Raw genomic sequence first — 57,671 nt, forward strand, 5'->3', positions numbered from 1 at the left:
TGACGACAGCGCGCTGGCCGTTCGTTTTTACGGTGGTACTGAACTGAATAGCTTTGCCAATCTCGAGTTCGGTTATCGTTACATTGATGATGTTGAAGCTTCCGGAGTAATCAACGGTGTCGGGGTGGCTGCTGCGGTAAATGGTCATTTCGTTGATACAACGCTTCAGCTGGGCATGCCCGAAACAGGTCCATTCAAGGTATTCACCAAAGCGGGTCTCATGCTGTGGCGCTTGAATTACGAGGCGGCAGCGAGCAACGGCTTTCAGACTATCTCTGTAAGTGACGACGATACCGGTGTTGCATTCAGGACGGGCCTTGGCATGAGCTATGAAGTTGCCGAGGGAATCCGGCTGCGAGCAGACTGGGATCTGCTGTTGAACGTCGGCGATGAGGATGAGTTGGGCGAAACCGATATCAACGTGTTTTCCGTTGGTCCAGAATTCAGATTCTGAACAAAAAACCTTTGCTCCCAGTGTGCTGAGAAGTGCACTGGGGTAGAACATTGCTTCCACCGGTTTCTGCGGTAATGACTTAGGTTGGAGATGAATTACTTTAAACGACGAAGTGCTTCAGCGCTGGCTACATCCCAACTACTGTTATCAATCGGCATTCCATTTGTGCCAAGCGTTGATATCGCTAGTTCCTCTCGGCGGGCGTTTACCTTCGCTGTGTAATCGGCGCTCATCGGATTGATCCCGCGGCGTCGGTCCTTAGCGTCGGAGATTGAGTCCATCATGTGGTCGTATTCCTCCAGGAAGAGTTCAAAGTGAATCTCCTTTGCCAGCGCCTCAATTCGTCGTTGCTGCTCAAACTCCTGTAGCTCTTCCTGCGATAAGTTCTCGTAGGCCTCACGCAGTTTCCTGGCTTCTTCCGCTCTTGCTTTGTTCATTAACTTTTCTCCTGCTTCTTGGGCTTACCCAGAAGCGTACAAAATTCAGGCGACGTAATCTGTCGCACCCACCGGCGATGATGATCTAAAAAGAACGGGAGGGTGCACATGATATCCGCATACACCAAAGATCAAATTTCCCAGGCCCTGTTTAAAGCAGACCCGATGAACACCTGCTGCAAAGAAAATGGCTGTTTCGATGAGTATGACGGAATTGCTGAGGCCATCAGAGCAAGGCTTTTGACAGGCGATAACCTGGAGCAAGCCATGATTGCAGAGATCTCAGAGTGGTTTTTTGATGGTGACCGGTTCGACTCGGACCGCCTAGAACCAGTGCTGGAGCTCGTTAGGGTGGGGGATAAATGATCGACAACTTCAAAACAGATCTGGTGTTGCGTGTCGCGGCCATGCCTAGGGAGGAAATTCTTAAGGCAATGGGCTACCAGAGACCAACCTCCGCTAACCTAGAGCGCTTGCAGTCCGTTCTGGATGATCCGGATTTCGGTCTGAACAATAGCGGTTTCGATTTCAAATACTCCAGTGAAGGCTTCCTTCGTGCGCTGTGTGTTGTCGTCTGCATGGATATGGCCTCTTCCGAGCAGCGCATTTTCCGGCTCAAGAAATGCCTGGAGGAAGAGCAAGAGGCCTTCAAGCCTTATATCTGGGTGGACACCGGATTCAGGCGTCAAAGTCAGCCAATCTTCGCGCTAGCTGTCTGTGAACATCAGCGGTACCTGGACTTTCCGAAAGGCTTCTGGCGACTCTCTATCGACCGTCAACTGGGCCGCGCCCAGTGTCGTGCCCGCGAACATGTCTATGAAACCGGTGGGGAGCTTGGAATCTGGGGGCATATCAAGCAGTATTGGTTTTATTACAAAAAGAACGCAGCCTATCTATTGGCCTTGAATGGCGAGGTGATTGGCAAGCACGAAGGACCTGTGCCCAACCAGGCAATTGGAACTAGAGAGTTGAATGTTATCTCTCTGAAAACCCGAGAAGCCCAGCAGTAATGCCTAAGGAAGCGGTAACCATGTACGACCTGATTGGCGATATCCACGGCCACGCCTCTGAACTTGAAGCCCTGCTTGCCAAAATGGACTATGTGGAAAAGGGCGGCGTTTGGCAGCATCCAGAACGCAAAGTGATCTTTCTGGGAGATTTTGTTGACCGTGGTCCTGAGCAGGTCGAAACCGTCACCATTGCGCGGAAGATGGTCGAGAATGGCCAGGCCCTGACCGTTATGGGTAACCACGAATTCAATGCCGTAGCCTGGGCTACGGAAGACCCGCAGAATCCCGGTGATTTCCTGCGTCCACACACGGACAAAAATCGAGGCCAGCATCAGGCTTTCTTGGAACAGGTGGGCGAGGGTAGTGAACAACATCGAAGTATGATCGAGTGGTTCAAAACCCTCCCGGTGTATCTGGATCTGCCTAACTTCCGTGTAGTGCATGCCTGCTGGCATTCGGAACAGCTCACTGCAATAAACAAGTACACCGACTCAGAACACCGCCTGCTACCCGAGGCTTGGGAACAAACCAGCCGAAAAGGCTCTGAAGCCTACGAAGCTATTGAAACTGTTCTTAAGGGTTTGGAAATTCGGTTACCTCACGGACACCATTTCCACGACAAAGATGGCAATCCCAGATACGAGATCCGGACTCGATGGTGGGAAACCGAGCGACTAACTTACCGGGATCTCGCTATGGTACCTGCATCAGAGATCGGCAAGATCCCCCATACTCCAATCGAAGCCGATGTTTTGCCTGGCTATGACGGGGCAAAGCCGGTTTTCGTAGGGCACTACTGGTTGTCTGGAGCACCTGCGCCATTGAGTGAACATGTGGCTTGCCTTGACTATAGCGTTGCGGGAGAGAACGGAGGAAAGCTATGCGCCTATCGCCATCAAGGCGAATCTACTCTCAATCGCAATAACTTTGTTTGGGTGGAACGATAGTGTTCAGCCCCTTGCGCATTGTTCACCAGCGCCTAATTCGCTGACTTAATAGCCTTTTCCAGTTAGTATTCAGCGGGCTTCCTTGATGATACGGAAGTGTTGAATTTCAAAAGAAAAACGGAGTGAAAACGGATGGCCCCATCCATACCCAGAGTCGGAATGCTCGCAACGGTCCGCAATAGGCGTGGTGTGATCTCGCAAGTTGAGCCTTTTGAAGAGCCAAGAACGTCCAGCCTGCTGCACTTGGTAACCGTTGAATTTGGGGATGGAGAGGGCGACGCCGAGGAAACCATCCTGTGGGAGAGAGAGCAGGGGCCCGCGGTTCTGCAGCCCAACGCACTGCCACGGGTAGATGTTGACGCCCCGATGAAGTATGAAGAGTTCTTGGCCCTGCAACGGGCGACTCGCTGGAGTTCGTTGACTCCGTTCCTGTCAGCTAAAGATCCCCAGAAACGCTCCGACCCTGTTCCCACGGCACCGGTTTACGGTGCGGTCAGTGCCGATGATTTCCAATTGGTTCCCTTGGCCCGGGCGATGCGCATGCCCCGTGTTTCCTTGCTTCTCGCCGATGATGTGGGCCTTGGTAAAACCATTGAGGCGGGTCTTATTCTGGCGGAGCTGATCAGGAAGCGCCGGATCCGGCGTGTATTGATCATTACTCCAGCATCGCTGAGAACCCAGTGGCAGCAGGAGATGGAGGACAAGTTCTCACTGGATTTCGATATCGTCGATAAAGCCTCTACCCACAAGCTCCAGAAAGAGCGGGGGGTGGACACCAACCCTTGGCGAGTCCTGCCTCGCATTATCACCTCTTATCACTACCTCAAGCAGCCAGATGTGCTGGAGCAGTTTATTGCGAACTGCCGCTCATCTCAGGAGCGTGGCGGAGCCCAGCTACCCTGGGACTTGCTGATCGTGGATGAGGCCCACAACCTTATGCCGTCAAACTTTGGCGAGAACAGCGATCTGGCAAATATGCTCACGCTGATTTCGCCCTGGTTCGAACACCGTCTGTTCCTGACGGCAACGCCCCACAACGGCCACACACGATGTTTCTCAGGGCTGCTGGAGCAGTTGGATCCTGTGCGCTTTACCCAAACACCCAATTTCACGGAGAAAGAGCGACAGCTGATCAATCAGGTTCTGATCCGTCGTCTGAAGAGTGAAATCAACAGTCAAGACGAAGAAACTGGACGGGTTCCGCGCTTTGCCCAGCGCCACCTCGAACCTTTACCGCTTTATATGCTCAGGTCAGAAAAGGACCTGGCAAAGGCTGTCCGTGATTTCTGTAACGCCTTGAAGGGGATGATTCGAACCGCGCCGGAAGCACGCACAGTATTGAACTTTGCCATCGAGATTCTTCGAAAACGTCTGCTCTCCAGCCCGGTTACATTTGCAGACAGCTGGCTGCGCTTCAAGGAAGGCCTGGAAGAAAAAGAAAAGATGGAAGCTGCAGAGGTTTTGGCAGCCCGGCGTGCCTCCGAGGAAGACATCGACGACGACCAGGAACGGGAGAGCCGCGGAAGACACGCAGCTCATGTTGTGGGTGGCTGGATGCACCCCTTCGTTGACAGTCTTGCCACTGAAATAGAAAAGGTCGATAGCGCTCTCACTGCGCTTGGCCTGGACGAGCAGCCTGTTGTTCATGCCGTCCCAAAATCAGACGCAAGGTTCGAGCGGCTGGCCGAGCTCATCAACAAAGAACTTCGCAACGCCGGCCAGTGGAAAGAGGACGAGCGGCTAATCATCTTCACAGAGTACAAAACGACACTGGACTATCTCGTAAACCGACTGAGGACTGAGTACGGTGGCGAAGATGGTGCCGTAATAGAACTTTTCGGCGGCATGAATGACGAGGAGCGCGAAACGGTAAAAATTGCGTTCAATGATCCCTCGTCGCCCGTGAAGATCCTGGTCGCTACCGACGCGGCCTCTGAAGGCCTCAACCTTCAGCACACTGCACGGTTGCTGATGCACTATGAAATCCCCTGGAACCCGTCAAGGCTCGAACAGCGTAACGGGCGAATTGACCGGCACGGTCAGGCTCGGGATGTCACTATTTTCCACTTTGCGAGTGACGATGACGCCGACTTGAACTTTGTTGCCCGAGTGATTGCCAAGGTAAACGACATTCGTGAAGACCTGGGGTCAGTCGGTGAACTGTTCGATGCCGCTTTCCAGCGCAGAATGATGGAGCTCAACGAAGACAACGAGGTATTGGATGACCTCGACCGGGAAATCGCGGGGCGCCGTGGCGCAACCGACGATGCCCGGGTTGTTACTGAAGAGCGGGGCGAGGAAGAGAAACGACAGCTTCAGGAACTCATGGCAGACCTGGATCTGACTCCGGACACCCTTAAATCCACCCTGGAAATAGCCATGGGGCTCGGTAGTAGCCGTGATGTCATGGAGGGTCCGGATACCAAGGGACGCATCCGCCTGAAGCCACCCCTGCCTGTGCGCTGGCAGTCCATTGTCGACGACAATCTGCGTCTCCCGGGTCGAAAGGATGTTGCTGGGGCCATGCCCTGGGTTGTGTTTGATAATGACTTCTTCATTAACTCGGTAAACGGGCGCCCGGTGTTCAGGCCCTCTCCCGACACTGTATTGCTGCACCTCGGTCATCCTTTGTTCCGTCATACCCTGAACGCGTTTGCCAGGATGCGTTTTCCGGGTAGCCAGACAGAAACCCGCCCCCCTAGCCGCTGGATTGTAACCAGAGGGCAAGTGCCAGAAGGTGCTCAGGCCCTGGTGCTGCTGACTGTTGAGGAAATGGCGATCAACAACCTGCGTGAAACCTTCCACCATTGGACACGAACCCTGGCCCTGCCAGTGGCCAATAATGAATTGGGTGCACCGCTGGCTTACGAAGGGCCCCACCATGGGCCAGAACTAGCCAGCCAGGATACCGGGCTGATGAGCGAAGCAAGAGACCTATGGGACGAAGTGGAAGATGAGGTGAGAGCGTTTGTTAACACGTACAACTCTGCTCTGACTGAAGCCCTCAAAACAGAGCTTGCCACAGCGCTTGAAGAATCGTCCCAGCATGAGAAAGAAGCCTTTGAGCGCCGAATCAATGAAGTGGCCGCCCTCCAGCGAAACCAGAGTATTGAAAAGCTGAAACGGGAGATTGAGGAAAAACGGGCAGAAGCTCGCCAGTTCCACCTCCTGGAGGATGCCGACGAAATGGCCGAGCGGGAGCTCCGGGATCTTGAAGACGAGTTGAAGCGTCGTCAGGGCCACTTTGGTGATTTGCTGGAGCGGCTGAAGTCTGAGAAGCAGCGCATTCTGGAGCAGGTTGTGCCCAAGCGTTTCGCCTTGCATGGAGAGGCTCAGGTATTCCCGGTAACCATTGAAATCCGTTTGCCGGAGGTGGTCGCATGAATTTCTACAACGAAGGCTGGTCATCACTGAAGCATGGCGGCCTGCTGATCTCAGCCAATAAGCTCACAGAATATTTCCCGGAAACCTTACCTTCGCTTAACCATTGGCAGGTAGAACAATTGCGCCGCGCTGTGACGGCTTTTGATGGCACCAATGCCAGCCTTGCTGCGCTTTTGGATTACATGCTTCAGGATCTATCTGGCTTCCCAGCTGATCAGTGGCAGAAAGCCCAGGCTGTTGAAAGTCAGTGGAGTATCCGCAGCTTTACCGGTGCCCTTGTCAAACCTCGACGCATCTGGTGTGGGCCGAACGGCGAAGTTCTGCCTGTATTTGTTCCGGAAGAGGGCGCTAGCCGTCAATTTGGTGGCCGGCTCGGCGTAGGCCGGTCCAGAAAGCTCCTGAGTCGCGTAACAGAATGGCTGCGTCGTCAGCACCTTCCTTTTGCCCTGGTCACCAATGGACGCCAATGGCGATTGGTTCATGCTGGCTCGGACTTTGAATCGTGGTGTGAGTGGGACATCGAGTTCTGGTTCGAGGAAGGGGAGCCGTCGGCGCAGACGCTAGCCTGGCGAACGCTCATCAACCCGCAGAACTTTCTGCGGGAAGATGGCCAGAGTGCTCGTCTTCATAAGGCCGTTAATGAATCCCGCAAGGGGCAGGCCGAGCTGTCCGCCGTTCTTGGAGAACGGGTTCGCCAGTCAGTGGAGAACCTCATTTCCGCATCCCAGGCTACAATCGAAACAGCAAAGCTTGATGAGAAGGGGGTTGATTTCAACGATCTATACGTGGCGGGCTCGCGGATTATCATGCGATGCATTGTGACGTTATTTGCAGAGGCCCGGCAGCTTCTGCCCGTGGACAACACCATCTATCAGCAAGCATACAGCCTGGAAGGTCTGCGCCAGCAGCTGGATCGTCGGTCAGGTGGCCGTGGTAGTGACCGACTTACCCACGGCCGCAGTGCCTGGCCAAGGCTGATTGCATTGTTCAACCTTATTTACCACGGCTCTGCCCATCAGGCGATTCCTGTACCCCACTACGGTGGGGCCCTATTTGAGCAAGGCGATCCGGAAAGTGCCGATCCGATCTCGAAAGCCCTGGCCGTACTGGAAAGCCAGGACAACCTGATCAGTGACCAACAAGTGCTAACCATCCTGCGCCTGCTCACCCGCACCCGTGTAAAAATCCGTCAGGGAAATCGCAATACCTGGGTGGATGGCCCGGTTAACTTCTCTGCATTGTCTTCTGAGTACATCGGCATCCTATACGAAGGCCTGCTCGATTTTGAACTCAAGCGGGCTAAAACGGATGACCCGGTAATTTTCCTCGGTATTGGCAACCAGCCGGCGCTGGCACTTTCCCAGCTGGAACAGATGGATGATAAAACCATCAAAAAGCTGTTCGAAGAGCTGAAAAAGAAAAACTCCTCAGCCGGTGACGATGAAGGTGAAGAGGAGCCGGAAGCCGAATTGGAGGAGGATGAGGAAGCTGAAGTTGAGGAAAATGAAGGCGATGATGAAACTGCGCCGGATTCCGAAGAAGGTGAAGAGCCCGCTCTAACTGAAGACCATCTCGAAAGGGCGCAGGAATGGCTGGAAAAAGCTGCTGTGTTGGCTGGTGTGGTGAAAAAGTCTCGTGGAAAGGGGGCCCAACAAAGCGATGGTTCCGAGGAGCTAAAAAAGGCCGCGAAGCAGCTCTGTGCCAAGATGATTGCTCCTGGGCAGTTCTACCTCGTGCGCTGGGGTGGTACCCGGAAAGGTGCTGGTACCTTCTACACCCGACCGCAACTTGCGGCCCCCACCGTTCGCAGAACCCTGCAACCACTTGCCTATGAGGGGTTGAATAAAGCAACGGACCCAAGAACTGGCTTGGAGGAATTCACACAGTGGGTGCCAAAAACGCCAGAAGAGATTCTTGCCCTCAAGGTCTGCGATCCGGCCATGGGTTCAGGCTCTTTTTTGGTGGGCGCCCTGCGTTACCTCACAGATGCGCTGGTGGAATCGTTGTTCCATCACGAGTATGTAAAGCCCGCCCAGGAGGACAAGGAAGCTACCCTGGATGAGGAACGGATTTCCGCCCTGCTGAGCGACGAGCTGCTGAAGCTGAAACCCGGCCATGAAGGATTTGAAGAAACGCTTCGGGCCCAGCTTAAGCGCCATGTGGTGGAGCGGTGTCTCTATGGCGTGGATATTGACCCGCTGGCCGTGGAATTGGGCCGAATGGCACTGTGGGTAGAAACCATGGATAGGGACCTGCCGTTTGGCTTCCTGGACCACAAACTCAAGGCCGGCAACGCCCTGGTCGGAGCCTGGTTCGACACCTATCGGGAATATCCCGCTATGGCCTGGCAGCGGGAAGGCGGTGATAAAGATTACCAGAAGGGCAAGCCGGATAATCTGATCAACCACTTGTATGTGAAGACCCACACCAGCGGTAAAAAGAAAGGCCAGCAGGAAACTAAGGGTGATGTTTTCACCGATGCCATCAAGGATCGCAGCAAGGCTGTGCCCGAACAGCTAATAGCGATTATCAGTGGCCAGGTCGATATGGATGAACGGCTACCTGCTGCGGACGTGCATGATGAGCTGCTCAAAGTGTTCCGCAAACTGCACCGTCTGCCAGTGCATGAAAGTGATAAGCGGGCAGAACTGTATCGAGAACAGATTCTGAAAAATCCTCACTACCATGAACTCAAGGCGCGCATGGATCTGTGGTGCGCGCTTTGGTTCTGGCCGGGTGATTCCATTGACTCGGCACCGTTGCCTCAGGATTTTCTTGCTCCATCGGAAGAGGCCTTAGCCATCGCTCATCAGGTAGCCCAGAGAAACAGGTTTTTTCATTGGGAGCTTGAATACCCGGATGTGTTTACTTCGCAAAAGACGGGATTTGATGCGGTGCTTGGTAACCCTCCTTGGGAAACGATGCAACCCACTTCCAAAGAATTTTTCTCTAACTACGATCCGCTTTATAGGGCATATGGCAAGCAAGAGGCTTTGGCAAAACAGCTGGAGTATTTCCGAGCAGCCCCAGAGCTAGAGTATGCATGGATTGATTATGTTGCGGGCTTTAAGGCATTTGCCAACTGGATGAACAACGCAGGCGCTGCCTTTGGAGATAAGGTTACAGAAGACAATAAAGGTAAAAAGAGGCATGCCCTGAACTTGGGTGGGGGCGGCCGGAACAACTTTGACAACTCAGAGCAACTGCACAAACGGTGGCGCCAGCGCAGGAAAAAACACAAAGGATTTGCTGATACATTCCACCCTTTTGCCCATCAAGGTTCTGGCAAGCCCTATTTGCAGAAAATGTTTTTGGAGCAGAGCTACGCAATCATGGGTGGGGCCGGACGGCTCGGAATGATTGTGCCCAGCGGGCTCTATACTGATAAGGGCACGACAGACCTCAGAACCTTGTTTTTGGAGCAGTGTGATTGGCAATGGCTCTTTGGTTTCGAAAACCGAGAAAAGGTTTTTGATATCGATCCCAGATTCAAATTCTGTCCAATTATTGTTCAGAAAGGGATGGAAACCAAGGCGATCCGAGCTGCCTTTATGCATCGGAATGTCGATGACTGGGAGCAGGCCGAAAACTATGTGTTGGCCTATCCCTCTGATCGAGTTCAGGAATTCTCTCCTTATTCAAAATCGATTTTGGAGATTCGAAGCGATAAGGATCTGGAGGTCCTCAAGAAGATTTATGCCAATGGGGTATTGCTGGGTGATCAGAGTGAAAGTGGTTGGGGAATAAAATATCAGCAGGGCGATTTTAATATGACCTCCGACTCCAAACTCTTTCCCGAGCGGCCGAAGTGGGAGGCAAAAGGGTACCAGCCGGATGAGTACGGGTACTGGTTGGCAGGCAGTTGGCGGGGCTACTCGGGCCCTACGAATATTTTGGAACGTGATCCCAACCTCGTTCTATCGCGTGATGGTACTAAGGCAATGTCTGTTGAGGGCATCGAAGATGTTGCGTTGCCTTTGTATGAAGGAAGGATGATTAATCAGTTCGACTTTAGCGACAAAGGCTGGGTGAGCGGTAAGGGCCGTGGAGCTGTTTGGTCAAACATTGAATGGTCGAAAAAAATTGTTGATCCACAATATTTGATAAGTCAAAGACACGCCAAAGCTGAGGGCTTTACTTTTGCTGAAAGATTGGCGTTCATGGACATTTGTAGTGCCACAAACTCCAGAACATTTTACGGTTGTGTGATCCCACCATTTCCCACCGGGCATTCGGTTCCAATCTTGAACTCGACCAAAAGCCCACACTTGCTCAGTGGGGCGATGAACAGTTTTGCCGTTGATCATGCTCTTAGGCTAAGGGTTGGAGGCTTACATCTGACCTGGAACTATCTTGAAGAGTCACCTTGCCTGCCTGTGCAAGATGACAATATAGCGCTAGCAATTGTTCAGTATGTTAAGCAGCTCAACAACGCTAATGAGATATTTGCTCGTAATTGGGAGCCTTCTAGTGAGCGCTCATGGCGAATGTATTGGGCTTTGACGGAACACGAAAGGCTGCGATCCCGCGTTATTCTCGATGCCCTAGTATTTAAGGCTTTTGGCTTCACTGTTTCTGATGTAAACCACCTGCTAGATGCATGCGATCACCCTGTGGGCACTATGACGGCAACTCCTTCTCTGAATCCGAAAGGTTTTTGGCGTGTTGACAAGAGTCTACCTCCAGAGATGCGGCATACTGTTCTATGCCAAGTTGCATTCCGGGATCTGGTTGAGCTTGGAGTGGATACTTTCCTCTCGCAAAACGATGGAGAAGGCTGGCTAGTCCCTGAAGCACTCCGCCTAGCCGACTACGGCCTTGGTCACGACGACCGCGCCCAAGAACACCAGCCTGTTGCATCCCGCCTCGGACCCCGATTCTATGATTGGCAGCTTAACGAAGATGTAGAGCGTTCCTGGGAGGAGTGTGCTGCCCATGCTGAGCTGATCCGCCAGATTGTGCCCGAGCCGGAATCCACCAATGAGGTTGTGGAAGAGCCCGTTAAAAAAGCTGAGAGCACACAAGGAGCTTTATTCTGATGTTGAATCCCATCACCTATACGGAACAGGTCGTCAGTGACTTCCTGCGCTATCAGCTAAGCACCTATGCCTTTGCCGATGACAAGCTTTACCAACAGATGCGGGAGCTGCTCAACCTGGAGCAAACCCGCAGCACGCCGCTGCTCAGAGGCCCTTATATTTCACTGTCCCGCACCTTTCAGCAGGGCGCAACGCTGGAGCAATTGGTAAAGGAGGGAGTGTTACACCCCCATATTCGCCAGCTGTCTCCCTACCCATCGGCATACCTCCACCAGGAGAAGGCGTTCCGGGCGATTCATGCCGGTAAACCTACGTTGGTCTCCACGGGTACCGGTTCCGGTAAAACGGAAGCTTTCCTGATGCCCATAGTCTCCCGCTGCCTCCAGTTGCGGGATGAAGGTGCCGAGGCCGGTGTAACGGCTGTGATCGTGTATCCCATGAACGCACTAGCTGAAGATCAGCTGCAGCGAATGCGCGAGTTACTGGCTGGTACCGGTGTCACCTTTGGTATGTATGTGGGCAAAACTCCGCAGCAGGATTCGGATGTGAGTGGTGTTCGCCTGCCGCCCGGTAGTTCTGCGAAGGACTACCAGAACAAGCTGGAAGAAGTTCGAGCGAAGAAGCAGGACATTGCAGTACACCCGCCGGAAGAGCGAGTGAGTCGTGAGGCGATGCGCACCCAGGGCGAGCAGCCGCGGATTCTGCTGACCAACGTGAAGCAGTTGGAGCTGCTGCTTACCCGACAGCGCGATCTTGAGTTATTTGATAATGCCCGTCTGGAGTTCATGGTCTTCGACGAGGCACATACCTTTACCGGCGCCAACGGTGCGGAGACAGCATGCTTGATTCGCCGCCTGCGTTCTTACTGCGGCAAGGACGAAAACAGCACCACTTGCGTGGCCACCTCCGCGACAATTGCTGATCCGGTTCATGGCCAGGAAGCCGGGCGGGTGTTTGCCAGCCGATTCTTCGGTGTGGATGGAAACTCGGTTGAATTGGTGGGTGAGACTTATGAGGCCGACATCTGGGGCGAGCCCCGGACGGCCAGTGGTCCCTTGGCGGGCGACCAAGCTGTACAGTTGGCGACCTTATTGGAGGTGCTCGGCAGGGCTGATAGCGCGGATGCAACGGACGCTGACACCCAGGCACTGAGAGTGTGGTTTCAATCCGTCACTGGTAGCAGGCTTGCGGAAGGCAACTGGCGTGAAGCCTTGTACCAGTGGTTGAGCCATAACGAGGTGGTGTTCCAGGTCGCAGAGGCCCTGCGTAAGCCACAGCGCCTGGTGGATTTGCTGCAAACACTCAGTGACACGCTGGACCGTCCGATCTCGGAGGAAGAGATTTTGATCTGGCTGGCACTGGGTGCAGCGTCCCGCAACGGCAGTCGTCCGTTGTTGCGGCCAGTGGTTCATGGATTTGTGCGCGGCGTAGGCGGGGCCGTGGTCTCTTTCCCGGAAGGCAGTTCGGATGCAAAGCTCTGGCTGTCGGCAGAGGATGCTCTGGACGATAACCCGGACATGGAGCGGTTCCCCATCTCCAGTTGCACTACCTGTGGCCAGCATTACTACGAGCATTCCCTGGAAGATTTTAATTTCACGGCTACGGCACCTGGTGGAGGCACTGCCGAAGGTAAGGCAAAGGTGTGGCGCGCTGTCGATCAGACGTTGGGCGGCGTTCGAGCTTTGTCTTTGGATCATCAAGTGGGGTCGGAAGCTGACGAGGAGCCGGCGAAAACCGAAACCCTGTTCGTGTGCCGTTACTGTGGTACCACCCATGACCAGCAGTTGTCTGAATGCATTAGCTGTGGCCGGGACAAGGTATTCAAACCCTTGTTCTTTGTTCAGCAGAAAGAAGATAACCCGGGCAAATTGACCCGTTGCGTATCTTGCGGCGCCCACGGCCGCCGGTTTATCGGTACCTACCGGGAGCCGGCCCGCCCGGTTCGCGCGACGACGGTTTCTGACGTCCATGTTTTGGCCCAGAGCATGATTCACCGTGCCGAGCGCCGGCGCCTGCTCGTGTTTGCCGATAACCGGCAGGATGCCGCATTCCAGGCAGGCTGGATGCAGGATCGTTCACGCCGCTACCGTTTGCGGGAGCTGATCTACAAGCGCTTGAGGGAAGGTGAGACTTCGGTCAGCGATCTAACGCTTTGGTTAGATCAGTTTCTGGATCAGGATGACGAGCTGTCCCGTGCATTGATTCCAGAGGTCTGGCGGGTAGAGCCTAAATCCCAGACCGGTGTCGCCCACAGCGAAGAGCGTAAATGGTTCCTGCGTGCGCAGATACTCCGTGAGCTGACTATGGGTGCGCGCCAGAGTACGGGGCTGGAACCATTGGGCCGGCTGAAGGTGAAATACCATGGGCTGGATGAGGATTTGCCCTTCGTGCTCAAGTGGTCAAACCGGCTTGGCTGCAAGGCTGATGACTTGGTGAGCGGCATCGCCTCGCTGATTGATAATGCTCGTTCTCGCCGGATGATTTATGACTCGATCACCAAGATTTATTCCAAGTTCTGGTTGGACGGCGAGAAAGAAGTCTTGCGGGGCTATCTCCCGTCCATGAAAGGTGTGCCGGCAGCGCTGGTTTTCCAGCGTGACGGGCAGCATGAGAAGAACCGAATCAACCAGTGGTACAGCAACTATGGAAGTGTACCGCAGCAAGCAGCCCAGGCGTGGGGTGTGCCAGCGGATGAGGTTGAGGACTTTCTCGCTGGTGTTTGGGGCCTCCTGCTCGATGATTTGGAGATTTTCCGAAGTGTTCAGTTGAAGGGCGCGCGTGGGAAGAATCTCCCTGGTTGCCACGGCAGTGTGCAGGTCAACGTTGATCATTTGACCTTGTATCCCGCGAAAGGCATGTACCGTTGCCAGACCTGTCGGCGCCTTCACGCTCGTCCCAATCCGTCTAATACCTGTATGGGCTGGCGGTGTAACGGTCGGTTGGACTTCGAACCAGAAAACAAAGATAACTACGATCTTCTGTTACTGGATCAGGAATTTGCAATGTTGCGGGCCAAAGAGCACTCCGCACAGATTCCAGGGCCAGAACGGGAGCGGATTGAAAATGCTTTCAAAGGCGATAACGAGCGAATCAATACACTGGTGTGTACTCCAACATTGGAAATGGGGGTAAACATTGGTGCCCTTGATGCGGTGCTTATGCGCAACGTGCCCCCGTTACCGGCGAACTACTGGCAGCGAGCTGGTCGGGCTGGGCGTCAATTCAGAATGGCCCTGGATCTTACGTACGCTCGCGCGACAAGCCATGACAGGGCTTACTTCAATGACCCTCTGAAGTTACTTGAGGGCCAGGTAGAGCCTCCGAGCTTCAACCTGCGTAATCCGGTGATGGTTGCCAAGCATGTGCACGCGACGGTTCTGACCACTCTGTTCAAGCTCGTCCGTGAAGGTGGCCTTTCTGCTGATGACCACGAAGAACTGGGCACCACGTTAAGCAATTGCTTGCCGACCCAGATCAAATCATACCTGTTTAATGCGGATAACTCGGTTCGCTCACAGCCAATGTCGGTTGAAGACCTTGGCAAACAGATCCGGAAGCATCGCGATGCCATCATGAAGGCGGTGACGGAATCATTCCGTCAGGGGTGGCCTTATGCTGACATGGAAGTGGTGGAGGCCGATAAGCTGGCAGATATGGTTGATGGCCTGGAGAGCCAGCTGCAGCAAGTCGTTTTTCGATTGTATAAGCGCTTGAAGTGGGCCCTTGCTCAGCTTGACCGTCTGAGAAAGGTAGCTGCCGAGAAAGGTTCGCTAGATGCTGACGATGAGGCCCTTCGCGGTCGCTGCGAACGCATGGTCAAACGCCTGAAGGGCGATCTCCGCCGGTTCGGCAGCAAAGCCGAGGGCTTTGATGAAACCAACACCTATGGTGTGCTGGCAGCAGAAGGCTTTCTGCCCGGATATGGCCTTGACTCAGGGGCTGTCACGCTCACCCACGTTGCGCCCCGGTATGGATCTGATATCAGTGATTGGGACATTCGTCGCAACAGTGCGCTGGCGGTTCGCGAGTATGTGCCCGGTAACCTGATTTATGCCAACGGTCATAAGTTCGTGCCACGCACATTTCAACTGCTCCCTGAGGAGCCATTAACCTTTTCCGTCGATTTGGAAACAGAGTCTGTGGTGGAGACTGGAGGCTCTCGGAGGCAGGAGGAAGCCCAGCCTGAATCTATGGGAGCTACCCATATTCAGGGTGTATCCGTTTGCGATGTTGATGCACCCCATAACTCGTACATTTCAGATGATGAGGAATACCGGTTCCAGATGCCGGTAGCTGTCTTCGCCCAGGATCAGCGACGGCATTCCGGAGGTTCAGCTTACGAGTGGGGCAGCACCGTACTCCATCACAAGCATGGGATGTATATGCGCTTGGTTAACGTGGGTGCCTCTGGCCAGGTCAAATCCGGCGGGATGATCGGATACCCGATATGTCGGGTATGTGGTGCGAGCCGCTCTCCCATGAGCACCGAGACAGAGCTTCAGAAATTCAATGAAATACACCTAGAGCGCTGTGGGCACCCCGTAGAACCTCTGTCATTTTACGCAGAGGTCATCGCAGACGCTTTGGTTTTGCCGGATTGTGCTTCCAAAGAAGTGGCGTACAGCCTGCTGGAGTCTCTGAGGCAGGGGGCTGCTGAAGTGCTGGATATGGAAATCTCGGACCTGCAGGTGCAAGTGATCGCAAAACCGGATTCGGACCTTGTGGATGGCATTTTGTATGACCCGATGCCTGGTGGTTCCGGTTTGTTGGAGCAACTGCTTGAGCATTGGTCGAGAATTGTAGCTGCCGCGCGAGCTCTGGTTGAAGATTGCCCCAGCGCTTGTGAAGCCTCTTGTGTGGACTGCTTACAGCATTTCCGGAATTCGTTCTATCATGACAGCCTCAATCGTCATACCGCGCTCGATTACTACCGGGCACAGGGCGAGGACCTGAGGTTTACTCATGAGATACCGCCGGTTCTGCCGGATGACACTAAAGCCCAGGATCCGGGTAATGCGCCGGAACAGCAATTGGTTGCCATGCTCAAGGCAGCGGGGCTTTCCGATTTCGAGACTGAAACACCCATCAAATTGTCCGGTGGCTTCGATACGCGTCCGGATGTTTACTTCCACGAGCCTAACGATCAGTTCGAGGGTGTGTGCGTGTACCTGGATGGCATGAGCCAACATATTCACGGCAATACTCAGACCGCTGCCAAGGATCATCAAATTCGGGAAGAGCTACGCAATACCGACTACGAAGTGATCGAGATTCAGTATCAGGAATTGTTCGATAAAACCGCCATGAGGGACCACATCCGGCGAATCGCCAGAGCTGTGGTTGGCAAGAAAAAAGCAAAGGAGATTATCGCCACGGATGAGTGGTTTGATAACGCGGCTTCTGAGATGGCGGGTTCTGCTTCAAGTACAGAATCAACCCCCCCCGGGCTGACTATCATCAGTGCGAATGATCCGGATTTTGCGCCTTACGAAAGCTGTGTCCCTCTCAGCTCGCTCAAGTCCGCTGCCGGTGCGTTCAGCGACGATCAAGCAGGTTTTGCAACAGTCGGTGCAGCATCTGACGAATGGGTTTCGATTTCCGACAGGCACCTGGAAGAGGGAATGTTCGTTGCCCAGGTGGTTGGCGATTCTATGGAGCCTGAAATTCCGAATGGTAGCTATTGTCTGTTCCGACCGGTGCCAGCTGGCACGCGCCAGAATCGGAAGCTTTTGGTTTGGCACTCTGGAGTAACCGATCAGGAAACTGGTGGCCAGTACACACTAAAAGTGTATTCAAGTGAAAAGGTGCCAGCGGAAGACGGTGACTGGGTACATCACCGCATTACTTTAAAACCGCTAAATCCGGCATATGAACCGATTGTTCTTGAGCCCGATGAGGAGGGCCAGATCTTGGCAATTGCTGAGTTTATGGAAGTGCTTGGCTGACGAGTTTTTCTTGATATTTGAATGGCAAGGATGCTGTTTTGACTATTCCTTGCCCGATCTTTTTTATGAGGTGCGGCAATGCCGTGGGAGCAGGAGTAGTAAATGGAAGTCAAGCTTTGGGATGGTGGTCTCCTCATTCACGAATTGAATGCCATCAGCAAAATGGAGGTGGCATTTGATGAGAAGAGTGCACCTCCGTCGATGGCGGAGCGTAAATCAAAACAAAACCAAACAGCCATGGGACAACAGCTCAGCAGTTTGGTGGGAAACAAACGCCAGTCCGGAATGTGGCCCTGGAAGGGCTATGCGGGATTTAGGTTTTCCGACTCCAAAGGTAAGGACGGCGAATTTGATCTGGTTATCATCACTCACAAGAACATCCTCATTGTCGAGCTGAAACATTGGCACGGAACCATAACAAGCTCAGGCGATCGCTGGCTTCAGAATGGAAGTGATAGGGGCCGCTCTCCCGTCAGCACAACAAGAAACAAGTTCTTTCTCCTGAAAAACAAAATTGATCGGATTCGTCATCAACTGCCCGGGAAAAAGGTGCCCCGAATCGAATACCGGGTTGTTATGTCTGGTAACTGCGATTTCTCTGGCATTTCAGATAACGAAAAAGACTTCGTTCTATCACTGGATGATTTCCTGAAGCTCGCGGATGAGAAACGATTTAACAAAACGTTTCGTCCTCATCCTGATCAACAGGGCCTTAATGATTACTTTGAGGTATTTGATCAGCTCCTTGATGAATCCAACGTTCAAGAGCGTGACCTTGTGGTGGATGGCTATCGGGCTAAGGAGAAAATCTTCTCGCATCCGATGGGCGCATATACCGAATACGAGGCAGTGAATGATCAGAACAAGTCTGATCGGGGACTGCTTCGCCTTTGGGATTTTAACAAGCTCTCCGGCAACCAACCTAAAACACCTGAAGGTCGATACAGAATCATTTCCAGAGAACAGGAGGTTCTGACGCAGATTCGTCTAATCGAACCCGAGCTGTATAAGAACTGTCTCCGGCCGATGTCCAATCCTTCGCAGGATGATATGACCCGCCAATTCTGCGAGAGGTTCGAGCTCCCAACCGGCCACTTGCGTTTCAATGCTTTTATCAATAGCCATGTAGTTGGCTACTCGATCCAGGAGCGGCTGAACGTAGGCAAGGTTCTCGTCTCTCAGTTTGCGAGGATGCATGGGGCGAAGGTCGCCCACAGGGACGTAGGCGATCACAGTGTTTGGTTGTCCCCGTCGAATGCAATAACACTTTCGAACTTTATCGCAGCCTATTACCAGCCGGCCGGCACAGTGGGGGAGCAGCGGAAGGAGTTGAGCATTGGGGCTATAGAGTTACCTGAGGATAGTGGCTCCGACATTGAATTAGCTACTCCTTATACCCGTGACGTGTTTGCTCTCGGGATGCTGCTCTGGCATTTGGTTAAAGCCCAAAACATTCCTCACAAGGCTGACAGTAGCCTATTAGAGAGGGTTGTTGGCGACGTGCAACACTGTGAAGAATGGTATGCCCCTGTAATTTTGCGAGCGATCCAGAAGATACCGAGTGAGCGCTACGCGGATGCGGGAAGCTTACTCGGCGCTTTGAACGAAGGTCAGCCGTCGAATGCCGAAGTCTTCGAGTTTGACGACAGTACTTTGGACAGGTTTCGACAGCCTGCGCTCCGTGTTGAGCGAGTGTATCCAATGGAGGAGGAATATGTTGATAATCCCCTCAAGGAGGTTTATCGCTCAGGCTCCAACGTCGTAAAGACATGGCCAGGTTTTGATCTTGGTGGTGATGACCTGGGAGCCGGACCAAGGCTCCTTACATTTCTCACAACTGTAGAGCGGCTTCAAAAGTTAAAGCTGGGCTTTATTCCCAAGATCGATGAGTTCGGGCTCGCAAAGCGCGATGAACCTTTTGTGGTCTCGCAATTGATTGAGGGAGTTCACTGGTCAGAACTGACAGACTTGGACCAAGACATGCGCTTCCAAGTAATTGAGAGGCTCTGTGATCACATCTCGTTCCTCCATGAGCAGGACATTGCTCATGGAGATTTGCATCCAGATAACGTGAAAGTCGTCCTGCCTGCAGAGCCTGAAGAATCGCCGATTATCTATCTCCTCGACTTTCCCGACCTGGCCATCGATTCGGATGAGACAAAAAACTCTCGGTATAGTCCGGCCTGGGAACATGCTTCTCCCTATGAGCGTGACAACTTCGCTGTTATGCGTATGTCCGCAGAATTGCTTGGCATGGAGTGGGATGTCGCCCGTGAAGACGATCTTCAAAGCCTTCGGGATCTGATCAATCTGGAGCAAGAGAGCCAGGCAGGATTCATTTCTCTTGATCGATTTATCGACGCGATCCAAAGGGAAAGAGAGCCCAAGGTTCAGCGGACAACAGTTTCTATTAAAACATCGAGGGTAAGCGATCCACTGACGATATTGCCGGATAATGGTGAGTTGTTGGTGACTGTGGAGCCTGACCGCAAGCGGCCACGGATGCTGACGGTTAAATTTAGCGGCATTGGAGGAAACTTTCTTTGCACCTACGATCCTGCGGAGCGGAAGTTTGGGCGTGTGTTGTTCTTGAACAAGCAGGACGAGATTTGGGGGCGGGATAGGAATAGTGCCCAGTACAGAATTGATTGTGCGTTAGAACTCATTCAGAACGGTCACGATGACTGCTCGGGGCTCAACCAATTTTTTTCAGATAATGAAGATTTTCTTGCTTTGGTGGATGACGTGCAGCAGTTGTCCATTGAAAAACAAGCTCGTGAGGAGCATGCCGCTTCCGCGGAGCTTGAGGTTAAAACAGCGGAAGCTGAAAAGCAGAAGCTTTCCCGGGAGAATGAGCAGGAGCCGGACGAAGCGTCGCATAAGGTTCGAAAACGTGACATCCCGGTTAATCGTTTATGGAAAACCATCATCGATACCGAGACGGAGGGACTGCCGTCCATAGAGGTGTCTGAAGAACCCTCCCCAACCAGAGATCACTCATCCATAAGGATTCCTTACTCATCAGAGGGAGCTGTTCTCGAAAGCTTTGATAAGGATGATGAGGTCCGGCTGGTTCGAAAAAAAGACGACAAGACGTCTTATCTTGGTTACGTCGATGTTCGCAAGAGCTCGGGTAAAGAAATCGTTGTTGAGAACACGGCCAGGACCCGTTCTGTAAAGCCTGACGAAACGCTTTATCTGATGAGCACTCAGAATAAAACTTCGCTCGATCGAAGGAAAAGAGCTGTTACACGCGTGCTTGATCAGCTATCGGTCATTCCGGATCTCACAGCTTACTTTGAGGAGAACTCCGACAGGGAGCCCGTAAAACTCTCGGAGGAACCGTCAGAAAACGATTTTGAGCTATACCAGCGAGAGGATCGAGAAACGGGCAAAGTGATCGGTCTTAACACGGCTCAGAAGGAAGCTTTCAAGAAACTGATCGCCTATGGCCCTTTGGGTCTTCTGCAAGGTCCCCCAGGGACCGGGAAAACAGAGTTCATTGCAGCGTTTTGTCACTACCTAGTCAGTCGGGAAAATGTGAGCAATATTTTGTTGGTTTCTCAATCTCACGAGGCGGTAAACACCGCGGTAGAGCGAATAAGGTCTCATTGCCGGAAGCTTGATACTGACCTGGACGTTGTCCGCTTCAGCAACAGTGATCAAGCGGTTTCCGATGGTCTGAAAGATGTTTATTCCAGCGCGTTGGTGAATCAGAGGAAAGCCCTGTTTGAGGCAGAACAGACTCATCGTTTGACCTCATTAGCCAGATCCCTTCAGGTAAATCCGGATTTTATTGAGAAGTTGCTGACCGTCGAGAAGCGCATCCGGCATCCTATAAACGAAATTGAGAGGCTGGATAAAGACCTGGGATCGACGGAATTAGATTCTAAGATGCAGAGGGATATGAAGAGCGAGCGGGAAGCCTACCGTTCGATACTCTCCAGCGCCTTGGACGAGCTGTTCTCCAGACCCCTTCCTGAGGAGGGGGCATATCAGAAACTTCTGCTGGAGTTACACGAGTCCGTCTGTAATGAATTCGGAGCAAGGCCTCATGAGCTCAGGCGATGTCTCTCTTTGATACGGGTTTCGGAAGAGATGCTGGAGCGCCTGGAGAGCAAAAGCTCCAACTATGATGAGTTTCTGGTTCGTTCGCGTACCTTGGTGTGCGGCACATGCGTAGGGATGGGGCAGAGCCACTTGGCTTTGAACAAGACACCTTTTGATTGGGTCATCATTGATGAAGCAGCCCGCTCCTCTTCCAGTGAATTGGCGGTTGCCATGCAAGTTGGGAAGCGCATTCTTTTAGTCGGCGACCATCGACAGCTTCCACCCACTTATCAAGATGACCACAAGCTTGGTATCGCTCGGGAATTCGGTGTCGCACCCAAATCTGACGAGCTGGACTTCATCATGCGAAGCGACTTCGAGCGTTCCTTTGAGTCGTCTTATGGGAAACGCATTGGCGCTACCCTCACTATGCAGTATCGGATGAATAAAGCGATTGGCGGCTTGGTTTCCACTGTCTTCTATGGAGGAAGGCTAGAAACAGGTGACCGTCGCATACCCGAATGCTTTTCCCGCGCGCCTTTACCGATAAAAAGTGAGGTGACCTGGCTGGACACCGGTGTGCTCGGCGAGAGAGCGTACTCTAAGGGGGACAAGAGTAAGTTTAATGAAGCGGAAGCTGACGAAATCATCAGTCTTTTGAAGACGATTGAGAGCGACGATGTTTTCTGTAAAGGGTTGCTCGATACGGTCTCAGATGACAAAGAACCGACGATTGGTGTGATCTGCATGTATTCAGAGCAGAAGCGCTTCCTGAAAAGAAAGTTTGCGGCCCAGAACTGGCGTGATGATTTCAGGGAGACAGTAAAAATAGACACCGTTGATAGTTACCAGGGGAAGGAAAATAGAATCATCATTCTGTCGTTGACCAGGTCGGATGCCGAGAGAAGTCCGGGTTTCCTGAGGTCAGATAACCGCGTCAACGTTGCTATGTCTCGGGCAATGGAAAGGCTGGTTATTGTCGGGGACATGAGAGTCTGGAGTGGCAAGAACAGTCACTATGGCCTTGGAAAGGTAGCAGCTTACACTCGCGATCGTCAGGGTGATGGAAGTTTCAATATTCTTCCCGCGTCCAAACAGAAAGGAGGCAAATAAATGTCCACCGGTAATATTCCTCTTTTCGAGTTTGATGTCGCCGTGCCATCTCAGCTTTATATGATCGAGTATTCTCTCGTAGAGCGGGGCAGTCTGCCTTTCGTTCCCGATTTTTTACTCAAACTGCTCCACGTGGCGGACTTCCTTCCACAGGAGGTTGCGCACTTTTTTGGGTTCTCACGCAAAGAGCTTGATCATGCGCTTACGGGCTTCTTTAGTTCCGGAGAAGTGGAGTATCGGAAAGATGGAAAACTCGGCCTTACAGCTAAAGGGCATGCTCTGTTCGCTGATACCGATACCTCACCAATGCGCGAATCGATCGCGAATTATCGGAAACCTTTTTGCTTTGACCTTTTGACCTTCAGTTACCTCGGAAACAATTCCAAGTCTGGCCGAGATAGTCGAACCTTGAGGCTGAAAGTTGACCAGGAACAAGTCGCTGAATCTCAGAGGCTTGCAAAAGAATCCTTCCAGAGGAATATTCACGACATTTACAAGAAAGGTCATCTGGTTAAAGGAGCGCCTCAAGGAGGTACGCCTGAAATTTACAAATTCAGTGACTGCAGCAAAAGAAAGGACTTTGTGGAGAAGGTTCCGGAAGTCCTGTCGCTAAATGCTGCAACTTATCAGTTCGAGTTTGAGGACCGAGATGGCCTGCCCGAATCTGAGACTTATATTCGAGCCAGGACCGAGGCGCTTAGTTCTGCCTGCGGCTCCAACAATATCAATCAAATTTCGAAAGTCGCCGATCTGCTTGAAGATGAGTTTACCCATAGGCTGATTCAGGATGAGGGGTTGAACGCGGACAGGTTGGCATCGCTGGCCATTGATGACCTGCAGGGTCATGGCACGGAATCTGAAAGGCGGCGCCTGTATGGCTCTTTACAGCTGAAGCGCAATTGGCAGGATATTTTTGAGAAGCTGAAATCAACCCTCAAGTCAGATAAGACTGAGAAGGCCGAACTTATCTGGTTGGCGCCATCTTGCCACGAACTCTGGGGTAAATGTGAACGGCATGGCCAGGCGCTTTCTGAGGTTTATGAACTGTTCTCAAACCACCAATCTGGAATAAATGGTTTCAAGGTTTATGTCCCATTACCAGATGATCGGGACAAGCGTGCAAAGGGCATTGCTCGGCGCGAGAATACGGAAGCCGGTAAAAGGCTCTATGGCTTTGTTGAGTCGGAGCTTCTATCTCCTGTCGAAATTCTTCTTTTGAAAGATAAGTTCGTTGCAGTTCTTTATCACTTCACAGACTCAAGAAGATACCCGGCGCCCGTTCCGATTGGATTTTTCTCTCAGAATGCCCAAGACTTGGCGCGAGTCCATTCTTTGATGGCGGGGGCACTAGGGGAATACACCGAGGCTGGGGCTCCTCGGGATTTGGGACCGCTATGAGCAGTATTGGCTGGGTAGACTTTTCATCCACGGACAGGGAAAAAGTGTCGCAAGTCCTGGCGATGTTGCAAGAGCCTGGGACTCTGGATGAGTTGGGAATAGGCCAGATCCGCGATGCTTTTGCCGATCTCTTGTTTCCCGGGTTTTCAACCATCCAGACGCGGGCCAAATATTTCATCACAGTGCCCCGAATTATCCGCGACTACATGGAGCTGGATGCAAGGACACAGCGCCGGACATCACTCAGGGATTACCTGGAGTCGCAGGAGAACGAGGTCGCCAAGGTTTTGGTGGAGCGTCATGGATCGGCTGAGAGTGGCATCATCGGCGCGGAAATGGTTGATAGTGAACAGGGCGTAGCCCGAAAGCCCTCGTCTGTTTATTGGAATGGTCTCCGCCAGATCGGGATTGTGAATACCTCAAAATCTCTAGCTGAGTTTTCCAGAGAAATAAATCAAACTCGATCGGCTTCCCGTGCCTCAGAGCATGAGGATGATGACTCTGATGCGATATCGCATCGCTCCATGGTACATCTGGATGTCTTTGAGTCGGGCTGGATGGAGGATCTTGCGATCCATTTATCTGAGTCTGAGGCCCGATTTCTCATTGATAAGCTGACTCATACCCCCGCCATTCGAAACAGCGTTGTCGCCCAGTTACTGATTCATGGTTTGGCACCGGAACTGGCTGAAGATACAGCTACTTCTCTGACGTTCCCCGAGGTTGTTGCGTGGACGAAGGGTAGAGCCGAAGTCTCTCCTCAATGTAGGCACACTCTTGAGCTGGCGAATGAGTTCAGTGATGCGATATACGGAGCGCATATCCGGTTCAATGCATTGATTGCGAGGAAATCCGGTAACGTTGAGTTGGTGGCTGAGCGTGAGGAGCTTTTTTCCGAATGGCTTGAGGAAATCAGGGATCGAAATCTGTTCTCGGCTTCCAGTGTGGATGACTGGTTGGAGGCTGCCACCGCTGGCGGAGCCCGAATCAAATTGAATTCACGTGAGTTTCTGCGTCAGTGGCATGAAGCTATTTTTCAGAATCAGCCTGTCAGTAGTCTGGATAAACTGGTTGAAAGCCGAGCCCGGAAAAACAAAGGCCGTCGCTCAGTGCTCCTGAAGAATTTGGGTGAAGCGCCGCATTGGCAGGGGATGGATTCGTTGAGCTACCGTTGGCCGACAGCTAGGACTATTCTGAGGGATATTGTGCAGGGTGCTGAATGCTGAACCCCAAAGCCGAAAGAGTGGATTATGGCTGGGAGCTGCGGCCTCCGGAGGGGTATGAGCTCGATTCTGCCATCGCCGCAACCTACACGCTCGACCTGGATGCTCTCCTGTCCGTCCCGGTCGCGCTATGTTTCCATGATACCTTGGAAGGCGAAATTCAGGGCGAGCGCCTGGCACTCTTAGAGGCCGTTGGCCAGCTGAATGGCCGTTTGAAGGTGTTCTATCAGGCCGGAAAAATAAAGCTACCAGGCACCTATAATCGCTTGTTTGCCTTGCTAGAGCCCTGGCTTCAGCCGGTAATGCCGGGGAATGTGGCTTATTCCTCTTTCCATCCGAAGTTTTGGCTCCTGCGATACACCGCCCCCAAACGTCCGGTTCGCTATCGCTTGATAGTGCTTTCCCGAAACCTCACATTTGATCGAAGTTGGGACCTTGCCTTGTCTTTGGACGGTGAGGTTTCTCGCGAATCAATTTACAGCGCCCACCAGGGGTGGGATGACCTGGTGAGAGATCTGCTGCTGCAGGATCCTTCCTTTGAGCCTGGCAAGTTTATCAGAAAGGAGCTTGGCCGGATCAACTGGCACCCACCTGAGAATTTTAGAGATCCTAGAATTCTTGCGGGTGGGCCCAGGTATGGCCAGCCACTGGATATGCTGAGCCCGAATGACTCAATATTGGTCGTTTCGCCATTTCTGAAAGATTCTGTCGGTGGCGTGGGAGCTTTGGATGAGTTGGCTCAAAGAGCTCCAGAGGGTAATCGCTGGTTATTCAGCCGGGGTGAAGAGCTTGATGAGATAGGGCCGGAGAAGCTTGAGGGGTGGTCCTGTTTTTCCATCAACACGGATGTCGTTGATGGTGAAGAACGTCTGGAGATGGGCACTGGCAGGCAGAATCTTCACGCAAAACTGATCGTCGTGGAGCGAGGGCAAACCTGCCACTGGCATCTTGGGTCTGCAAATGCGACAGCTGCGGCCCTGGGCAATGCAGGCGCCGACCCGCGCAATACTGAATTGATGGTCAGGCTGACAGGGAAGAGTGCTTTGATTGGTCCGGCCGTGTTGTTTGACCAGTGGATTGATAAAGATAATCCTGGCAACGGGCTGTTTGTGGAGCACCAGTTTGAAGAGCGATCAGCGAGTGAGGGCGAGAGCGAGAGAGATTTGTTTCGCATCCTCTCGTTTGATCTGATCAAAGCGAATTGGACATTGTCTGCCAGGGAAGCAGAGAGCGATCCCACACTTTTTGAGTTAGAGCTTTCGATAGATGAGATGCCGCAACTGCCAGAGGGACTATCGGTGGAGGTGAGCCTTTTGCCAGTGAGTGGCTCCTATCGGCTTCTCGACAGCGTCATCTGCTGGAGCAACTTGAATCTAAACCAGCTCAGCGCGTTCCTGGCCGTGAAAATTACTTCGCAGGCAAGCGCTGAAACCGAGCATTTGGTTATTCAGACAGACCTACATTTACCTACGGGCACGGACCGCGAGCGACGCATTATCGAGCAGCTGGTGGATACGGAAGATAAGTTTCTGAATTACATTCGTCTTCTCCTGCAACGACATCCGGACAAAAACGATTGGTTTAGCTTTGATGGCTCCAGTGGTCAGGCGGGAGCCTTGGCCACCTTGTTCGGTGACTCCCCGATTTTTGAGCAGTTGATGCTTGCTGCTGCTCGGGACACTGAGGTGCTTGGGAGAATTCAAAAGATGATCGATCGGCTTGAGGGAACGTCAGTGCCCGTTCCCAAACGGTTTGCTCAATTGTGGCGGCATTTTGCGCCCGCAAAGCGCTAAGGATAGTGTTGGTTTATGCATGAGGTGTTCGAGCAAATCGAAAAAACCCTGGCTGGCTTGAAAGATTTTCAGCAAGCCTCGGTAGAGCGAGTGATTGAAAACTTTTTTTCAGAGGGACACAGCGAGCGAGTTCTTGTTGCTGATGAAGTCGGTTTGGGCAAGACCATTGTCGCCAAGGGTGTCATCGCACAGATGCTTCGCCGGCAGATCAATCACAGCCTGGAATCTGGCCCTGCCGAACAGCCCCAGCAAACTTTTCGCGTGACCTACATCTGTTCCAACCTGGCTCTGGCAAACGAGAATCGTAAAAAGCTGGCGGTGTTCAGCGACAATCTTGCCAAGAAATATGTCAGAGAGCCCTCGTTCGGTCGTTTGGTGGAGTTGGCAGCCAAAGAAAGGCACGGAGCCAATGGCCAGTTGCTTGAGGTCTGTTCACTGACTCCCTCCACCTCGTTCTCGCTCACAAACAGTGATGGTAATGTTTGGGAGCGGCAGATCCTCTTTCGGTGTTTGATGAGCCACGACGCTTTGAGGCCATGGTCGTCGGTACTGGACCGACTGATGCGTAGCAAAGTCAAACACAGCACATGGGATGAACAGAAACGCAGGTTTAAAAGCTCGTTCGAGCTGGACCAAGATCTTGTTGATGAATTTCTGAGTGATCTTGAAGCTGAGGCCCCGCTTTCGGAGGATCTTGCAGACTGGCTTGGTCTTGCCGGTTGTTCTTACATTAATGTGTTGGAGGCCATTGGTCGTCGGTTCTCCGGGTGTTTGGCGGAAGACTCCGAGAAAACCTGGAACGTGCTTTTGGATGGACTTACTGAAGCAGCATCGAACGTCAGCTCCACTTCTTTTTACCGGTTGCGTTCGGACCTGCGGACCAGGTTGGCCAAAATTTGTGCCCGGCATATTCGCGCAGACCTATTCATCCTGGATGAATTTCAGCGTTTTGATTCCCTCCTGGACATGTCGGAGGATTCAGAAAACGCCCTTATCGCACAAGAGGTGTTCAAGCGCGATAATCCTGGAAAAATCCTGCTGTTATCTGCGACGCCCTTTAAAGCGCTGAGCCGCATAGAAGATGATGAAGTTGAAGCCTCCCACCAGGAAGAATTACGCCACCTCCTGACATTCCTGATGAATTCTGACCAACAACGCCTTTCCGAATATGAGGCAGCCAGGAAAGACCTTTTAGCGACAATCCTGCGACTTCGGGATGATTCCTTTTCAGTCGAGGATCTCTCGGATGCTGAAAAACGGAGAGTGGAGCGGGCACTTTCGGATTTTATTGCCCGTACCGAGCGTGGACAGATCGGAGAAAACGTTGACTCGGTATTTAAATCAGAGCGCCTCGATTGCGCGAAGTACTTCAGTCAAAGCGATATCAAATCCTTTGCAGCAATGACGGGGCTGGCGGATACCGTTGATCAGGTGTCCCAGTCAAGGCACGGTCATCAACTAATGGAGTTCTATAAATCCGCTCCCTGGGCGTTGTCTTTTCTCGGTGGCTATTCGTTCAGGGACAGACTGGAGCGGAACCTGAAGAACTCCAAGGTCCGGTCTGCTCTCGGAAAATCGACCTTCAGTTGGTTGCCTCGGGAGCGTATTGCCAATTTTCGACTAAACCTCTTAGAAGAGGCACCGAACGCAAAAGTTCGTGGGCTCGTAAAACGGATCTTGGATGACAGGGTAGAGGAATTGCTGTGGATTCCCCCCAGCGCTCCTCATTACCCCTTACAGGGCGCATTTGCAGCCAACCGTAACTTCACCAAAACCCTGCTGTTCTCAGCTTGGGCAATGGTCCCTCGGGCCCTTAGTGGTTTGTTGTCCTATGAAGTGGAGAGGCGTCTCCAGAAGAGAAAAGGCAGCCGCTCCAAATATTTTGTTGAGGCTAAGAAGCGGAGTGTTCCGCTCATTCGCCTAGAGGGTAAGAACGCGCTGACAGGGTGGTCACTGATTTATCCCTCGCGTGTGTTGGCGTCAGAGTCTTTAGCCCGAAGTGATACCCCATTGGACGAGCTTCTGGCCCAGCGGAGTGCGCAGTTTGGGGATAGGCTGACAAGCCTCCGTCAATATGGGAGTGACGGGCCTGAGGACCATAATTGGTACGCGTATGCTGGCATGTTGCTGGACCATGTCAGTGGTTACAGCGATGCACTGGAAGACTGGCAGAATTGGCTGCAGACCGAGCAGGCAAACTCAAAGGATGTAGGGCGGCGGAAGCATCTGGATGAGATTGCCGACAGCCTGGAGCAGCTTCTGGCCGGACAAAAAACGCTGGGCAGAATGCCAAATGACCTGGGTGATTACCTTGCTCTGCTTTCCATCGCGGGACCCGGGGTATGTGCGCTTCGCATGTTCTCAGGGCTCTATGATATTGGGTCGCCGGCCGCATTGAATGCGGCAATTCGCATCGCTTTTGGGGTACTCACGCTATTCAACAAGCCGGAGTCGATTGCGGTCATCGAAAAGCAATCAGGAGCCAGGCTCAAGAACGCCTCACAGCTGAGCAGCATCTGGAAATCTCGCAAAATCCTGAACTACTGCGCGCGCGGTGGCTTCCAGGCCATGATCGATGAATACGGGCACCTGTTGAAGGGCAGCGGTCTGTCCGCTGGCGAGGCAGCAGAACGGTTTGCAGGCGTGATGGGCTTTCAGACTTCATCCGTGACTTTTCAGTACTTGGGCCACGCAGATGGCCAGCGTCATTTAAGCCCTTTGAACGCCTCGCTGCGATGCCATTTTGCTGTTCCGTTGGGCATACAGAGCGCCACCGATGACAAGCAGCAGATTCGCGTTGAGCACATCCGAGACGGTTTTAATTCGCCATTCAAACCGTTTATGTTGAATTCCACATCCATCGGCCAGGAAGGCCTGGATTTTCACTGGTATTGCAACCGAGTGGTTCATTGGAATTTGCCGTCTAATCCGATCGATATTGAGCAAAGGGAGGGGCGGGTGAATCGCTATAAGTCTCTAGTGGTTCGCCGCCGGGCGACTGAGTATGCGAATTCTCACGGGTTGGATCTGGATCAGCCGGGTGATAGCGGAGATTATTGGGAAAACCTGTTTTCAGAAATTGACCGCGTCTCTGAGCGCCGGACCAGTGATTTGACGCCGTACTGGCATATTCCGTCGGGGACTGCGCAAATTGAACGACTGGTTCCGATGATGCCCATGAGCCGTGAAGAGGCTCGATTGGATGAAGCGCTCAAGGTTCTCTCTTTGTATCGTCTGGCGTTTGGTCAACCTAGGCAGGAGGAGCTCTTGGGTAATCTGGTTCGGAGGGAGTTTTCTGAGGACGAGTGGGAGAAAATTCGGCGTGCTTTGGTTATCAATCTGGCGCCTTTGAATCAGATCGTCCCCAGAAATCAACCGGCGTAGCGATGGTTTCTACCTCAGTCGCGACGCGAGTCGGGATGTATTCGTGATTTAGGACTCTCATGGCTGAGTACTTGAAGCGACAGCACCTGTCGGCTTGAGGTATTAACATCTGAATGAGTAGCACGTGTCCTCCTTCCACCTAAGGAATAGCCATGCTCGATTTCGATCAAGACTTTGAACAAACCCGCCTCACAATGTTGTCTGAACAGTACCCGAACATTGTTCGTTCAAAAGGTGAGGTCTCCTTCCAGGCAGATCACGAAAATCGACTGAGCGGTGCTTCGTGGACGATTGACGATGAGATCTTTGACGAGATCAGCGAATCTGGATTCAAGCTTCACCTAATGGAATTGCTGGATACTTTCATAGCCTACCGGGGGCAGTGCAGTCAGTCTCCTCGAAAGCAAGGTATTGTGCGATTTAGCGGCGGCATTATGACGATGGAATGGTCGCCTGATGGAGCAGCCCACTTTTCCAACTGACTGGCAGTGATGTAATGGATGCTTTAAGAAATGATTACGAACGGATACTCGCTGGCCTGAAATCCGAGCCTTTTGACCTGGCAAGTGACAAATACTCGGGTGTGTTTTTGCCGGTACCTTTCGACGAATACTGGGCAAGTAGCCCTAAAGTGATGCTGGTTGGCCGTGAAACGGCGGGCTGGAATACGAATAACGGTAAAAATACGATGCGCCGTATATTAAATGCCAATGGGGATGGTGACACAGGAAAAATTGTCACCGAGGCTACTGAACGATATCAGAGGCACCTGGAGTTTAGAGCGGATGGAAGCCTTATTAAAAAATCAGGGAGTCGTTTCAAGCAATACTTTTTTCGACTAGCAAGAGACCTGGGAGTTAACCCTAAGGCGTTAGTCTACGCCAATCTCTTTGCCTGGGATTACAACAAGAAAACCGCCAAAGATCGGCCCGAAAACGAGCTGGCTGAGGTTGTTTCGATGTCCAATGAGCTTCTGGCGGCACAGATAAAACACCTCAAACCGGATTTCATTATTTTTGCCACTGGGTATGACGGCGTAGATCCCATGATTCGCAGTCTTTTCAATGATCATTTTGATGGCTATGAAAATACGGCTCCGGTCATTCCAAAAAAACTTTGGGAGTTCCGTGCCGGAGGCAGTACCTGTTTTCGTATTGCTCACCCACGGGCGACGCATGGACATGGAGAGTTTCGTAGGGAAGTTATTTTGCGGATCAAAAGTCATCATGGTGAGCCCTGATTAAGCGTTTGTACTTGCGAGACTTTTGTTCAACAGTGTGAGGGAAGAAACTAGGAGTTTGTAATGGAACAAAGCTGTCCCTTTTGCACCGGCACTGAAACATCAGAACTAGGCTCAATGCCGTCCAATGCGCTGTCCCATACCCGCCTGGATGGCTTTCCGGTCTCCAAAGGTCATTTGTTGATCGTCCCCAATCGACATGCCGCCGACTGGTTTGATCTTACCGCCGCTGAACAACAAGCGATCATGGAGCTGGTGGAACACGGTAAGCAGTGGCTTGAAGAGCGATACCAGCCGGACGGCTACAATATCGGTATGAACTGTGGAGCGGCGGCAGGGCAGACGGTCTTGCACATGCATTGTCACCTGATTCCGAGGTATGCGGGCGACCAACAAGATCCTCGTGGTGGGGTGCGATGGGTCATTCCGGAGAAAGCGGATTACTGGAGTGGCCGGTGAGTTTGCTTGATTACGAGAAGCGCTTTGCAACCCTTCGGATGAACAGGGGAGGCGCCAATAAAAGCCCTCACAAAGTGGCCATGTTGCAGGCGGTCATGGATCTTATTGAGCTGGGTGAAACGAAGACCAACCAATTCAGATTTGATGAGAATTTAAAGCGCCAATTCACAAAACGTTTTCAAGAACTGGCGTCTCCTTCGGATCGGAACAATCCCCACCTACCGTACTTCCATCTCCGAAGCGAAGGGTTTTGGCACCTCAAGGTCAGACCCGGCCAGCAGGAGCAATATCAGCAACTAACAACGGCGACATCGCAGGGCGTCATTGATGCTCACATTAATTACGCATTTCTGGACGATGAGCTTTTCGAACTGCTGGGAAACCAAATTGCCCGAGAGCTTCTGAGATCCGCGCTGTTGGTTAGCCTTGATAAGAAGTCGATTCGTGACCTTCTTCAACCTGAACGTGGCGGCTGGGACTGGTTGGAATGTGAGTTTTTGGTCAATGATTACGTGACGATGTTGGAGAAACACCTCGTCGGCGCGACCTACAGTAAGGCAGAACACCGCAGGGCACTGCAACCGCGCTTGAATAATCGCTCCGAAGGATCGATCGAATACAAACACCAGAACGTCAGCGCTGTGCTCTTGGAATTGGGGCTTCCATACATCCCCGGCTACAAACCTGCTTTCAATTACCAGCAACAACTCAAACAGGTAGTCCTGTCTTATCTTGCGGGTCATCAGAAGGTCGTTGATGACGTTAATCTCGTTGCGGATAAGGTCGCCGAAGAGCCGGATCATAGTGATCGGGCCTGGGATTCGGTCTTTGATCCGGAACCGCCAGAGCGAATTCCTCATGTGGCCGAGAACAGGCCAAGCTACCTAGCGAAACGTATCGACTTCTCTGAAAGGGAACGCCGAAATCGTCAGCTGGGCGAGCGCGCTGAAGAATTTGTTCTTCGCCTCGAGAAGCAGAGGCTTACCGCACAAGGTCGGCCGGACCTGGCGGCAGATGTGGAGTGGTCGAGTAAGGAACGTGGTGACGGATTAGGTTTCGACATTCGCTCTTTTGATGCGGCTGGTGATCAAGAGCGCTTCCTGGAAGTTAAGGCGACGAATTCAGGGAAGTATCTGCCGTTTTTCATTAGCGAGAATGAGCGGGCATTTTCCAACGATTTTTCAGACGCGTTCCGCCTGTATCGGGTTTACGAATTCACCACCGCTCCGAGGTTCTTCATTTTGCCGGGGGCGATTGAGCAGCACGTGCAGTTGTTGCCCCAAAACTACCGAGCGCGTTTTTAGTTTGGCGATGGTGGGATCGGCGCGTTTTCCAAACGCTTCTCCATTCAGAGGTAAATAACCGTGTCGTTGGATTCTGCTGACTCAATTTCCCATTGGACATCGCCCCTCGCCAAACCCCTGAAGCTCCCCTGCGGAGCCGTCCTGCCCAATCGTATTGCCAAGGCTGCCATGACCGAGGGGCTGGCAGACGACCAGCTACACGCCACCCACCGCCATGAAACCCTTTACAGTCGCTGGTCCGATGGCGGAGCAGGGCTGTTGATTACCGGCAACGTGATGATTGATCACCGTGTGCTGGAGCGGCCGGGTAACGTGGCGATTGATCCGGCGCCGGCTGAAGGCGAGCCGGAGGGTATGGCGCAGTTGGGTGCCTGGGCCGAGGCGGGCACCCGCAATGGCAACCATCTGTGGATGCAGATCTCCCATGCCGGTCGCCAGTCACCGCGTTACGTGACCACTCGTCCGATGGGGCCTTCGGCGGTGCAGCTTTCGCTGATGGGCAACTATGCTCGCCCACGGGCGCTCACAGAGCCGGAGATCCTCGATTTTATCCAGCGCTTTGCCAATGTGGCCCGGATCGCGAAAGAGGCGGGCTTCACCGGCGTTCAGGTGCATGGGGCTCATGGGTATCTGTTGTCCTCTTTTCTGTCGCCGGTCACCAACCAGCGCACCGATCGCTGGGGCGGGTCGCTGGAAAATCGCGCCCGTTTCCTGCTCGAGGTGGTGCGGGCGACGCGCGCTGCGGTGGGGCCGGAGTTTCCGGTGGCGGTAAAGTTGAATTCCGACGATTTCCGCAAGGGCGGCTTTACGCTCGACGAGTCCGTGAACGTGGTGCGCTGGCTCAATGAGGAGGGTATTGATCTACTGGAGGTGTCCGGCGGCACCTACGAACAGCCGCGGCTGCTCGGGTACAGCGGTGATGCCGACACGGCGAGCGATGGGCCGGCCATGCGGGAAAGCACTCGCAAGCGGGAGGCTTACTTCCTGGATTATGCCCAAAAGATTCGCGAGGTGTGCGATTGCCCGCTGATGGTCACCGGTGGATTCCGGACGCGCGCGTTTATGGAGGAGGCAGTCGCCAATGGCGAAACCGACGTGATTGGCCTTGGCCGGCCGCTCTGCACGGATCCGGATACGCCCAGGGATCTGCTTGGAGGGCGCATCGATAAGACGGTTTGCTACGAAGATTACGTCAAGCTTGCGCAGAGAGGATTTTTCTCACCCGCCAGCCCACTGATGCCATTCAAAGTCATCAACGTGCTGGGCGGCCAGGCCTGGTACTACCAGCAGATTTTCCGGCTGGCGGATGGCGAGGAGGCTGATCCGGATCTGGGCATCCTCAAGGCCGTCGGGGCTTTTGTTAAGGATGAATTGAGCCGGTCCCGGCGGGTGAAGAAGACCCGCCCTAGCTCAAGATGATTCTCTGGATCGACCGGGGAATAAACCGGGTGACAAATTCGGCCGCGTAGGTCTGGGGTGTAACCAGATATCGAGGCTTGGGTCGTGTCGCCTCTGCTGCCCTGACAATCTTTTTCGCGACGTCCGACGCACTGGCTGTAAAGGGCTTGATTCTGGCGCCTGGCGCGAGCGCTGCTTCCATGGCTTTGTACTTTTCCCGGTGCACGGCGCTTGCTCGCCCAAGGACGGGCTGCAAAGCCGCCAGGGCATGTTCTCTGAACCGGGTCACCACGGGGCCCGGGAGCACAAGCGAAACACTTTCCAGGCTGTTGCTGCCCTGTTCATCAAACCAGAAGCTTTCATGGGCCGTGTTCATCGCGGATTTGGCGGCACAGTAGGCGCCTTTCATTTTCTGGGGCGCGATGGAGAGAACGGAGCTAATCGCGATAACCCGCAAGGGTGTGCCGTGTTGTTCGCAGAGACTCAGGCAGACGGCGGCCAGTTTGATGGGGCCGAATACGTGGGTGCTGAATTGCTTTTGCCACATGGATTCGGACAGGTCGCGAAGCGCGCCGAATTGCCCGTAACCGGAGTTGTTGACCAGAATAACCCGCTCGGCTGCTGCAACTTCCGTGTCCAGAGCGCCGGCAAGCCCTTCAATCTGCTCAAAGGACTCCAGATCCAGCGCCAGTTCCAGGTCTGCAGACTCGACGCCGGTTGGCTGTCGGGACAGGGCGATCACCCGGTAGCCTTTTCGGGCAAAGAGGGCGCAGGCTTCACGGCCAATGCCGGCGCTGGCACCGGTTACCAGGGCTAGTTTTGTCATTGTAAACTCCGCATCGTGCATTTTGTGCCGGGAATCCCGATCCCCATGAGCATCGTAATGCTCTCATACCCAGCGATTCAGGCATACGCTGAACAATAGGAAGCTGATTGTGTTTCAAAGTAAACTAAAGCAGGAACTGCAGGCCGCTCTGGAAAAGCTGGAGGCCGCCGAGAACCGGGTGTCTGAACTGGAAGCCGATTGGCAGGCCATTCAGCGGTCGGTGGCGCTTGCGGTAATGAGCGGCGATGGACTATTTGAGTCGGTCAGCGATGTCTTTCTGGATATGCTTGGCTACCAGGAGCAACAGCTGATTGGCGAGCATCACCGGGTGCTCTGCAAGCATGAGGATGCGCGTGGTGAGGAGTACATCAGGTTCTGGCGTGAACTTGTCACAGGCCACGTGCAACAGGGCCGATTCCTGAATCTTGGTGCCGACGGACAGCCGATCTGGCTGGAAGCTCGCTATTTACCGGTTCTGTCCGATAAGGGCATCGTAAAGCGCATTATCATGATGGCCAACAGTACTACTGAGGCCTTGCCAGCTTAGCTCCTGAAAAGGCGCCAGTCCTGCATGACTAGCCGGAACTCACCGGCCTGCCGCCCGGAAACGAACAGGCTCACGGACGCCAGGTTCCGGGTGTCCAGAGGACCCGCATCCGCCACTGTCTTGCCGCGCCAGGTCGGTATGAAATCGCTGAAAGGAAGCCGTATGCGGCTCCAGTCTTCAGTATCCGGTGTGAACTCATGCTGGTACACAATGCTGCGCCGGTCGGTGCTGTTGCGAAGCCCGATCTTGTAGGTTTTGCCGTCGCCCTTTGCCAGCAATTCAATGCCTGTCCACTGGGTGGCATCGACGGGTTCCGGCAAGTCTGCTTTTACAGAGGCAAAGCCGCCGCCGTTATCCAGTCGCACCGTGCCGTGAAAGATCCCGATACCTTCCTCAGAGTGAACCAGCGCTCCGTCCGATTGACCACCCATTACCTGGTCACCGAGGGAGTACCATTCCAATCGCTCGCCCTTGGTATCGAACGTAACCAGGGTAGGGTTGCAGTGGCTGGTGCTGTGCGCGTCTTTCATTGGCTTTCCTTTACCCGCTTTTCAGAGATTCTGGGTAACAGTCTGAATGAAAAGTCTCCGATACAGTAGGCGCCTGATAGCGTTACACTAATCCTCAAATCTACGTCCATAAACTGTATTCAGAGTGACTGTGGTGAGCTGTTGAACGACTACCTCGATAAAATCCTCCGTGGCCAGCCCATTAACTATGAAGCTTTCCTGAAAAGACTTCCGGATTCGTTTCGGCGCCGGCATAGGGAGTTGTTTGCGGCGGAGAAGGTAAAAGCCAACCGTTGGCTTGTCACGATCCTGGGTGAAAGCGCTTTCGCTGAGCTGCAGGTTGTGGCGCAAACGCCGGTAAGCAGGGTAGATGCCGCGAAAAAGGGTGACTCCCATCGCCATGGTACTGAGGTCAGTTTTCTTCTGGTTTACCATCATGGTTTGGCGTCCAGCCGGCCGGACGTAGTCGTTATTGGAACGGAATCTGTGGATATGGGTTTTCGCCGGCCCCGGTCTGTGCTGGTGGTGGAGAACGAACGGAATTTCTACCAGTATTTGCAGATGCTCGACTTCGTCAGTGAAACACTGGGCAAGCGCTTGGCATTTTCGGAGTGCGACGTGCTGTTGGGCGGTGGCAACCGGGTTACCCGGAGCACGATTCTTGACTGGCTGAAGGGCTATGAAGAAGTATTCTGCGCATTCGATTATGATGCCGGTGGTCTGCAAATGTTCTCGGTGATCGCAGCCTCTCTTGGTGACAAAGCCACATTTGTTCAGCCGCCCGACTGGCAACCATGGCTGGGCCGGTTCCGCAAACTACCGGACACCACCGAACGGTTCACAAGGGCGATATCGTTGGCAGAGGGGCTTGGTTTTGTGGCCCTGGCAGAGGCCTTCCGGGCCACCGGCAAATTCATGGAACAGGAGATGATTCTGGATGAGTGACTCCCAGGGGAGCCCAGGCAATTTCAATTTTGGTATTCGCCGTCTGGTGTTGGTGGATTCCGCCGGCTTCTGTTACGTGGAAATTCCGGTGGACAATCACGGCCTGATCCTGGGCCCGGGCAATCTGGGCAAGTCCAGCCTTTTAAACAGCCTGCGCCTGTTTCTGCTGCCGGAAAACAACTTCAAGAACAGCCGCAAGAAATTCGCTTTCCGCAATGCCAGCGCCGGCAGCTTCTATTCCAACGAGGAAAGCTACCAGCATTACTTCCCCAGTCAGTTCAGTTTCCTGATCATGGAGGCCGAGAACCCGGCCGGGGTGCATTGCCAGATTTTGTACCGGGACAGCGCCAGCCAGCTCAGTTATGGCCGCGCTTTCGTGCCGGTTGGTTACGACCAGCTGCGGCCGCTGTTCTGGAATGGCGATGATGAGGACGGAATCGGCCAGGCGGTGCCGGAGCTGTCGTTCAGCCGTTTGTCCGAGGCGCTGAAAAAGTCCTCCAAAGACACTCGCCTGGTGAATGACCCGGCCAAAATCAAACAGATGCTGTACAGCAGCGAGCTGATGAACGCCGATGCCGTGCGCTATTCGGTGCTACCGCTGGGTGAGTCCGACGAGCGCCGGGTGCAGTCTCTGCGGACGTTGATCCTGCTGCTGTTTGAGATGAAGGCAGACGATCAGGCCATGTCCAACGCGGTGGCCAGCATCATCGAGGCGGACAAGAAGTTTGCCGATGACGCCTTCGATTTCAACATCGATGAGTTTCTCAACCGGCACGATCAACTGAAGCAACAGCAAATCCAGTTGAACCAGATTGAAAAAGAGCGTTCACGGTTCGAGAAGCTGCAAAGGGATTATCAGGCCTACCAAACCCTGCTTCGCAGCCAGCACGATTTTGCCGCGTTTCGGGATGGCGTCGCCCATGCCTTGCAGGATATTGGCACCAGGCGTAAAGCCGCAGTAGAGGCGTTCAATGAACAGAACGAAACCCTGCGCCATGTGCTCCAGGCTCTGAAAAAACTTGAGCAGGATGCCAGCGGCCTGAAGGGCGAAATCCGTTCCGCCGATCGGCGCATCAAGCAGGCCGAGCAGAACCAGAAAGATGGCGATTTGCTGGTGTCCCAGTACGGTGAGATGACCCTTCAGGAAATCGAGGAGATCCAGAAAGAGGAACTCGATAGCAAAAAAGGGCACCTGGCTGCTCTCAAAAGTGCGGCGCAGGCGGAAATCCGGCTGGAGCAGATCCAGAAAAAGAAGCAGGAACTCGAGCGCAAGCTGGACTCCCTGAAGGAACGGGAAAGCAAGCAACATTGGCAGCTGCAGAACCAGCTGGATGAAGCCACGGCGGCACCGCTGCGGGCCGTGGACGCTAGATTGGTGATGGCCAGCCCGGGCCAGGATCTGGATGCCGACAGCAAAGCGGCCATCGAAGCGTTTGCCCGGCTGTTCGTGCCCAATGACAAAGGCTTTGACTGGTTCGACGCCGAATACTCGGCCCAGCCGGCCCGGCAGACTGATTTTGCAGAGCAGCGCCGGCACATTGAAGGTGAGCTCCATGGCCTGGAAAAGGAGCGGGCGGAGCTGGCAGACACCGCCAATCAGGAACATGACCGGCCACGGTTGATCGAGCGCACGGAGAAAGAGATCCGCGCCATCGAAAAGGATCTGGATACCCTGAGCCGTTTCCCGGCAGCGACAACCACGCTGAGGGACGCTACGGATGAGAAGCAGGCGGCGGCGGAACAGCTGGCCAAGCTGGAAGAACAGGCCCGGCTGGAGCAGGAGAAGCAGGATGCCGTGCAGCAGAAGGCCGCCAAGGCCAGGGCCGAGAAAGAGCGTATCGAAGAGCGGGAGCGGGAACTGGCGGGCCTTAGCCGAAGCGTCGGGACCGTGGAGCACCGATTTCCGCATCTGAAAGCGGTGGAAGCCGAGCAGTCGCTGGCTATTGAGCAGGTGTCTGTTGCGGCTTTTGATGATCTGCAAACCCAGCTGGACGACCTGGAAGAGCGCCGTCGCAGTATCCTCGACCACCTTCGCCAGTTCGTGTATCTCGGCATCCACGAAGACACGGAAGGCGAATTGCAGAAAGACAGCCCGGCGTCATCGGTTATCCGCGAAACCTTCAAAAGCCTGTCGGATCTGTTTGCTGGCATGGCCGAGCGCTGGAATGTTCTGGAGCAGCAAGTCGGCATCCACAATGAAACCGTGGCGAGCTACCGGCAGGCGCTGAAATCCAACCACGAGCACATTGCCCGTTTTGAAACGCAGCTCAACCGCGAGCTGGAGGGCGTGCGCATCAACGATCTGGTGGAAATCCGGGTCGACATCCACACCGATCCGAAATTCCGCAATCTGGTGGAAGAAGCCAACAACATCGACCCGTATGGCAACCAGCTGCAGTCGGATGCGTTCTACGATCGTTTGCGGGTGTTCGTGGCGGACTTTTTCGGGGAGGGCGGCAGCAAGCGCCTGACCATGGACAAGGTGATCACCGGCATTTCCTACAGAACCCGGAAGGAGAATGCCGCGAGCCTGGACAAGAAGGGCCAGTCCACCTCCACCACCGCACTGATCAACCTGGAACTGGTGTACCGGCTGCTGAAGCGGGTGTTGTATCCGAGTGTGCAGCTGTCGTTCCCCATGGTGCTGGACGAGCTGGCCAGCGTGGACATCAGCCAGATGCCCTCGTTGCTGGAACGGTTGCGCAAGCAAGGCTTCAATCTATTCTCCGCCGCCACCCACAGTGCCAGTGCGGAAGTGATTTACCTGATCGGCCGGCACCTGGAAGTGGGGCAGATGCGCACGGCACGGCCCTACAGCCCGCAGCGCACCCTGGTGTTCTGGGGCGGGGCCGAGGGCTTCACCAACGGCGAATCCCTGAGCCAATGGGCTGACCAGACCCAGAACAGCCTGCTGGAGCCGGTGGATGAGTAAACGCTTCAGCACCCTGGATACCACCCGGCTGTTGTTCGAGCACCCGAAGATCCTGTTCCGGATGATCGAGCGCATGGACCGGAACGAAGCCCGGTATATTCGTGAAAGCGATCTGGTGGCCGAGGTGATGGACTATACCCGCACCCTTGGCAATGCTGACCGGGACCGGGTGCGTCTGGCGTTGAACACCGACAACCTGTTCCGCAGCGGACTGGTGATCGACATCATCAAGGCCGAGGGTGAGCGGCGGCTGGTGTTTCAGAATGCCCTGATCAACCTGATGCGGGCCTGTAACGCCTCGCTGTATCAGGAACTGACCGATGCCCGCCTGCGTGGCCATCTTGTAACCCTGCGGGATGTGCGCAATCGGCTGGAAACCAGCAGCTTCAGCGACGCGGACCCGGACTACACCGAGCTGAGGGATGACCTGAACGAGCGGGTCAGTCAGCTTATCGGCCTGCTGCGCCAGAACGTCCTGCGCATGCAGACCATCAGTGCCCAGCTCGCGGACCTGTCCGGCGATGCCAGCCGGGCCCCTGAGAAATTCCTGGAGTTCCGCCAGAATCTGTTTGAGCAGATCGTTACCCTGTACGAACGCCACATCAAGCCAACCCTGGTGTTTCTGAACCCGGATACCCGGCTGCCTGATGGCAGTAATTTGTTCGAGACCCTGGAAGCCATGGTCCGGTTGCTGGAAGAACATGGCGACCATAACCTGGCAGACCAGCTGTTCCGTTCCTCCATCAGCCTGAACGCCCTGTACAAGCCCATTCAGGCGGTGGCCCAGGAGGTAGAACACTTCCTCCGCAAGACCCGCCAGGGCATGGTCCAGTACAACGCCATGGAGCATTTCTACGGCAAGCTGCAGGAACTCAAGAGCGAAACCGAGACCCTCAGCCTTAAGAGAAAATGGCTGGAGGGCGGGGATTTTGCCCGCAGTACCGGCTTCCTGGTCGGCTTGCGGGCCCAGCAGCGCCCGAAACACTACGCCTTCGGTGAATCGTCCAGCTACTACCAGCTGTTGTTCAGCGAACTGGAGCTGCGCCTGACCGACCTCCGCCGCAAGGCCGAGGTGCCGGTTCTGCAGCAAGTGGATGGCAGTGGCCGGCACACCCGGATTGATGTCCAGCGTATCAACCAACTCTATCAATGGCTGGAAACCCTGGAGCTGCGGCCCACCTCCGATCTGGTGCGGGAGCTGCACGGCCGCCTGGATGGCTTTATCCCCGGCTATCGCTTTCCGGACCTGTTGGCAGCTCTGAACCGGTTGGTAAACTCCCCGCCAGACGGGCTGCAGGTGGTCACGACCAACCGTTTCCGGATTCTGGACCAATCATCGGACAGCGAGCAGTTTGTCTACCGCAAGCGCCGTCTGGAAAATCTGGAAACGACTGAAAGCAAACCCCCGGTCAATCAAGAAGAGCAACAGCATGCCTGAATTATCCGACGCGATGGATACCACCGGATCCGCCGATCATTCACAAACGTCGAGCAGCTTCGAGCAGATCCTGCCCGCCCAGAGCGCCGCGATCTACCGGGAATTCCAGGCCGGCCGGGTGATTGTGCGTGATATCTGGGACAGCAACCGCTCCGAGCTGCGAGCCAACCCGCTCTACAATCTGCTCTATAACCATCTGTCCCACTTCCGGACCTTCTACGAACACCTGGGCAGCGAGCTTGTGTTTAACGAAACCGGGGCGTTTTTCTTTCTCAAGGAAAGCAGTGACGACGAGAACGAGGAACACGACGAGAACGCCTTCCGGGTGCAGGTAATTCTTCTGTTGATCGGGCGTTATTTCGCACGTAGCGGCCGGGACCTGGAATACCTTGGGCGCCCCGATGCCGGGCTGAATGAGCAAGACCTCTCGGCCCTGGCTAGCGATGAGGAATATCAGGAGATTCTGCGTGCAGCCCGTTTTGAAAAGGGCGTGCCGGAAGCTCTGGATTATCTGGAGAAGCGCCATCTTCTATTTCGGGCTGGTGCCGGTCGCTGTTTTCTGAGTTCTGCCGGGCTGTATTTTCTGCAGGAGTTGGTTCGGGAGTACGAGCAGGGGTAATGGTTTCCTGGTCAGAAGCTGGCCAGGAATTCTGCAACCTTATTTGCCGGCATGGGCTTGGCATAGAGGAAACCCTGAGCGAGATCACAGCCAAGGTTCGTTACCAACTGGGCCTGTTCCTCCGTTTCAACACCTTCGACCAGCACGCTTAGGCCCAGGCTGTGGCCAACCGTAACCATTGCCTCCATGATGGCCATATCGGCGGTATTCTGCATCGCATGTTGCAGAAAGCTCCTGTCGATTTTTATTCCACAAACCGGGAGCTTTCGGAGATAGACAAGAGAGGAGTGTCCGGTACCGAAGTCATCAATCGAAATGTGCACACCCGCCTGTTTCAGTTTTTCCAGTTGTTTTGTCTGGCTTTCATCGCTGCCGAAAACCTCGTTCTCAGTCAACTCCACGCCAAGCTGGTGAGGCTCAAGATTGTAACGACTCACTGTTTCGAGAATATGGCTCGCAAGGTGTGGATTGGTGAGCTGTCGTCCCGAAAGGTTGATATCAACACGCAGATTACTCAGAGGGGTTTTCTTCCATGCGCTGAGCTGTTTGCAGGCTGCTTCGATTACCCATTCGCCAATCCGGTTAATGAGTCCGGACTTTTCAGCCACCGGAATGAAAACGGCCGGCGAAACGGCTCGTGATTGACCGTTAAAACATCTGAGAAGTGCCTCGCAGGAATCGCTTTTTCGTTCAGTCAGATTGATCTGGGGTTGAAAAACCAGTTCCAGGCCATCGTTATTGAGGGCCTCTCTCAGCAGGTTGGTGATTTCCTGATAGTGAACCAGTCGATCATTTATGTCAGGGGTATAGAAACAGAGACCGTTCTTGCCGGTTTCTTTGGCCTGATACATGGCCGCATCTGCATTGCCCATAAGCTCAGCCACGGTGGTGCCGTTGTGCGGAAAAAGGCTTACACCGAAGCTGGCGGTAACCTGGTAACAATCGCCTTCCAGATGAACTCTGTGTTCCAGAGAGTCTATCAATCGACAAACAAGTTCATGTATCCCTTCGGGGCCATCGAAATCGAAGATCAGCAAGACAAACTCGTCTCCGCCAAAACGACTTAGCAGGTCGCCGCCTCGGAGTTCGGCCCTCAAGGTTTCGGCCACAGCTTTCAGGAGACTGTCACCATGATGGTGGCCACGCGTATCGTTGATGATTTTGAAATTGTCCAGATCGATAAATACGACCGCCACTTCCTGTTGCAGGCGATCAGCCTCATCCAGCCGACTCGACAACTCGGCTTCCATAAAGTGCCTGTTGGGTAATCCAGTGAGGTCGTCAAAACTCGCTCTGCGATAAAGCTCATTCCTGGCTTGTTTTTGCTCCTCCAGACTGATGTCGATGCAGAACATCTCACAGGCACCGCTGTCCTGCTTTATCATCACATGGCTGGAATAAACGGGAACCAGGTATCCGTCTTTGTGTTGCAGTTCAAGTTCGTCGGCGGGAATGCTGATGTTATTTTCGAGCCAATTCTTGTGCGCCTGGATAACACCCTCTCGCATGTAGTCCGGGATTATCAGGTCTTCCAATAATTGTCCCTGGGCTTCCTGCCGGGTGTAGCCATAGAGACGCCTGCTGGCTTCATTCCAATAAATCACCCGCCGATTCCTGTCATAGCCCTGAACGGCGACCATGGGCAGGCTCTCTATGAGCTCATAAAACTTTCTTTCGCTCTGGTCGAAGGAAGAGTGCGGATTTCCATCATTAAATGCGGATGAAACCTGAGTTTTCGGCCTTTGCTTATCTGGCATTAGCTGTCACTCCGAACATCGATTCAAAACCAGAAGCCAATATGTATACGGTTTATACGAGCATAGGTTGGGATGGGGCCATTTTCTAGCCAATCCCGGAGAGTCAAACGGTCTCTTTGCTTTCTCTTTGGAGATCGGCTTCAAGCTGCCGGATACACCGGTCAAAGGCCCGGCTGATCCTGGTCTGATCCTTGATCATAGCCAGCCTGGGCCAGGTGGCCTGTTCCCCGAGGTTGATAAACATCTCGAGATCTTCAGGGCTCGGGTTGGAGAGGACTTTTCGATAAAGGAACGCCTTGGGCGGGAAGTGGATATTGATGTCCCCCAGGTACTGCTGACTGGTCATGGCGTGAGCCTGCTCGATCAGCGGCCGGATGATGCCGGGGTGCGGGCTTTGCTTGGTGAGTTTTAGCGCTGTGGCGATTTGGCCATGGGCCAGGGACACCGCCGCCCGTTTGGCCCAGGCAGTTACGCCGCTCTGGTCGTGATGGCTGATGAACGGCACCACGTGGGGGTTGGCCTGGCTGACAATAGTTTTGTTCACGTTGTGCAGGCGGGCCATTCTCATCAGTGGCAGGTCGCCATGCACGCTGCCGTCAATCCAGCTCTCGGTAGGCATGTAAGGCACGCTACTGTCCCTGCCGCCGTCTGAATCCCGGGCCCGAAGTGTCACCGGTGGAAAAATTCCCGGCACCGCACAGGATGCCATCACCGCCGAGTCCACCAACACTGCCGGTGAGGACAGCCAATTCAGCAGCCTCGGTTTTTGCTGGGTGCGCGTGGGGGAGACAGAGATATTCAGTGTTCGATCACTATGCTCATACGCTTCTTTGAAACTGACGCTGCCCAGGTTGTGCTTGAGATGCTCCTGAAGTTGGCGCGGATCCATGGCATGGCCGGCCCTCAGGCCTTCCGTGATGCCAAGCCAGCGGAAGGCATTGAGGTGGATGCGCTCGGGGTGGTTGAAAAAGTCCGCCAGTTCCTTTTCGTTACGGGTGCAGATGGCGCCGGCCACGATCGCGCCCATGCTGGAGCCGGCCATAACGTCCGGAAGAAGGTCCTCGCGCCAGAGCGCCCGGGTAACGCCGATGTGGTAAATACCGAAGGCCGCACCACCGCTGAGCATCAGGGCTGGCCGGCCATAGACCCGCTCGGCGTCCCGAAACATTTTCAGTTTTCGGGCAGTTGTGACTTCCGGAATAGGGTGGTCGCAAATGAATTCCATGGACGTTTCTACGGCATCGAGGAATTCACCCACCAACCGGTTGGTGCCGCTACGGGCCACGGTGTAAAGATCGGGGTTGGATAATTCACCGAGATGACGGTACAGACTCTCCTGAAGGATCCGGATCAGTCGCCGTGTGTCGCCGTTCTGCCGGCAATGGTCCATGAGGCCCATGTGCTTGCGCATCAGGCTTTCATGCAGCATCCCGGTTTCTTCCTGCTCGCGCCAGTCCAGCAGGCCGTCCAGATCGTCGAGCGCGGTTGCCGCCTCGCACCACTGCTCGTAGTCGTGGGCCTGTTCCAGTTGCTGCTGGAGCTGTTTGCGGGTCTTCGAGGCGTGTTTCATGCCTTTTAGCTTAACTCATCCTCGCGGGCAAAAAGAAACCCCCGCCGAAGCAGGGGTCGCTTTCTGAACCGGGTCTGAGACCGACCGGCTATCAGATCGCCACGGGATCCTGGATAACCGTATGGATAAACTGAATCACGCTACGAGTATCTTCTGCCTGTTTGACGAAAGCCTCGATATTGCTGCCGATGTAGTCATCGCTGCCAAGCACACGAATCCACAGGTCGTCTGTTTTGTCGGTGTAGGCGCAGCTGAGATTGTCTGGCTGGCGTTCCACGTAACTTACGTTGACTCCCGAGTAGATCGATTCGGTTGAATGGTTAAAGTTGCTGTAATCAACGTAGCCATTGCCAAGACGCTTGGCTCCGCATTCTGAGGCATTGCCCTGGCATGCTGCGCTGCCGTGCTTGAGAAACAGCAGGCCTTCATCGGCCAGTACCTGATCCGGCAACTCAATGGCGATCTGTTTGGTAACCCAGCTGCCTTCGTCCATGACTTCGATAGTGCCTTCCAGCTTGCCCCAGCGCATCAGCGCCCAGTACATAGCCAGGCCAGCCAGAGGGGAGTCGACGGTCTGATAGTGACTGAGATTACCGGTACCGTCGTCAACACCGTAGGCAAGTCGTCCGGACAGATCCAGCTTGAGGCCAACTGAGGCATTGATGGAGTTCATCACGTCGTTCAGGGTGCGATCCAGTACGCGGGGGTTGCTGAGGGCAACCCGGGCCACGTTCAGGCGTCCCAGTTCCAATTCGATGACGTCGTCCTCAAACCCGGCCACTATGATGCATTCGCCGGTTTCGTCCAGTTCCATGGCAACAAAACCGCCGTTGACCGAGATCGGCTGTGGGCAATTGTTTTCGTCAAGGACGGGTACGCCATTTTCATCCCGCTCCAGCTGCCAGAGATCACCGAACACCTCGCCTTTATAGGTAAACTCAACGCCTTCGTTCAGCCCAAGCACTGTGTTCAGGAACACCAGTCCATCGATGGTCAGTGGCACGCTCTTGTTGGAGGCACCGCCGAGGAATGCCGCCGCAGCATGCATCAGATCAAAGCTGTTGGGTGGTAGGGTTTCCAGCGGGGTTTCAGGCATGTCCTGAATGACATCATGGGTAAAGACGATGGTCCGTCTGGCATCGTCGGCATGCGTTGTGAAGCCGGCAATGTTTTCGCCGTAGTAGTCTTCCATGTTGAAAATACGGCTCCAGGCATTGGCAACCCGATCTTCATATAGGCAGGTGGAGCCTGAGTCGATGTACTGAACATAGGAGACAAACTGGGTGACGTAATCGGTCATCCGGTTATGCGTCATGTTCGACAGATCTGCGTATCCTTCGTGCAGGCTCACACCTCCGGTACGGCCGGGCGTTCCGTCACGCAGATAGGAAAGGTCGCCCAGTTCGAGGTCATCGCGGATTTCCTTCCATTCAGGCGGAACCACCTGGCCGCCTTCGCGGCCCTCGGGGCCATAGCCTGCGATGCGTCCTTCCTTGAGGAGTGCATGATAGAGCGCAAGATTTTCCCGAGGTGAGTCTATGGTCTTCTCAACCAATTCGCCATCAACTTCCGTGATCATTACCAGTCTCCCGGCGGGGTCGGTTTTGATCGCAGTTGAGGCGTTGATGTTGTCGATCGCCTCGGCCAGTGCCCGGGCAAATACCTTTGGATTCTGGGTAACGGTCCTGATCATGTTCAGGCGCCCGATTTCCAGCTCGATGGTATAGGCCTCATAGCCTTCTACTACCGTACAGGCAAAGTCCAGCTCGGAGTCATCGAACTCTTCAACGACCATCGGTACGGTGTCGTGTTCAGTGCCATCGGGCCAGGTTACGGTTTCGGAGGCGATCGGTTGGACGCAGCCATTGCCGTCCAATACCGGAACACCGTATTCGTCACGTACCACCATCCAGAGATCGCCGTACAGGTTTTTCGGATCTGTGGGAACGTCGTTGAGCCCCAGTGCGGAGTTTACAAATACGACGGAATCGATCGTTAAGGGTACTTCTTTACCAGTCGCTGCTCCCAGGAAAGAGGCCGCACTGTCGAGTACCTTTTCTGAGATTTCAGGTTGCTCTGTTGAGGGGGTAGTACCTGGGCTAGTGCTTGAACTTGAGCTTGAGCCGTTCAGATCGCACCCACCGACGACAGCCAGTGATGTGATTAATGCTGGAGTTACCAGATACTTAAGTTGTTTTCTGCGAGACATAATCAGACTCCTGAGATAATGCGCCGGAGACCGCAAAGGGAAAATCCGGACAGAATTGCCGTCGCCAGATAACAACCTGGTGGAGCGTCCGTGCCGCTACGCCTATCTAAGACGATCTGGTTCTGTGTATATTCAAGCGTAATACATGTCTCATGCTGGATTGTCTGACATTGATCAGTTTTTTGTCATATTTCCAAGGCAGGCACAGTAGTTCCATGCCCTCTGGTTATTTGCTATGTTTACCTCCGTGGATTGGCATTTATTACCAATCAGACATGTCTGCGGGAGAGACTGAATCCCTTGCGATCAGCGCCGAAGGAGCAACTGCCCCGGAAACTCTCAGGCAAAAGGACCGCTGACATGAATACTTTCCGAAGAGCTGTCGACAATCGCGTCAGTCGGCACACCGAAGGAGCAAGCGGCCGGTTTCGCTGAAACGGCCCGTGAATCTCTCAGGTCCCGTGACGGAAGGGGTGCTTTCTGCCATTTCGAGCAGAGAGGAAACCCTGGGCGCTCACGGAGATTGGAATGAAGCGAATCGCAGTAATTGGCGGTGGTATCACCGGTATTACCACAGCCTACACCCTCGCCAAGCGCGGGCTTGATGTTACGGTCTACGAGAAGCACCGCTATGCGGCGATGGAAACCTCCTTCGCCAACGGTGGCCAGCTCTCAGCCTCCAATGCGGAAGTCTGGAACAACTGGCAGACCGTCATGAAGGGCATCAAGTGGATGTCCCGCCGGGATGCGCCCCTGCTGGTCAATCCCAAGCCTTCCTGGCACAAGCTGAGCTGGTTCGCCGAGTTCATCGCCGCTATTCCCCAGTACGAGAAAAACACCACGGAAACCGCCCGTCTGGCCATTGCGGCCCGTGATCACCTGTTTGCCTGGGCGCAGGAAGAGGGCATTGATTTTGATCTCAAGAAGCAGGGCATCCTGCATATCTATAGGGACAAGGCCGGGTTTGATCACGCCGCCAAGGTATCACGGCTTCTGGCCGCTGGCGGCCTTGAGCGCCGGTCGGTGACCCCGGAGGAGATGAAGGCCATCGAGCCGACGCTTGCCGGCACTTATTACGGCGGGTTCTTCACCGAGAGTGACTCCACCGGTGACATTCACAAATTCACCAACGGGCTGGCCGATGCCATCCAGCGCCTTGGCGTTAAAACCTGTTACGACCACACCGTGACCGAACTGAGCGCCGACGAGCGTAATGCCTGGGTTACCGCTCATGATGGCACCGAGCAATCCCGGGATACCTTCGATGGCGTGGTGATCTGTGCCGGTGTTGGCAGTCGCGGGCTTGCGAAAAAGCTGGGTGATCGGGTGAATATATATCCGGTGAAGGGCTACTCCATTACCGTGGAGCTGGACGACGAGGCCTCGCAAAAGGCGGCACCGACGGTCAGCCTGCTGGATGATGCCACCAAGATCGTAACCAGTCGCCTTGGCGATGGCCGTTTCCGGGTTGCCGGTACCGCCGAGTTCAGCGGTTACAACCGCGATATCAAGGATGACCGGATTCGTCCGCTGACCCGTTGGGTTGAGCAGTGCTTCCCCGGAGTCTGTACACGCAAGGTGGTTCCCTGGGCCGGATTACGCCCGATGCTGCCGAACATGATGCCAAGGGTTGGGCCGGGTCGCCTGCCAACGGTGTTCTACAACACCGGTCACGGTCACCTGGGCTGGACGCTCTCGGCGATTACCGCTGAACTGGTTGCGGAGAGCGTTACCGGGGATAGCCGGTAATCTCCCGGATTTTCCGGTACAGAGGTTGAAGCTGGGGGTACATCTTCAGATAAACCTCGGAATACAGCCGATGGTAAAGAGCCCGGGTTTCGTCGTTGGGGTGGAAGACGTCGCCCACCCGGGTCATGTTTGCCACGGCGGTGTCGAAATCCGGATGCAGGCCTAATCCCACGGCCGCGTCTATGGCGGCGCCGAGTCCGGAGGTCTCATAGGTGTGAGGCCTTTCGGCCGGCAATCCGAACACATCGGCGGTTAGCTGCATGGCGGCATCACTCTGGGAGCCACCACCGGCAACCCGGAGCTTCCTGATTTTAACGCCGCTGCGCTTTTCGATTTTTTCCTTTCCTTCCCGCAGCGCGTAGGCAAGACCTTCCAGAATGGCGCGATAAATGTGGGAGCGGGTATGAACGTCCCCGAAACCGATGATCGAGCCTTTTGCTTCCGGCCCGGGCTGGCGTACACCCGGTGACCAGTAGGGCTGCAGCATCAGGCCCATAGATCCGGGTGGCACCGCCTTGACCAGTTCATCGAATAGCGCTTCAGGCTCAATTCCCCGTTCTTCAGCAATTTTTTGCTCCCGCAGGCCGAACTCCCGCTTGAACCAGCTCACCATCCAGAAACCCCGGTAGATCATGACTTCCGTGGAGTAGTGACCCGGCAGCGCCGAGGGATAGGGCGGCATCAACCGGATCGGTTCTACATAGCGTTGGCTGGTGGTGTTGATGGTGGCGGTGGTGCCGTAGCTCATGCAGCCGATGTCCGGTGTCAGCCCGCCGGAGCCGAGGATTTCGCAGGCCTTGTCAGAAGCGGCAGCGATCACGGGCAGGTTCTTCGCCAGGCCCAGATGCCGGCAGGCTTCGTCGGTCAAATGGCCTAATGTTTCACCGGGCGCTACCAGCTCGGGCAGCATGGACGGCTCAACAGGCATGGTCTGCCATTTGAAATCCCGCGGGCCGGCCCAGCGGTGTTTCTTGTAGTCGAAGGGCAGGTAGCCGACCTGGCTTCCGGTTGAGTCCTTAAACTCCCCGGTCAGTCGGTAATTGAGGTAGCCAGATAACAAGAGGAAGTGCCGGGTTTTTGCCCAGATCTCCGGTTCATTCTGGACAATCCAGTTGGCCTGGGTCTTTTCCCGGAACCGGTTGATGGTGTCTTCCAGCCTGGCAAGTTTGAACAGCCAGCCCCAGGGCCCTTTGACCGGGCCTTCGACCTTTGCGTGGCGCTGGTCGAGCCAGATCATCGCTGGCCTCAGGGGGTCGCCGTTCCCATCCAGATTGATGACTGTGCCGCGCTGGGTGGTCACTGTGACGCCGGCAACCTGATCCGGCGTTGCTTTTGTGGAATTCCAGAGCAACTTACAGGCTTCCCCGAGCTGCTCCCAGAAATAGCCCGGGTGCTGCTCGGCCCAGCCGGGTTCTCTCGAGAAATAGGGCTCGATTTCCTGCTTGCCTTTGCCCACCAGGTTGCCTCGGGTATCGAAGAGCAGCGCGCGAACGCTCTGGGTGCCGTTGTCGATGGCCAGGATAAGCGGCTCAGCCGGCATCGGAGGCCTCCCCGGGTGGCAGCGAATAGGCGTTGTGATAGATCGCCAGGTAGCGGGCCTGTTCCTCCTCCCAGCGCTGGTCATCCCAGCCAAGCAGCGGTTGGCAGTGGTTGCGAATCTCCGGGAGAAGCGCTTTGCCGGCATTTGGCAGAATCAGGCCCAGTCGTGTCCGGCGCAGAAGCAAATCATCCAGATGCTGCACATCTTCTTTCTGGCAGGTCCAGCAGAGCTCCGCCCAGAGCAGGTCGGAGGCCTGATTCGGAGTGACAGGCTCCAGTGGGCCCGAGGCGACGAGTTGTTCAAGCTCGGGGCCATAGAAACCCTGGAGTCGCTGCCAGCACTGGTGGCCAACGGCGGCTGGTCTTGCCGAGTCTTTTGCTGCCCGAAATACCGGTTCGGATCCTGGCCGCAGAACCTTGCCGGGATCTTCGCCAAGTCCCCGGGTGAGCGCTTCCCGGGCGATGACCCGGAAGGTGGTGAGCTTGCCACCGGCGATGCTGATCAGCCCGCGGTCGACCCGGAGTTCGTGTTCCCGGTTTTCTTTGGAGGGCGCCTTGCCTGTGCCATCGGTTACCACCGGCCGCACGCCGGCCCAGGTTGAAAGTATATCGCCACGGGTAATGGGGCTGCCCGGAAATAATCGTGAGGCGATCTCAAGCAGGTAAGCAGTCTCTGCTTCGGAAATCACAGGCTCCTGATCAAGGTTCCCTTCATGGTCGATATCGGTGGTCCCCAGAACGGTCGTGCCCAACCAGGGGAAGGCAAACACGGGGCGTCCATCCTCGGGGTGAAACAGGGAAACCGAACAGGACACCGGCAGGCAGGACCAGGGGAGCACCAGATGGCTGCCCCGCAGGGGGCGGATGTTCATGGCAGCCTCGGAGGTGTCAGTGGATTGCAGCCGATCGGCCCAGGCGCCGGTGGCGTTGATGACCAGTGGCGCGGAGATGTCGATGGGCGTCTCGTTTTCCTCTGGCTGAATCAGCAAGCCCGATACCTGGCCGCCACTGCGTTTTACTTCGAGTGCCCGGGTGTAATTTAGGCAGAGCGCCCCATCCCTGCGGGCTTCGGCAATCAGCCGCAGGACCAGCCTTGAGTCGTCGGTGACCGCGTCGGTAAAGCCGCTGGCGCCGGCCAAGTTTTCGCTGGTCAGGCCCGGCACCCAGAGCATGGATTCGGCCGAGGTCAGGAAGTGGCGGCTGTGGTTGCGGGCAATGAAATCGTAAACCCGGAGCAGGGTCTGAAACAGTCGGGGCCCGGGAAACTGGCCTTTGAAGTGGGGCATGATAAAGCGCAGGGGGTCGATTAACCCTGGTGCTTCCGCCCTCAGTCGTTCCCGCTCCCGCACCGCGTCCCGGGTGAGACCGTAATGGCCGCTGCCCAGGTATCGAAGGCCGCCATGCACCATCTTGGACGAGCGGCTGGAGGTGCCCCAGGAAAAATCCTTCTGTTCAACCAGAAGCGTGCGCAGGCCGCTGCCCGCCGCTTCCCTGGCAACCCCGGCACCAGTGATGCCGCCACCGACCACCACCACATCAAATTCGTTGGTGCCTGAGTGCAGTGTATTGAGGGTTTCGGTCCGGTTCATATTGGGGCTCCCATTCAGCGCTGCGCTCACTTAACCAGTGTTTCCGGGTTCAGGATCGCGTCGGGGTCAAAGGTGCTGCACAGGGACCGGATGGCAAGCATTCCCAGTTCCCCTTTCTCCACCGGCAGATAAGGGGCGTGATCCTTGCCGACACCGTGCTGGTGGCTGATGGTGCCGCGGTTGTTCACGATCAGTTCGGACGTGCTGGTCTTGAGTTTTTGCCAGCGGGCGAGCGTTGCCTCGTAGCTGTCGCCCACCCGGAACACATACGTGGTGTAGATGCTGCAGCCCTGGCTGTAGAAATGGGACAGATGCGTGAATACGTGGGTGCTCTCCTGCTGGTCGGTCAGCCCTTCACGAAGATTGGTCTCGATCAGCCCCAGCAGATTGTCGACGTTGTCCCAGTCGGTGGCGGTCTCCAGCGTGTCAACGGCGTACCCCATCTGCCAGAGGGCCTCTCTCAGATAGGGCATGGTAAAACGCTTGGCCGCCCATTTATCGCCGAGCCGGGTGCCGGTATAGACGCCGTTCTGTGCCTTGCAGATGCTGCGGGCCTCTTTCAAAGCATTTCTGGTCTGGCGCCGGGTACCGGTGATGCCGAAGGTCATCATGCATTTGCCGGTGCCTGCGCCACGGATCGAAAGAAAGCTTTCGAGCATGCCGATCAATTTGGGGTGGCCGGCCAGGGCGAGCTGGGTTTCGGTTTCCACCGCATTACTGAGCCGGAGCATCGACAGCTGGGTGCGGTTCTGCACCAGCCGGCGGCTGGCCGTCCGGGCGCTTTCCCAGTCCGGGAAAAAGACCACATGAAAACTCTCATGTTCGGGAAGTGGGGTTACCCGAACCTTCACTTCGGTGATCAGCCCGATACGGCCTTCGGAGCCCAGAATCATTTCCCGGATATCCGGCCCGGCACTCGAAGCTGGAATTGTTGGCAGGGTGAGGGTGCCTTGGAGGGTTTCGACGCGGCCGCCCGAAAACAGTTGCTCAATGCGGCCATAACGCAGGGACTGCTGGCCACTGGACCGGGAGGCCACCCAGCCGCCCACGGTGGACAGCTCGAACGACTGGGGAAAATGCCCGAGTGTATAGCCGTGGGCCCGGAGCTGGGATTCCACCAAAGGGCCCGGCGTACCCGCGCCGAACGTCGCGATCTGGCTTTCCGGGTCCAGATCCAACAGGCGATTCATCTTGCCCATATCTACGGTCAGCACCGGCTTGCCCTTGTCCACCGGGTTGATATGCCCGGCCACACTGGTGCCACCACCGTAGGGGATCAGGTGGATGCTCTGCTCGGCGGCCCAGGCGAGCAGCGCTTGAACGTCGTCGCTGGTGGTGGGGTAGGCAACAGCATCGGGAAACACGCCAAACTCTCCGCTGCGCATCGCCAGCCAGTCCGCAAGGCTCTGGCCACGTGCATGCCGCACCCGCGTTTCCGGGGTTGTATCAACCAGTGCTTGCAACTCTGCGGGCGGGTTCAGGCGGGATTCCGGCACTTTGGCACAGACCGATTCCAGGGTGGCGTCCGCAAGTGGGCGGCCGTTACCGATCCGCGAAGCCAGAAAGTCCTGACCCTGTTCCGGCATTGCCAGATTGAATCCTTCGTCACCCCAGCCGTTCCAGCGTCGCATGTGTCTCATTCTCCCGGTTAAAAACAATGGGGCGCATTCTAGCGGGTCTGCGCCTTCTGAAGATGTCGCTTGGCGCCAATGGCGCTGTCATTTGCCGCCAGCCGATACGTTGAAATAGAGCTCAGGGCCGGAGTGACTCGGTCAGCCGGCTGTTCAGGTCCTGCCAACGGGAAAGCCTCCCCGCTTCGCCGATTCGGGTGCGCGCTCCGCCGGATTGATTGAGCCATAGGCCTTCGCCATTGAAGCTGTAAACAGGCTCAAGATCATTGCGTTGGGAGGCAGGTTTAATGTCATTTATAAGGTTATCGAGGATCAGCGGATCTGCGTCCGGCTCCGGATACCATGCCAGCACCATGTGGGCCTGGTTCAGCTCCAGGGCTTTGACATACACAATCCGCAGCTGGTCATCGGGCACGCCCATGGACTTGAGGGTCAGGTATTTGGCGATGGAAAAATCCTCGCAATCGCCGCCGTTGGTGGTGAGCAGTTCCACCGGGGTTGCCCAGTAGTCTTCCTCGCCCCAGTGGCGGATATCGCTGACAAAAGTCACCCGGTTGAAGAAGGAGTTGACCAGCCGAAGCTGCCGATCGATGGGGGCATTCGCGGCGAGTGCGTGGAGGCGTTGCCAGTTTTCCAGGCGCTGGTGGGCCTCGGTGCCGAACTCTTCCTGGACATAGTTCATCAGGCGGGAGCCGAGTTCGAAGGCTCCTACAACGGAAACCACGAACAATAACGCAGGCAGAAGACTGGAACGGCGGCGTATCTGGATAGCGGCCGTTTCCATGGGGCGCCTCAGTTATTGTTCCGTAGGCGTTCCCTGAGCTGCTCAAGGCGCCGGCGGATTTCCTCCCGGCGCTGCTCATCGCTGGTGGCGGAGGCGGGCGCTCTCGAAGGCGAGGGGGATGTAGCCTGCTGGGCATCAGCGGCCGGCTCTTCCTGCTGGTCAGCCGTGAAGGACATGCCGCTGCGGTCTTCTGCTTCCGGGAAGTACAGGTTCTCGAGTTTGCCGGAGCGCTCGATGATAACCCGGTTCGGGTGCACCGAGCGCAGGGTGGCGTTGCCGGGCAATTCGTCACCCACCAGGTAGGCTTCGGTTTTACTCTTGTCATCTTCGATCAGGGCGCTGCCCGGGAATTCGCCATCTGCGGCCAGGACGCCGCGAAGAAACAATCGAAGGTTGGTTTCCGGCAGGTTCTCGGTATCCATTTCCGCCGGCGCGCTTTCGCCCGACGCGGCCCCGAACAGATCCAGGGACGACAGGTTTACGCTGGGTGGCTCACGACCGGCAGCCGGATCGGAGACCAGTGGCTGCACAGTGTCGTTATTGCCTTGTTGGCTTTCCATTTGCCAGAAACGGTAACCCTGCCAGGCTGTCAGAGCGACCATGGCGGCCCCTGCCACGAGCGCGAGAATCAGGGGAAACCGTTCGTTGTTTAGGAGCATTGATTATCCTGAATGCAAGTTTGTGGGCCGGGAAAAAGCTCACAGGTTATCAGACTGCAACGTTTTATTGGCAGTATAGTGTATAGAGTTATTCAGCGGGTCCATATCCTGTGGTAGCCTTTCTGAATTAGTTGAATCGAAAAGGGTTTCACGAACGAGGACGACCTTGACCATAGACACTGAACTTCAGCCGCAGGATGCTCCGCTGGGCCGTCTTCCGTTTACTTTTGCCAAGCGCAACGGAGTAATCCTGACCCGTTCGGATGCCGGCGAGCCGGTTATTCTGGTTCGCCCCGGTGCGTCCCATTCCGCCCTGGCGGAAGCGAACCGTATCAGTGGCGGTCGGGCCCGTTTTGCCACCATTGATCCGGACCGGTTCGATCAGGCCCTGAATTCCGCGTATCAGAACGATTCCGCCGAAGCCATGCAGATGGTGGAGGGGATCGGCGACGATATGGATCTGGCGTCCCTGGCGGATTCGGTGCCGGAAACCGAGGACTTGCTGGAACAGGAAGACGATGCGCCGATCATCCGTCTCATTAACGCCATCCTGACCGAAGCGGTGAAAACCAGTGCCTCGGACGTTCACATCGAAACCTATGAAAAACGGCTGGTGGTACGTTTCAGGGTGGATGGCGTGCTGCGGGAAGTGGTAGAGCCCAAGCGGGCGCTGGCCCCGTTGCTGGTGTCCCGGATCAAGGTTATGGCGAAGCTGGATATTGCCGAGAAGCGCGTGCCCCAGGATGGTCGTATCGCACTTCGGGTGGCAGGGCGTGAAGTGGATATCCGGGTATCTACCATGCCGTCTTCAAGTGGGGAGCGCGTGGTGCTGCGTTTGCTGGATAAGCAGGCAGGTGCCATCCGCCTGGAATCCCTGGGTATGGCGGGGCAGGACCTGAAGGTTCTGCGCAAGCTGATTTATCGGCCCTACGGTATCCTGCTGGTGACTGGCCCGACCGGTTCCGGTAAATCCACCACACTCTATGCCTCGCTGCAGGAAATCAACGATCGCAGCCGCAACATCCTGACCGTTGAAGACCCAATCGAGTACAACCTGCCGGGGATTGGCCAGACCCAGGTCAACACCAAAGTGGACATGACCTTTGCCCGGGGCCTTCGGGCTATTCTGCGTCAGGATCCCGACGTGGTGATGATCGGGGAGATCCGTGACCTGGAAACGGCAGAGATCGCGGTACAGGCCAGTCTGACCGGCCACCTGGTACTGTCCACGCTGCATACCAACACCGCCGTTGGCGCCATCACCCGGCTTATGGACATGGGCATTGAGCCCTTCCTGATTTCATCGAGCCTTGTGGGTATTGTCGCCCAGCGGCTGGTTCGGGTTCTGTGCAAGGAATGCCGGGAGCCCTACACCCCCGCAGAAGAGCACTGCGAGTTCCTGCAGCAGGATCCCGCCAATCCGCCCACCATTTACCGGGCAACCGGTTGTAGCCATTGCAACCAGCTGGGTTATCGCGGGCGTATCGGTATCTATGAAGTGGTGGAAATCTCCGAGGAAATCAGCTCGCTCATTCACAGGCGGGCCGGAGAACTGGACCTGGAAAAGGTGGCTCGCCAGCATGGCCCGAGTATTCACGCAGACGGTGTGCAGAAAATACTGGATGGTGTGACCACGGTGGAAGAAGTACTCCGCGTTACGCACCGGGGTCAGTAAATCATGCCAGCTTACGAATACAAGGCGCTAGATTCCCGGGGCAAGCAGAAGCATGGTGTGGTCGAGGCGGATGCCCCTAGAGCCGTCCGCCAGCAACTCCGGGAACGTGGCCTGA

36 protein-coding genes and 1 riboswitch (2 of these 37 only partly in view) are annotated in these 57,671 nt (G+C 54.9%); of the genes, 25 read left to right on the forward strand and 11 right to left on the reverse strand.

Annotated elements, in window-relative coordinates; translation table 11 throughout:
- Positions 1 to 454, forward strand: the 3' portion of a protein-coding gene (locus tag ACO06L_RS02640) for an outer membrane beta-barrel protein (RefSeq protein ID WP_202346647.1). Its footprint begins 146 nt before the window's first position; 454 of the gene's 600 nt are visible here — the last part of the coding sequence; the start codon falls outside the window, past its left edge; its stop codon occupies positions 452 to 454.
- Positions 455 to 549: 95 nt separating this feature from the next.
- Here ACO06L_RS02640 and ACO06L_RS02645 read toward each other — a convergent pair whose 3' ends face one another.
- Entirely contained in the window at positions 550 to 891 is a 342-nt protein-coding gene (locus ACO06L_RS02645; RefSeq protein WP_202346646.1) for a hypothetical protein, read from the reverse strand.
- A 108-nt stretch (positions 892 to 999) separates the two neighbouring features.
- Here ACO06L_RS02645 and ACO06L_RS02650 point away from each other — a divergent pair, with 108 nt between their 5' ends.
- From ACO06L_RS02650 to ACO06L_RS02725, 16 genes are all read left to right on the forward strand, one after another.
- Complete coding sequence (locus ACO06L_RS02650; protein ID WP_202346645.1) at positions 1,000 to 1,257, forward strand: hypothetical protein; 258 nt, start codon at positions 1,000 to 1,002, stop codon at positions 1,255 to 1,257.
- Entirely contained in the window at positions 1,254 to 1,901 is a 648-nt protein-coding gene (locus tag ACO06L_RS02655; protein ID WP_202346644.1) for a hypothetical protein, read from the forward strand. The genes ACO06L_RS02650 and ACO06L_RS02655 overlap by 4 nt, the downstream gene beginning before the upstream one ends.
- Positions 1,902 to 1,921: 20 nt before the next feature.
- Positions 1,922 to 2,848: a metallophosphoesterase gene (locus tag ACO06L_RS02660; protein WP_202346643.1), complete on the forward strand. Its 927-nt coding sequence runs from the start codon at positions 1,922 to 1,924 to the stop codon at positions 2,846 to 2,848.
- A 132-nt stretch (positions 2,849 to 2,980) separates the two neighbouring features.
- Complete coding sequence (drmD, locus tag ACO06L_RS02665; protein ID WP_202346642.1) at positions 2,981 to 6,232, forward strand: DISARM system SNF2-like helicase DrmD; 3,252 nt, start codon at positions 2,981 to 2,983, stop codon at positions 6,230 to 6,232.
- Entirely contained in the window at positions 6,229 to 11,271 is a 5,043-nt protein-coding gene (locus tag ACO06L_RS02670; protein ID WP_202346641.1) for an Eco57I restriction-modification methylase domain-containing protein, read from the forward strand. Before drmD ends, ACO06L_RS02670 begins: the two co-directional genes overlap by 4 nt.
- The gene (locus ACO06L_RS02675) at positions 11,271 to 17,216 is read left to right on the forward strand and encodes a DEAD/DEAH box helicase (RefSeq protein ID WP_202346640.1); all 5,946 of its coding nucleotides are present in this window, start codon (positions 11,271 to 11,273) and stop codon (positions 17,214 to 17,216) included. Before ACO06L_RS02670 ends, ACO06L_RS02675 begins: the two co-directional genes overlap by 1 nt.
- Before the next feature lie 102 nt (positions 17,217 to 17,318).
- On the forward strand, positions 17,319 to 22,379 hold the full coding sequence (locus tag ACO06L_RS02680; RefSeq protein ID WP_421845260.1) for an AAA domain-containing protein: 5,061 nt from the start codon (positions 17,319 to 17,321) through the stop codon (positions 22,377 to 22,379).
- Complete coding sequence (locus ACO06L_RS02685; protein ID WP_202346638.1) at positions 22,380 to 23,777, forward strand: hypothetical protein; 1,398 nt, start codon at positions 22,380 to 22,382, stop codon at positions 23,775 to 23,777.
- Positions 23,774 to 25,003, forward strand: coding sequence for a DUF6361 family protein (locus ACO06L_RS02690; protein ID WP_202346637.1), 1,230 nt, complete (start codon positions 23,774 to 23,776; stop codon positions 25,001 to 25,003). The genes ACO06L_RS02685 and ACO06L_RS02690 overlap by 4 nt, the downstream gene beginning before the upstream one ends.
- A complete protein-coding gene (locus ACO06L_RS02695; RefSeq protein WP_202346636.1) occupies positions 24,997 to 26,793 on the forward strand; it encodes a phospholipase D family protein in 1,797 nt (598 codons plus the stop codon). The genes ACO06L_RS02690 and ACO06L_RS02695 overlap by 7 nt, the downstream gene beginning before the upstream one ends.
- Before the next feature lie 15 nt (positions 26,794 to 26,808).
- Positions 26,809 to 30,177 carry a DEAD/DEAH box helicase gene (locus tag ACO06L_RS02700; RefSeq protein WP_202346635.1) on the forward strand — a complete coding sequence of 1,123 codons (3,369 nt, stop codon included), beginning with the start codon at positions 26,809 to 26,811 and terminating at the stop codon, positions 30,175 to 30,177.
- A 152-nt stretch (positions 30,178 to 30,329) separates the two neighbouring features.
- Positions 30,330 to 30,659, forward strand: coding sequence for a hypothetical protein (locus ACO06L_RS02705; RefSeq protein WP_202346634.1), 330 nt, complete (start codon positions 30,330 to 30,332; stop codon positions 30,657 to 30,659).
- 14 nt (positions 30,660 to 30,673) lie between these two features.
- Positions 30,674 to 31,417 carry a hypothetical protein gene (locus ACO06L_RS02710; RefSeq protein WP_202346633.1) on the forward strand — a complete coding sequence of 248 codons (744 nt, stop codon included), beginning with the start codon at positions 30,674 to 30,676 and terminating at the stop codon, positions 31,415 to 31,417.
- Between the two features lie 63 nt (positions 31,418 to 31,480).
- Positions 31,481 to 31,876 (forward strand): HIT family protein, encoded by a 396-nt coding sequence (locus tag ACO06L_RS02715; RefSeq protein ID WP_202346632.1) that lies wholly within the window; start codon positions 31,481 to 31,483, stop codon positions 31,874 to 31,876.
- Positions 31,834 to 33,180, forward strand: coding sequence for a DUF3883 domain-containing protein (locus ACO06L_RS02720; protein ID WP_202346631.1), 1,347 nt, complete (start codon positions 31,834 to 31,836; stop codon positions 33,178 to 33,180). Before ACO06L_RS02715 ends, ACO06L_RS02720 begins: the two co-directional genes overlap by 43 nt.
- Positions 33,181 to 33,240: 60 nt before the next feature.
- Positions 33,241 to 34,599, forward strand: coding sequence for an NADH:flavin oxidoreductase/NADH oxidase family protein (locus ACO06L_RS02725; protein WP_320407625.1), 1,359 nt, complete (start codon positions 33,241 to 33,243; stop codon positions 34,597 to 34,599).
- Here the strand turns inward: ACO06L_RS02725 and ACO06L_RS02730 are convergent.
- A complete protein-coding gene (locus ACO06L_RS02730) occupies positions 34,586 to 35,404 on the reverse strand; it encodes an SDR family NAD(P)-dependent oxidoreductase (RefSeq protein ID WP_202346630.1) in 819 nt (272 codons plus the stop codon). The genes ACO06L_RS02725 and ACO06L_RS02730 overlap by 14 nt on opposite strands.
- 109 nt (positions 35,405 to 35,513) lie before the next feature.
- On the opposite strand from ACO06L_RS02730, the gene ACO06L_RS02735 reads away from it, so the two are divergent.
- On the forward strand, positions 35,514 to 35,951 hold the full coding sequence (locus ACO06L_RS02735; RefSeq protein ID WP_320407626.1) for a PAS domain-containing protein: 438 nt from the start codon (positions 35,514 to 35,516) through the stop codon (positions 35,949 to 35,951).
- On the opposite strand, the gene ACO06L_RS02740 is transcribed toward ACO06L_RS02735, so the two are convergent.
- Positions 35,948 to 36,481 (reverse strand): CIA30 family protein, encoded by a 534-nt coding sequence (locus tag ACO06L_RS02740; protein WP_202346629.1) that lies wholly within the window; start codon positions 36,479 to 36,481, stop codon positions 35,948 to 35,950. The two genes, ACO06L_RS02735 and ACO06L_RS02740, sit on opposite strands and share 4 nt — an antisense overlap.
- Positions 36,482 to 36,622: 141 nt before the next feature.
- Between ACO06L_RS02740 and ACO06L_RS02745 the strand changes: the two genes are divergently transcribed.
- The 4 genes from ACO06L_RS02745 to ACO06L_RS02760 are packed head-to-tail and all read left to right on the forward strand — an operon-like array spanning position 36,623 to position 42,394.
- Positions 36,623 to 37,405, forward strand: a complete 783-nt coding sequence (locus tag ACO06L_RS02745) for a hypothetical protein (protein WP_202346628.1) — start codon at positions 36,623 to 36,625, stop codon at positions 37,403 to 37,405.
- Positions 37,398 to 40,337, forward strand: coding sequence for a hypothetical protein (locus ACO06L_RS02750; protein ID WP_202346627.1), 2,940 nt, complete (start codon positions 37,398 to 37,400; stop codon positions 40,335 to 40,337). Before ACO06L_RS02745 ends, ACO06L_RS02750 begins: the two co-directional genes overlap by 8 nt.
- Positions 40,330 to 41,775 (forward strand): hypothetical protein, encoded by a 1,446-nt coding sequence (locus tag ACO06L_RS02755; protein ID WP_202346626.1) that lies wholly within the window; start codon positions 40,330 to 40,332, stop codon positions 41,773 to 41,775. The genes ACO06L_RS02750 and ACO06L_RS02755 overlap by 8 nt, the downstream gene beginning before the upstream one ends.
- Positions 41,768 to 42,394 (forward strand): condensin complex protein MksE, encoded by a 627-nt coding sequence (locus tag ACO06L_RS02760; protein WP_227715814.1) that lies wholly within the window; start codon positions 41,768 to 41,770, stop codon positions 42,392 to 42,394. The genes ACO06L_RS02755 and ACO06L_RS02760 overlap by 8 nt, the downstream gene beginning before the upstream one ends.
- 11 nt (positions 42,395 to 42,405) lie before the next feature.
- Here the strand turns inward: ACO06L_RS02760 and ACO06L_RS02765 are convergent, their stop codons facing one another.
- The 3 genes from ACO06L_RS02765 to ACO06L_RS02775 form a co-directional block, all read right to left on the reverse strand.
- The gene (locus ACO06L_RS02765) at positions 42,406 to 44,151 is read right to left on the reverse strand and encodes a putative bifunctional diguanylate cyclase/phosphodiesterase (RefSeq protein WP_202346625.1); all 1,746 of its coding nucleotides are present in this window, start codon (positions 44,149 to 44,151) and stop codon (positions 42,406 to 42,408) included.
- Between the two features lie 103 nt (positions 44,152 to 44,254).
- Entirely contained in the window at positions 44,255 to 45,721 is a 1,467-nt protein-coding gene (locus tag ACO06L_RS02770; RefSeq protein ID WP_202346624.1) for a DUF3336 domain-containing protein, read from the reverse strand.
- Positions 45,722 to 45,812: 91 nt separating this feature from the next.
- Entirely contained in the window at positions 45,813 to 47,630 is a 1,818-nt protein-coding gene (locus ACO06L_RS02775) for a hypothetical protein (RefSeq protein WP_421845266.1), read from the reverse strand.
- A gap of 572 nt (positions 47,631 to 48,202) precedes the next feature.
- Positions 48,203 to 48,295: riboswitch (glycine riboswitch) on the forward strand.
- 163 nt (positions 48,296 to 48,458) lie between these two features.
- Between ACO06L_RS02775 and ACO06L_RS02780 the strand changes: the two genes are divergently transcribed.
- The gene (locus ACO06L_RS02780) at positions 48,459 to 49,679 is read left to right on the forward strand and encodes a D-amino acid dehydrogenase (protein WP_202346622.1); all 1,221 of its coding nucleotides are present in this window, start codon (positions 48,459 to 48,461) and stop codon (positions 49,677 to 49,679) included.
- Here the strand turns inward: ACO06L_RS02780 and ACO06L_RS02785 are convergent.
- From ACO06L_RS02785 to ACO06L_RS02805, 5 genes are all read right to left on the reverse strand, one after another.
- Positions 49,660 to 51,219: an FGGY-family carbohydrate kinase gene (locus ACO06L_RS02785; protein WP_202346621.1), complete on the reverse strand. Its 1,560-nt coding sequence runs from the start codon at positions 51,217 to 51,219 to the stop codon at positions 49,660 to 49,662. The genes ACO06L_RS02780 and ACO06L_RS02785 overlap by 20 nt on opposite strands.
- Positions 51,209 to 52,807, reverse strand: coding sequence for a glycerol-3-phosphate dehydrogenase/oxidase (locus tag ACO06L_RS02790; protein ID WP_202346620.1), 1,599 nt, complete (start codon positions 52,805 to 52,807; stop codon positions 51,209 to 51,211). Before ACO06L_RS02790 ends, ACO06L_RS02785 begins: the two co-directional genes overlap by 11 nt.
- A 26-nt stretch (positions 52,808 to 52,833) precedes the next feature.
- Positions 52,834 to 54,438, reverse strand: a complete 1,605-nt coding sequence (locus ACO06L_RS02795) for an FAD-binding oxidoreductase (protein WP_202346619.1) — start codon at positions 54,436 to 54,438, stop codon at positions 52,834 to 52,836.
- Between the two features lie 121 nt (positions 54,439 to 54,559).
- Positions 54,560 to 55,222, reverse strand: coding sequence for a transglutaminase-like cysteine peptidase (locus ACO06L_RS02800; RefSeq protein WP_202346618.1), 663 nt, complete (start codon positions 55,220 to 55,222; stop codon positions 54,560 to 54,562).
- 8 nt (positions 55,223 to 55,230) lie between these two features.
- Entirely contained in the window at positions 55,231 to 55,881 is a 651-nt protein-coding gene (locus ACO06L_RS02805; protein ID WP_202346617.1) for a type II secretion system protein N, read from the reverse strand.
- 166 nt (positions 55,882 to 56,047) lie between these two features.
- Between ACO06L_RS02805 and gspE the strand changes: the two genes are divergently transcribed.
- Positions 56,048 to 57,556, forward strand: coding sequence for a type II secretion system ATPase GspE (gene gspE, locus ACO06L_RS02810; protein WP_202346616.1), 1,509 nt, complete (start codon positions 56,048 to 56,050; stop codon positions 57,554 to 57,556).
- A gap of 3 nt (positions 57,557 to 57,559) precedes the next feature.
- A protein-coding gene (gene gspF, locus ACO06L_RS02815) for a type II secretion system inner membrane protein GspF (protein WP_202346615.1) crosses the window boundary here: on the forward strand, positions 57,560 to 57,671 show its start. Its footprint extends 1,100 nt past the window's final position; only the first 112 of its 1,212 coding nucleotides appear in the window; the start codon lies at positions 57,560 to 57,562; its stop codon lies beyond the right edge, outside the window.

It is taken from the genome of Marinobacter sp., assembly GCF_965229985.1.
Taxonomy (GTDB): domain Bacteria; phylum Pseudomonadota; class Gammaproteobacteria; order Pseudomonadales; family Oleiphilaceae; genus Marinobacter.

What these genes read in the sequence shown, in the direction of transcription:
- ACO06L_RS02795 (WP_202346619.1), bottom strand. Translation starts at nt 54,438, where the DNA reads ATGCGACGCTGGAACGGCTGGGGTGACGAAGGATTCAATCTGGCAATG.
- ACO06L_RS02730 (WP_202346630.1), bottom strand. Translation starts at nt 35,404, where the DNA reads ATGACAAAACTAGCCCTGGTAACCGGTGCCAGCGCCGGCATTGGCCGT.
- ACO06L_RS02660 (WP_202346643.1), top strand. Translation starts at nt 1,922, where the DNA reads ATGTACGACCTGATTGGCGATATCCACGGCCACGCCTCTGAACTTGAA.
- drmD (WP_202346642.1), top strand. Translation starts at nt 2,981, where the DNA reads ATGGCCCCATCCATACCCAGAGTCGGAATGCTCGCAACGGTCCGCAAT.
- ACO06L_RS02705 (WP_202346634.1), top strand. Translation starts at nt 30,330, where the DNA reads ATGCTCGATTTCGATCAAGACTTTGAACAAACCCGCCTCACAATGTTG.
- ACO06L_RS02685 (WP_202346638.1), top strand. Translation starts at nt 22,380, where the DNA reads ATGTCCACCGGTAATATTCCTCTTTTCGAGTTTGATGTCGCCGTGCCA.
- ACO06L_RS02680 (WP_421845260.1), top strand. Translation starts at nt 17,319, where the DNA reads ATGGAAGTCAAGCTTTGGGATGGTGGTCTCCTCATTCACGAATTGAAT.
- ACO06L_RS02755 (WP_202346626.1), top strand. Translation starts at nt 40,330, where the DNA reads ATGAGTAAACGCTTCAGCACCCTGGATACCACCCGGCTGTTGTTCGAG.
- ACO06L_RS02765 (WP_202346625.1), bottom strand. Translation starts at nt 44,151, where the DNA reads ATGCCAGATAAGCAAAGGCCGAAAACTCAGGTTTCATCCGCATTTAAT.
- ACO06L_RS02690 (WP_202346637.1), top strand. Translation starts at nt 23,774, where the DNA reads ATGAGCAGTATTGGCTGGGTAGACTTTTCATCCACGGACAGGGAAAAA.
- ACO06L_RS02770 (WP_202346624.1), bottom strand. Translation starts at nt 45,721, where the DNA reads ATGAAACACGCCTCGAAGACCCGCAAACAGCTCCAGCAGCAACTGGAA.
- ACO06L_RS02750 (WP_202346627.1), top strand. Translation starts at nt 37,398, where the DNA reads ATGAGTGACTCCCAGGGGAGCCCAGGCAATTTCAATTTTGGTATTCGC.
- ACO06L_RS02780 (WP_202346622.1), top strand. Translation starts at nt 48,459, where the DNA reads ATGAAGCGAATCGCAGTAATTGGCGGTGGTATCACCGGTATTACCACA.
- ACO06L_RS02675 (WP_202346640.1), top strand. Translation starts at nt 11,271, where the DNA reads ATGTTGAATCCCATCACCTATACGGAACAGGTCGTCAGTGACTTCCTG.
- ACO06L_RS02800 (WP_202346618.1), bottom strand. Translation starts at nt 55,222, where the DNA reads ATGGAAACGGCCGCTATCCAGATACGCCGCCGTTCCAGTCTTCTGCCT.
- ACO06L_RS02710 (WP_202346633.1), top strand. Translation starts at nt 30,674, where the DNA reads ATGGATGCTTTAAGAAATGATTACGAACGGATACTCGCTGGCCTGAAA.
- ACO06L_RS02720 (WP_202346631.1), top strand. Translation starts at nt 31,834, where the DNA reads ATGGGTCATTCCGGAGAAAGCGGATTACTGGAGTGGCCGGTGAGTTTG.
- ACO06L_RS02805 (WP_202346617.1), bottom strand. Translation starts at nt 55,881, where the DNA reads ATGCTCCTAAACAACGAACGGTTTCCCCTGATTCTCGCGCTCGTGGCA.
- ACO06L_RS02700 (WP_202346635.1), top strand. Translation starts at nt 26,809, where the DNA reads ATGCATGAGGTGTTCGAGCAAATCGAAAAAACCCTGGCTGGCTTGAAA.
- ACO06L_RS02695 (WP_202346636.1), top strand. Translation starts at nt 24,997, where the DNA reads ATGCTGAACCCCAAAGCCGAAAGAGTGGATTATGGCTGGGAGCTGCGG.
- ACO06L_RS02715 (WP_202346632.1), top strand. Translation starts at nt 31,481, where the DNA reads ATGGAACAAAGCTGTCCCTTTTGCACCGGCACTGAAACATCAGAACTA.
- ACO06L_RS02740 (WP_202346629.1), bottom strand. Translation starts at nt 36,481, where the DNA reads ATGAAAGACGCGCACAGCACCAGCCACTGCAACCCTACCCTGGTTACG.
- ACO06L_RS02655 (WP_202346644.1), top strand. Translation starts at nt 1,254, where the DNA reads ATGATCGACAACTTCAAAACAGATCTGGTGTTGCGTGTCGCGGCCATG.
- ACO06L_RS02785 (WP_202346621.1), bottom strand. Translation starts at nt 51,219, where the DNA reads ATGCCGGCTGAGCCGCTTATCCTGGCCATCGACAACGGCACCCAGAGC.
- ACO06L_RS02645 (WP_202346646.1), bottom strand. Translation starts at nt 891, where the DNA reads ATGAACAAAGCAAGAGCGGAAGAAGCCAGGAAACTGCGTGAGGCCTAC.
- ACO06L_RS02790 (WP_202346620.1), bottom strand. Translation starts at nt 52,807, where the DNA reads ATGAACCGGACCGAAACCCTCAATACACTGCACTCAGGCACCAACGAA.
- ACO06L_RS02775 (WP_421845266.1), bottom strand. Translation starts at nt 47,630, where the DNA reads ATGGTGGTACGTGACGAATACGGTGTTCCGGTATTGGACGGCAATGGC.
- ACO06L_RS02760 (WP_227715814.1), top strand. Translation starts at nt 41,768, where the DNA reads ATGCCTGAATTATCCGACGCGATGGATACCACCGGATCCGCCGATCAT.
- ACO06L_RS02670 (WP_202346641.1), top strand. Translation starts at nt 6,229, where the DNA reads ATGAATTTCTACAACGAAGGCTGGTCATCACTGAAGCATGGCGGCCTG.
- ACO06L_RS02650 (WP_202346645.1), top strand. Translation starts at nt 1,000, where the DNA reads ATGATATCCGCATACACCAAAGATCAAATTTCCCAGGCCCTGTTTAAA.